The following is a 57,671-nucleotide window of genomic DNA, read 5'->3' as shown; positions in this document are numbered from 1 at the left end:
AATACATAATAGATGGTTATGATGAGATAAAAGATCCCATTGGAATGGTAGGAATTAGACTGGAAGCTGATGTTGATATTGTTATTGGTTCGTCTACAACTATATTAAATGCAGTTAAAAGTGTGAATGGAGCAGGATTAGAAGTACTTGGAATAGTTCCAGAGCCCTTTGCATTATCTGAATCTGTGCTTTCAAAAGATGAAAGAGAATTGGGAGCTCTGGTCATAGATATAGGAGCTGGCACTAGTGATTTTTCACTTTTTAAGAATGGACAATTGATTTATAACAATTTAATTCCTATAGCTGGAAATCATATTACAAACGATATTTCTGTTGGGCTCAGAATTTCTTACAATGAAAGTGAAAATATAAAGAAAAAGTTTGGAATTGCCTATACCCCTTTAGCTAGTGATAAAAATGTATTTGATATAAATCCTATTGGAATTAATGAGAAAGTATGTATTTCTGAATTGAAATTAAGTGAAATTATTGAGGCTAGAGTAGGGGAGGCTTTTGAACTTATAAATACTGAACTCATAAGGCAAGGTGTAAAACAAGAAATATTGACTGGAATAGTATTGACTGGAGGTGGAACAAGTAACTTTCTAGGAATAAAAGAACTAGCAAATGAAATATTTAATTTACCAGTAAGAATTGGTAAACCAAAATATATTGGGGTCAATGATCCTATTTATTCAAGTGGAGTTGGATTAATTAATTATTCATTAAAGAGGAAATTTAATTATTATGTCGAATATAATAATTTAGAAGTCAGGAAAGGGAAAAAAAATAGAAAAAATTCTAGTAGTAGTATATCATCATTTTTCAAGAAAATCTGGGAGGAATATTTTTAGTAAATAAAGAAGGGGGTTTACAAAGTGTTTGACTTTGATGTAGATTTTGAACAATTTGCTCATATTAAAGTTATAGGCGTTGGTGGAGGCGGGAACAATGCTATAAATAGAATGGTTGAAGCAAATGTTAAAGGTGTTGAATTTATTGCGATAAATACTGATAGACAAGCATTGCAAACTTCTAAGGCTGAAACAAAGGTGCAGATAGGAGAAAAGTTGACAAAAGGTTTGGGTGCTGGTGCAAATCCTGAGGTTGGAATGAAGGCGGCAGAAGAAAGCAAAAATGAAATTACAGATGCTATTAAGGGTGCAGACATGATTTTTATTACAGCTGGAATGGGAGGTGGCACCGGTACGGGAGCAGCTCCTATAGTAGCCGAAGTTGCTAAAGAAATGGGGATATTAACTGTAGGCGTAGTAACAAAACCTTTTACCTTTGAAGGAAAGAGAAGAATGGTACATGCCGAAAAGGGTATAGAAGAATTGAAAAATAGAGTTGATACTCTAGTTACTATTCCAAACGATAGACTTTTGCAAGTAGCTGAAAAAAAGACTACAATGGTAGAAGCCTTTATGATGGCAGATGAAGTTTTGAAACAAGGTATTCAAGGCATTTCTGATCTGATAGCAGTACCAGCTCTTATAAATCTTGACTTTGCTGATGTTAAGACAATTATGTATGATCAAGGGATTGCTCATATGGGAATAGGAAAAGCTTCAGGAGACAATAGAGCACAAGATGCAGCAAGACAAGCTATACAAAGTCCTCTTCTTGAAACTTCTATTGAAGGTGCAAAAGCAGTACTTTTAAATATTACTGGGGGAGGAGATTTGGGAATATTTGAAGTAAACGAAGCAGCAGATCTTATAAGACAATCAGTAGATCAAGATGCAAATATTATATTTGGAGCAGGAATAGATGAAACATTAAATGATGAGCTCAAAATAACAGTTATTGCTACAGGATTTGGTGAGAAAAAAGAAAAGAAGATTGATGGTATGATGAAGACCAATGCAGATGATAGATTAAAAGCTAGAGAAGAGGTAGCTAGTAGTCAGTTTGATATGGATGACCTTGATATTCCAACTTTTTTAAGGAGAAGAGAAAAATAAATAATATGTCGTAAAATCGTTTCTCAAATATGGGAAACGATTTTTTTTTCACCCTGGAAATGACATTATTTTCAAGACAAACATTATATAATAGACATATATTCAATAAATTATGAATAAGAGTAAAATATAAAGAAATTTTAAGGGGGCTTTCGAAGTGGACATATATGTAGAATATTTACTCCTAGAAAATGTAATCATTAACTATATTATACTATATGTCGTTAAAGCAGTAAGTAGAACGGATTCAAAAAAAATCAGATTATTTATTGCTGCATGCGTGGGTTCTCTTTATACTCTAGTTATTTTCTTTCCGTCCCTTCATTTTATGACTAAATTTAGTGTTAAATTTTCTATATCTATATTAATAATAATTTTAGCTTTTAATCCTGAAAAATTTTCTTCATTTATGAGATTGTTGGCAGTTTTTTATACTACATCATTTGTATTTGCAGGAGCTATATTGGGATTGTTTTATATCTTTAATTCTAATTTATATCTTAAAAATGGAGCCTTTTATATTCAAAACTTTTCTGCTGAATTTTTGATATTGGGTATTTCCCTATCTTTTATTTTAGTAAAATATATTTTTGAATTTTTACAAATTCGATTAAACAAGAAAAATATTTTGACTAATGTAATTATCAATTTGAATGAAAAAAATGCAGAAATAGTAGCACTTGTTGATACAGGAAATTCGCTCAAAGAGCCCATAAGCCAAAATCCAGTTATTATAGTGGAATTTTATGCTATTAAGGAATTGCTTCCTGAAAAAGTTCAAGATGTATTTATAGATAACAAAGAACTAAGCTTAGATTTAGATACTATTTCTAATATCATGGTGGAAGTAAATGATGAGATTAAATTAAGAGTTATTCCTTTTAAATCTATAGGAAAAGAATATGGGATTTTGCTGGGTTTTAAACCTGATAAAATAATTATTGGTAATGATGGATGCGAAAAAAAGATTAAAGAAAATGTATTGATTGGCATATATAACAATAAATTGTCTAGAGATGACAATTATATGGCATTGTTAAATCCAGAAATTTTATACTGATTGGAAGGTGATACTATGAAGAGGTTCAATAAGCTTAGATTAAAGTTAAGTATGATATTATTTAAAATTGGCTCTAAATTTAAAATTTTAAAAGAAGTTTTTTATATTGGAAGTGGGGAAGTATTGCCTCCACCTTTAAAGCCAGAGGAAGAAGTGAATTTAGTTGCGCAAATGAAAGACGATGAAAATATAAAGAGTATTTTGATAGAAAGAAATTTAAGATTAGTTGTATATATTGCAAGAAAATTTGAAAATACTGGTGTATGTGTAGAAGACTTGATTTCTATTGGCACTATTGGGCTTATAAAGGCTGTAAATACTTTTAATCCTGATAAGAATATAAAGTTGGCTACCTATGCTTCTAAATGCATAGAAAATGAAATTCTCATGTATTTGAGGAGAAATAACAAATCAAAAGGAGAAATATCTTTTGATGAGCCCTTAAATGTAGACTGGGATGGGAATGAGTTGTTGTTGTCAGATATATTGGGTACTGATGGAGATACAATATTCAAATATTTGGAAGAAGAAATAGACAAGGAACTATTAAATCAAGCTATAGATAAATTGTCAGGTAGAGAGAAAAAAATAGTTGAGCTTAGATTTGGTTTAAAAAATGGTCAGGAAAAGACTCAAAAAGAAGTGGCTGATATGCTTGGAATATCTCAGTCATATATTTCGAGACTTGAAAAGAGAATTATAAAACGTCTTAAAAAAGAAATGAGTAGAATGATATAGTTAATCTATTTACATTAATAATTGAATAAAAAAACATCTATAGGTAATAATTTTATTTTAAAAGGGGCAATAAATCACGAAAGGAATGAAGACCCTATGCGAAACAATAAAGTAGAAATTTGTGGAGTCAATACATCAAAATTACCTGTTTTAACTAATGAAGAAATGCAAGAATTGTTTGTAAAAATTAAAGCGGGAGATATGGAAGCCAGAGAAAAATTTATAAATGGCAATTTAAGACTTGTATTAAGTATCATACAAAGATTTAACAAAAGGGGAGAGTATGTAGACGATTTGTTTCAAGTGGGTTGTATTGGCTTAATAAAAGCTATAGACAATTTTGATTTGAGTCAAAATGTTAAATTTTCTACTTATGCAGTACCCATGATTATAGGAGAAATAAGGAGGTATTTAAGAGATAACAATTCTATAAGGGTCAGTAGATCATTAAGAGATATTGCATATAAAGCACTACAAGCCAGAGATCAGTTGATTTATAAAAATTCAAAAGAGCCAACTATTACTGAAATTGCAGAAGAACTAAATTTGCCTAAGGAAGAAGTAGTTTTTGCTCTAGATTCAATTCAAGAACCAATATCATTATTTGAACCTATTTATCATGACAGTGGGGATGCAATATATGTAATGGATCAAGTAAAAGATGATAAAAGTGAGGATGAGGTTTGGCTTCAAGAGATAGCTCTTAGGGAAGCATTGGATAGATTAAACGAAAGAGAAAAACTTATATTAAACTTGAGGTTTTATGAGGGCAAAACTCAGATGGAGGTGGCGGAGGAAATTGGCATATCTCAGGCCCAAGTTTCAAGGCTTGAAAAAAATGCATTAAAGCACATGAGAAAGCTTATATAAATTCTACCATTACCTCACAAATATTTAGTAATATTTTATGATGGTTAAAGTGTATATATAAATAAGAAATAAAAAAAGGTGGTGTGAGGTAATGGTTAAAATCTCTGATATGAGAGAAAAAGAAGTTATAAATATAAGAGATGGCTCAAGAATAGGTGTTATTGACGATGTAGAGGTTGATTTGGGAAAGGGTATAGTTACTGCAATAATTATTCCAGCTCCAGGGAAGGTATTTAGTTTTTTCGGTAAAAACCAAGATTTAGTTATACACTGGAAAGATATATTGAAGATTGGAATAGATATTATTTTAGTGGATTTAAAAGAAGTGGAATAATACATGTTAGACAAACTAAAAGCTATATATTATAATCAAATTAAATAGATTTTTATAAGAGGTGAGTGTATGAAATGCCCTTTTTGTGATTATTATGAGACTAAGGTGATTGATTCGAGACCTACTGATGAAGGACAAGCTATTAGAAGACGAAGAGAATGTATTAAATGTGGTAAAAGATTTACTACCTATGAAAAAGTAGAAGAGATTCCTTTAATTGTAGTGAAAAAAGATGGAAATAGGCAAACTTATGATAGAAATAAAATACTTACGGGTATCATAAAGGCATGTGAAAAACGTCCAGTATCTATGCAAACCATAGAAGATATAGTAGATAATATAGAAAAGACATTGTACAATTCAATGGAAAAAGAAGTAACTAGCCAACATATTGGTGAAATGGTAATGAATCATCTCAAAAATATAGATGAAGTATCTTATGTGAGATTTGCATCTGTATATAGACAATTTAAAGATATAAATACTTTTATGGATGAACTAAAAAAGCTATTAGATGAGGAAAATTAGTATGAGGACTTTATATTTTAGAGTCCTATTTCTATAAAAGAGGTGAAATGATGGGTTTTGATATTACATCTAAAGAAGGAATTTCCTATTATACAATAAAATCTTTTGATAATGTGGAGGATGTAGCTCATCTCTTTTCTACTAGGATGGGATGGAACAAGAAAAACACATTAGAAAATATATCTAAAGTATTTGATGTTAAACTAGAGAATATTGTAGTTTCAAATCAAGTACATGGTACAAATATTGCTGTTGTAGAAGACATAAATTTTTATAAAGAAAAGGTTTATCCTAATGGAGTGGATGGCCTAATGACGGATAAGACCGATATTGTATTGGTTACTTATTATGCAGACTGTGTTCCGTTGTTTTTTTTAGATCCTAATAAAAAGGTTATTGGCTTGGCTCATGGTGGTTGGAGGGGTACTGTACAAAATATAGGTGGGAAAATGATAAATACTATGAAAGAGAAATACAATTCAAGTATTGATGATATCTTAGTAGCTATTGGACCTTCGATTGGTCCTTGTTGTTATGAGGTTGGAATAGATGTATATGATGAATTTAAAAAAAGATTTAAATTTTACAATGAAATATTTAAATTTACAAGTAAAAATAAGTGGCATTTAAATTTGTGGGACGCAAATAAGAAAATTCTTATGGAATCAGGAGTTCATGAAGAAAACATTTCTATAAGCAATTTGTGTACTAGTTGCAATAACGATATATTTTATTCCTATAGAAAGGAAATGGGAATTAAAGAGAGAATGGTAGCAGCTATTGAAATGAAATAATTGTTTTAAAAAAACATATTTCAAGAGGTTGATAATATGACGAAAAAGGAATTTAATGATATAGTACTGCAAAATGTTTTGCATCATGCTGATGTGGGAATTCATGCAATAGATAAAAATAGAAAAACTATAATATATAATGAAGCTATGGCTAAATTGGAAGGCCTTGATAGCAAAGCTGTATTAAACAAAGATATACTTGAGATCTTTCCTAGTTTGGATGAGGAAAGCAGTACTTTAATCAATGTTTTGAATACAGGAGATGCTATTTTAAATAGAACTCAAACTTATTTAAATTATAAAGGCCAAAAAATAACATCTTTAAATTCTACTATACCCTTATATTATAAAGAAGAAATAGTTGGAGCATTAGAAATTTCTCAAAATGTTACATATATAAAAAAATTATCTGATCAATTGATTGATTTGCAAAACGAGCTAAGTACTGGAAAACAGGAAAACAAGAAAATAGGTATAAAAAAGTATGTTTTTAAAGATATTATAGGAAACAACAAGGAACTTAAGAAGTCAATATATATTGGCAGAAGAGCAAGTGAATCTCCTTCAAGTGTACTTATATATGGTGAAACGGGTTCTGGGAAAGAGCTATTTGCTCAAAGTATTCACTATGAAGGTAGTAGAAAGAACAAACCTTTTATAGCACAAAATTGTGCTGCCATACCCGAATCTCTTCTTGAAGGTATATTGTTTGGGACGGAAAAAGGTGGATTTACAGGAGCTGTTGATAGACCTGGCATATTTGAAGAGGCCAATGGAGGTACCCTTATGCTTGATGAGATAAATTCTATGGCCTTATCACTTCAGTCAAAACTTCTAAGAGTATTGCAAGAGGGATATATAAGAAGAGTTGGAGGAACAAAGGATATTCCAGTGGATGTAAAGATAATTGCCACAACTAATGAAGAACCAATAGAAAGTGTGAAAAAAGGAACTCTACGCAAAGACCTCTATTACAGGCTCAATGTTATGTATATAAAAATTCCTCCATTAAGAGAAAGATTAGATGATATACCAATTCTATGTGAATATTTCATTAAAAAATACAATAAAATATTAAATAAAGATGTTTGGATGCTATCTGAAGAAGTATTGTCTTGTTTTAAAAATTATCATTGGCCAGGAAATGTAAGAGAATTAGAAAATGCTATAGAATCAGCAATGAATTACATTTCTGAAGATGAGCATGTTTTAAAAAAGGAATATTTTATTTCTTGTGATCATATATTTAGTTCTGGTAATAGTTCCAAAAGTGTTTTGATGGATGAAATAAATGAGGATAAGCCTTTGCCCAAAATATTAGAATCAATAGAACGAGCTCTTATTGAAAAAACATTGGCTCAAAATAAATACAATATTTCTAGAACTGCAAATGAATTAGGAATAAAAAGGCAAACCCTACAACATAAAATGAAAAAGTATGAGATTTAGTGCAAAAAATATTGCATAAAAGTGCAATATTTTTTGCACTTTTTTATTAATTTTAATAAATAAAAATATAAAGCAAAAAAGAAGCATAGTATTTATCGCAATTTTCTTAAAAATTTGAAACCTTATAAGTTGGCAACAATATTGCATATATATAGATAAAAGGTAAAATATTCAGGAGGTGTTTTTGATGGAGAGAGAAAATGTGAAGGTTATGTTGTGGGGATTTGGCGCTATGGGCAGTGGAATGGCTAATATGCTACTTAAGAAAAAAGGAGTAGAGATTGTTGGAGTATGTGATATGCATCCGGAAAAAGTAAATAAAAGCATGTATGAAGTTCTAGGAATTGAAAGAGGAAATAGAAAAGATGTCATAATTGGGGATAGACCTGAAGAAATTATAAAAGAAGGAGCAACAAATATTGTGCTTCTTGCTACAGATTCATTTGTAAAAGGAGCATTTGAAAAAATAAAATTTTGCCTTGAAAGAAAAATAAATGTTATAACTACTGCTGAGCAAATGGCATATCCAAAAGCACAAGAAAAAGAATTGGCTTGTGAATTAGATAGAATTGCTAGGGAGAATGGTGTTACAGTTTTAGGTACTGGAATAAACCCGGGTCTTATAATGGATTTACTTGTAGTATGCTTAACTGGAGCTTGTGAAAATGTGGAAGAAATTGAAGCAGAGAGAGTAAATAGTTTGTCCCCATTTGGCCCTGCAGTCATGGAAGAACAAGGTGTTGGGCTTACAGTTGAAGAGTTTGAGAAAGGTACAAAAGATGGTACCATTGCAGGACATGTAGGATTTCATGAATCAATCGGGATGATAACTGATGCTATAGGCTGGAAATTAGATGAACAAATAACTCAAAGTCAGGAACCAATAGTGTCAACTGTATACAGAAAAGCACCTTTTGCTGAAGTTGAAGCAGGAAATATTGCTGGAGTGAATATGTTAGGGCTTGGAAAGGTTGATGGAAAAGTAAAAGTAAAAATGATACATCCTCAACAAGTAGAGCCAGAACTTGAAGGTGTTGATACCGGTGATTATATAAGGATAAAGGGTACACCAAATATCAGTATGGCCATAAATCCTGAAATTCCTGGTGGAATAGGAACTATTGCTATGTGTGTAAATATGATTCCTCATGTAATAAATGCACGTCCAGGACTCAGGACAATGATAGATTTACCTGTACCTAGGGCTATAATGGGCGATATGAGAGATTTAATCCAAAAATAATTGATGAAAAGAGGAGATTTTGATGGACGCCAAAAAAGGTGATTGGGTAAGAATTCATAAGATAGTATTGAAACCAGAAGAGAGGTCACCTCATTTGCCAGAAGATACACAAAAAGTACCTTTAGAAATGTGGGACAAAGGATTTCTTTTAAATGATGTGGCTAATATAGGTGATGAAGTAGAAATTGAAACTTATATTGGAAGAAAGACCAGCGGAACTTTGATAGAGATAAATCCTTATTATACTCATGATTTTGGCAAATGTGTTCCAGAACTTTTATATATAGGAAGACAAGTCAGAAGTCTCATTGAAGAGGTAGGTGAAAGAGATGACTAAAGATAGGAGCTTTGAAGGATTGATGGCTAGAAAAGGGGAGATAATGAAAAAAGCTGTAGGAATAGATTATGACACGTTTGAATCCGGAAGTATAGCCTTTGATTATGAAAGAATGATGAGAGAGACTGGTTATAGTTTACAAGAGATTGAAAGTATCCAAAGAGAAACTGGTGTTGGAAATACACCCATATTGGAACTTAAAAACTTGACTAAGTTGTCAAGAAGATTTGCACCTAGTGGAAAGGGAGCAAGAATTTTTGTAAAAGATGAAGCAGCTAATCCATCTGGCAGTTTTAAAGCAAGGAGAGCAGCTACAGCTTGTTATCATGCTCAAAGATTAGGATACACGGGTGTTATTGCTGCTACAAGTGGAAACTATGGGGCTGCTGTTGCTAGCCAAGCTGCTATGAGAGGACTCAAGTGCATAATAGTTCAAGAGTGCTATGATTCAAGAGGAATTGGTCAACCTGAAATTGTTGAAAAGGCAAGAAAGTGTGAAGCTTTTGGAGCTGAAGTTTTGCAACTTACTGTTGGACCAGAATTGTTTTCCACTTTTTTGATGTTGCTAGAAGAGACAGGATTTTTCAATGCTTCTCTATATACTCCATTTGGCATTGCAGGAGTAGAGACATTGGGATATGAATTGTCAATGCAATTTAGGGAAAGGAAAGGAAGAGATCCAGATGTAGTAGTTGTGACAAATGCTGGAGGAGGTAATTTGACTGGTACTGCAAGAGGGCTTTTAAAGGCTGGAGCTCAAAGTCAGGTAGTAGGTGCCAGTGTGAATTTAAAAGGTCTTCATATGGCAAGTGATACTCAATTCAACAAAAAATCCTTTACTACAGGTCATACGGGTTTTGGCATTCCATTTTCTACTTGGCCAGATAGATCAGATGTGCCAAGATCAGCTGCAAGACCATTGAGATACATGGATAGATATGTAACTGTAAATCAAGGTTCTGTATTCTACATGACTGAAACTTTGGCTCAATTGGAAGGAATAGAGAGAGGACCAGCTGGGAATATAGCACTTACTGCGGCTTTTAAAATAGCTCAAGAATTAGATGAAGACAAAATGATAGTTGTACAGGAAACTGAATATACTGGAGCAGGAAAACATATACAACCTCAACTTACTTTTGCCAAGGAAAATGGAATTGAAATAAAGATAGGGGATCCAAGAGAAGAAGTGCCTGGAGAAAATATAGTATTACCTAAAGATCCAAGTTATATAAAAATTGAAGAAGTTGATTTAGAAAAGCTCAAAAAATCTTATATAAGAAATTGTATTGAAAATGCTAAATCGGGAAAAGTGACAAGAGAAGATTTAGAATTTTTAGCAGAGGATAGTAAATCAAATATAGAATTTGTCAAAAATGTATTAGATGAACTTGGTGTTAAATATTAAGGGGGTGCTTTAATTGAAAAGGGAAGATGATTTTCAAGATAGAAGGAAACATCTAGAAAGTTTAAGTGAAGAAGAACTTGAACAAAGATTTTGGGAATTGGCAGAACAGATTGTAGATCCATTGGTGGATTTAGCATATAAAAATACATCTCCTTCAATAGAAAGATCTGTACTCTTGAGGATGGGTTTTTCTAGTTTGGAGGCTACTAGTATAGTTAATGGAGCAGTAGAAAGGGGCTTATTAGGCAAGGGAGCGGGAAATTTTGTATATAGATTGGCAAAAGAAAAAGACATGTCTATAAGAGATGCAGGACTTGCACTTTCAGAAGATAAAATGTGGGAAGATGTGGTAGTTATGTTTAAGGGAGGTGAAAATTAATGGAGCTTAAACCAAATGAAAAATTAGATATTGAATATATATTGAAAGATTTAGATAAATATAGGCCTAGAAGAAGAGGTTGGACTTGGAGAAGGGGTTCAGATGAACCTATCAAAATAGGGAAATTTGAATATTATGAAACTTCAGAGCTATTAAAACAAAGTCAACCATTGCCAGCTAGCAAATCTTTTGATTTTATAGATCCTCAACCAGACAATGTCATAACTACAGAAATTGCATCTGGAAGGTTTGAAGACGATATAAGACGTATGAGAATGGCTGCATGGCATGGAGCAGATCATATAATGGTCATAAGAACTGCAGGGCAGAGTCATTTTGATGGGCTAATAGAGGGAACACCACAGGGAATTGGTGGAATACCTGTGACTAGAAAACAGGTACGTGCACAGAGAAAAGCATTAGATATGATTGAAGATGAAGTTGGTCGTCCAATCAACTATCACTCTTATGTGAGTGGTGTTGCTGGACCTGAAATAGCAGTTATGTTTGCAGAAGAAGGAGTCAATGGAGCTCATCAAGATCCTCAATACAATGTTTTATATAGAAATATAAATATGGTCAGATCTTTTGTAGATGCTGCATGTGCAAAAAAAATTATGTCTTGGGCAGATATGGCTCAAATTGATGGTGCACACAATGCAAATGCTACTGCTAGAGAAGCTTGGAAAGTCATGCCGGAACTTATGGTGCAGCATGCACTGAACTCAATGTTTTCAGTTAAGATTGGAATGAAGAAAGAAAATATTTGCCTTTCAACTGTACCGCCAACAGCTCCTCCAGCACCTTGTATGAGGCTTGATTTACCTTATGCAGTAGCTTTAAGGGAGTTGTTTAGCGAATACAAAATGCGTGCTCAAATGAATACAAAATATATGGAATCGTCTACAAGAGAAGCTACTGTGACTCATGTTTTAAATTTACTTATTTCAAAATTGACAAGAGCAGAAATTCAATCAACTATTACACCTGATGAGGGTAGAAATGTCCCATGGCATATATACAATATGGAAGCTGTAGATACAGCTAAACAAGCACTTATAGGTATGGATGGACTTACAGAAATGGTAGAAATAAAGAGAGATGAAGGAGAACTTGCAGAAAAAGTAAGAGAGCTAAAGGAAAGAGCAGTATTGTTTATGGAAGAAATCATAGAAGTGGGTGGATATTTTAAAGCTGTTGAAGAAGGCTTCTTTGTGGATTCAGGATATTATCCAGAAAGAAATGGGGATGGAATATTTAGAAAGATTGATGGCGGAGTAGGTGTGGGTACAGTATATGAAAGAGAAGAAGATTATATGGCACCAGTTACAGCACATTTTGGCTACAACAATGTTGCTCAATATGATGAAAATGCTGTATATAATCCTTCAATATTGATTGATGGTTGTACTTTCGAAAAACCAGAAAAAATCGTATATATTGATGAATTAGATGAAAATGACAATGTGAATGTGCGATTGGAAGAAAATAGAGAGTTAAGAGAGACTACAAAAATGAAACCAGAAATGGAATGGATGGGTGATGGAATCATTCAAATCACATTATTTTTACCTGCTGAGGAAAGAGTTGCTGAGTTTGCAGCAATTGAAATAGGTAAAAAATTAGGTCTTGAGGATGTAGAGGTAATTCACAAGGAAATAATGCAAGAAGCAGAAGGAACGAGAATTGAGTTAAAAGGCAGAGTTCCATTCACCATAGATACAAATGATTTAGTTATACCTCCAAAACCAGAAATAATGTCCGATGATGAGATTAGAAAAGAAATAGATGTCCATCCTATGAAGATAGTAGCTGCAACAGTAGGAGAAGATGAACATTCTGTTGGATTAAGAGAAATAATAGATATTAAACATGGGGGAATTGAAAGATTTGGAATAGAATGTCATTATCTTGGGACATCAGTGCCTGTTGAAAAGTTAGTAGATGCTGCAATAGAACTTAATGCCGATGCTATACTGGCTTCTACGATTATTAGTCACGATGACATTCATTATAAAAATATGAAGAGATTAAATGAATATTGTATTGAAAAAGGTGTAAGGGATAAGATAATTCTTGCTGCAGGTGGAACTCAAGTTTCAAATGAAATTGCAGTTAAAAGTGGAGTAGATGCAGGATTTGGAAGAGGAACAAATGGAGCTCATGTAGCAACATTTTTAGTTAAAAAGAGAAGAGAGATGAAAAATGAAGATTGATATTTTAGTTGCAGAAATAGGTAGTACTACTACTGTCATAAATGCATTTGATGGTATTCATGGTCCTTGTCCTATGTTTATAGGACAAGGGCAGGCTCCAACTTCTGTATTAGAAGGAGATGTGAATATTGGGCTAAAAGATGCAATTGAAGATTTGAAAAACAATTTAAAGATTGATAGTATTGATTATGATGAGCTTATAGCTACTAGTAGTGCAGCAGGAGGGCTTAGAATGACTGTTCATGGTCTAGTATATGATATGACAGTTAGAGCAGCTAAAGAGGCAGCATTAGGGGCAGGAGCCAATATAAAGTATATTACTTCAGGTAAGCTTAGAAAAACTGATATAAAGAAGATTGTTGAAATAAATCCCAATATTATTCTTATTGCAGGTGGGGTGGATTATGGAGAAAGGGATACGGCAATTTACAATTCTCAAATAATAGCTGAACTAAATTTAAATGTGCCAGTGATTTATGCTGGAAATATTGAAAATCAGGAAGAAATAAAAGAAATCTTTGCAGATTCAAAATCAGAACTATATATGGTAGAAAATGTTTATCCTAAAATTGATGAATTAAATATTGAATCTACTAGAAAAGTAATTCAAGATGTCTTTGAAAGTCATATAATTAATGCTCCAGGAATGGAAAAAATAAGGGATATGGTCACGGGTCCAATATTGCCTACTCCTGGTGCAGTGATGCTTTCTTCTCAACTACTATATGAGGAACTTGGAGATTTGCTTACATTAGATGTTGGAGGGGCAACAACGGATGTACACTCAGTGACAGAGGGAAGTGAAGAGGTATCTAGAATTTTGATAAATCCTGAGCCTAAGGCTAAAAGAACAGTAGAAGGGGATTTGGGTGTATATGTAAATATGCATAATATCGTAGATATAGTAGGAAAAGATAAATTAAAGGAAAACTTAAGCGTAAGTTTAGAAGAATTGGAAGAAATTATAGCCAATCACAAACCTATACCTGTAACTAAAAAAGAGAAAAAATTTGTTGAAGAATTAACTTATCATGCAGTAGTAGTAGCTTTAAAAAGACATTCAGGTTCGTATAGGCATCTTTATGGTCCTAATGGGAAAAGAACCGTTGCAGAGGGAAAAGATTTGACTCAAGTCAAATACATTGTTGGAACAGGAGGAGCATTGACTCGTCTTTCTAGGAGAATGGATATAATGAGAAAAATTCCTAAAAACAACAATGGAATGGAACTGTTGCCAAATGAAGATGTGATTATGCTTATAGATAATGATTATATAATGGCTTCACTAGGTGTACTTTCTATAAAGTATCCTGAAGCTTCGCTTAAACTTCTAAAGAATAGTCTAGAAATTGATTAAACAAGTCCAACAATATTGTTGGACTTGTTTAAAATATAGTATAAAAATGGGGGATAAAAATGGAATATCCTAGAATTAAAATTAATTTAGAGAAAGTTAGAAAAAACACAGAAACAATAGTTAATAGATGTGATAACTTAGGTATAAGTGTAGCAGGAGTGACAAAAGTTTTTTGTGCGGACTTAAAAATAGTAAAAGCCTATATGGATGGTGGAGTTAGCTATTTAGCGGATTCCAGAATTCAGAATTTAATGAATTTAGAGGATATAGATATATCTAAAATATTGTTGCGATTGCCTATGATTAGTGAGGCTGAAGAAGTAGTCCAATATGCAGATATATCTTTGAATTCTGAAATAGAGACTATAAAAGCTCTTTCTAAAATTGCCATAGAAAAGAATACAGTTCATAAAATTATTTTGATGATTGATTTAGGAGATTTAAGAGAAGGACTTTTTAAAGATGAAGACATATATACTACTGTAGAAGAAGTACTAAAGCTTGAAGGCATTGAATTGATGGGTATAGGTACAAATTTAACTTGCTATGGAGGTATAATTCCAAGACAAGAAAATTTAAGTAGATTGGTTGAATTGAAAAAGTGTATAGCTAGGAGATATGGTATTGAATTAGAAATTATATCTGGAGGAAATTCTAGTAGTTTACATCTTGTGTTTGAAAACAAAATACCAGAAGGCATAAATCAACTTAGATTGGGAGAATCCTTGGTGCTTGGAAGAGAAACTGCCTTTGGGAATAGAATAGATGGAACTTTTGATGATGCTTTTATATTGGAAGTAGAAGCTATAGAGCTTAAAGACAAACCTTCAGTGCCTATTGGAGAGATTGGAATAGATGCCTTTGGAAATAAACCTGAATTTATTGATAGAGGAATTAGAAAGAGAATGATATGTGCTATTGGAAAGCAAGATATAGATTTAGGCGATATAGCACCTTTAGATGAGGATATAATAATTTTAGGAGGTAGTAGCGACCACTTGATATTAGATGTAACTGATAGTAAAATAGAATATAAAGTTGGAGATAAAATAAAGTTTAAATTGAAATATGGAGGAATACTTAAAGCTATGACCTCTATATATGTAAAGAAAATATATGTTTAAAACGAATTAGGTGATTAAATGGATTTATTTAGCTACAGTATGGAAAGACAATTGAAAAGGGAAGCACCTCTTGCTGAAAGAATGAGGCCTACAATATTAGAAGAATTTGTTGGTCAAAAGCATGTGCTAGGAGATGGAAAGTTTTTGAGAAGGTCAATTAGTGCTGATAGACTTCCGTCTATGATATTATATGGCCCTCCTGGGACTGGCAAAACTACATTAGCTATGATTGTTGCCAATACTACAAATATGAAATTTGAGAAACTAAGTGCTGTTACATCTGGAGTGAAAGATATTAGACTTGTTACGGAAAAAGCAGAAGAAGAATTGAAGATGTATGGCAATAGGACTATATTGTTCATTGATGAAATTCATAGATTTAATAAATCTCAACAAGATGCACTACTACCTTTTGTTGAAAAGGGTATAATAATACTTATAGGTGCAACTACAGAAAATCCTTATTTTGAAGTGAATAAAGCACTTCTTTCTAGAACTGTGATCATAAAGATGGAACCTTTAAAAAGGAATGATTTAAAGGAACTTATTTTAAGGGCTTTAAATGACGGCGAAAAAGGTCTTGGAAAATTTAATGTAAGTATAGATGAAGAAGCAATAGAATGTCTTGTAGATATAGCAAATGGAGATGCTAGAGTAGCACTGAATTCTTTAGAACTTGCAGTTTTGACAACTGAAAAAGATGTAAATAATACAATTCATATAGACAAAGAGATTATAATCAATTCAATTCAAACAAAGAAAATTAAATATGACAAAAGCGGAGATGAACACTATGATACAATTTCTGCTTTCATAAAAAGCATGAGGGGTTCAGATCCAGATGCAGCACTGTATTGGCTGGCAAAGATGATAGAAGGTGGCGAAGACCCCAAATTTATAGCAAGGCGCATCATTATATGTGCTTCTGAAGATGTTGGAAATGCTGATCCTCAAGCACTTTCCATAGCTGTATCTGCTTTTCGTGCAGTTGAAATAGTTGGAATGCCAGAGGGAAGAATCCCTTTAGCTCAAGCAGCAGTGTATATAGCTTGTGCACCTAAGAGCAATGCATCTTATCTTGGAATAAATAATGCTTTGTTAGATGTTAGAAACAATGAGATAGGAGAAGTGCCTAAACACTTGAAAGATGCTAGTTATAATGGAGCTAAAAATTTTGGATATGGGATTCAGTATAAATATCCCCATGATTATCCCAATTCTTTTGTTGAGCAACAGTATTTGCCTGATGAATATAAAGATAAGATTTATTATAATCCTACTAAAAATGGCTATGAAAAAATGATTAGTGAAAGATTACATGAACTATTTGACAAAAATGAATAATAAAACTATAATAATAATAATAGTTTAAAAACAGTGAAGGGAAGAGTAGGTATAGTTGAAGTTATAGCGATTCGGTGATGGTGGAAGGCCGATACCTAAACCATATTGAAGAACATCCTGGAGTTTCTAACCGAAATTTTTAAAGTAGGCTTAGACGGATTCACACCGTTATATGTGATAGGTATATAGAAAAGTACCAAAATGAAGTGGCTATTTACATAGCAATTAGGGTGGCACCGCGAACCTTTCGTCCCTTTAGAAGGATGAAAGGTTTTTTTATATATATTTTTAAGAGAGGAGAGGAAAAATGGAAAAGCTTACTGTAAAAGAAATTTATAGAGAAACGGAAAAGTATCTAAATAAAGATGTAAAAATTGAAGGATGGGTGAGAACTCTAAGGAGTTCTAAAGCATTTGGTTTTATTGAAGTAAATGATGGGACTTTTTTCAAAAATATTCAAATTGTATTCGATGAGAATATGGAAAATTTTAAAGATATTTGTAAACTTCCCATTAGTTCATCTATAGTAGTTGAAGGAAAATTGGATTCAACTCCTGAAGCTAAACAGCCTTTTGAAATTAAAGCGACTAATATTTCAGTAGAAGGTTATTCTAACAATGATTATCCATTGCAAAAGAAAAGACATTCTTTTGAATATTTGAGAACAATAGCTCATTTAAGGCCTAGAAGCAATACTTTCTCTGCAGTATTTAGAGTGAGAAGTTTAGCTGCATATGCAATACACAAATTTTTCCAAGAAAGAGGATTTGTCTATGTTCATACTCCTATAATTACAGCAAGTGATGCTGAAGGAGCAGGAGAAATGTTTAGAACAACTATTTTGGATTTGGAAAATCTGCCATTAGATGAAAACAAAAAAGTTGATTTTAAAGAAGATTTCTTTGGGAAAGAGACAAATCTAACAGTTAGTGGTCAGTTGGAAGCAGAAGCTTATGCACTAGCTTTTAGAAATGTATATACCTTTGGGCCAACTTTTAGGGCGGAAAATTCCAATACTGCAAGACATGCGGCAGAATTTTGGATGATAGAACCTGAAATTGCTTTTGCTGATCTTAAAGATGACATGAATTTGGCAGAAGACATGATGAAATATGTTATAAGCTATTGTTTGGAAAACGCAAGGGAAGAAATGGAGTTTTTTAATTCTTTTGTAGATAAAGGACTTTTTGCAAGATTAGAAAATGTAGTAAATTCTGATTTTGGATGTATAACATACACAGAAGCAGTTGATATTTTAAAGAAATCAGGGGAGTCTTTTGATTATCCTGTAGAATGGGGAATGGATTTACAAACAGAACATGAAAGATATATAACTGAGAAAGTATTTAAGAAACCAGTATTTGTCATAGATTATCCAAAGGATATAAAGGCTTTTTATATGAGATTAAATGATGATGAAAAAACTGTTGCAGCTATGGATTTACTTGTACCTGGAATAGGGGAGATAATTGGAGGAAGTCAAAGAGAAGAAAGACTAGATGTATTGGAAAGAAGAATGGATGAGATGGGACTAGATAAGGAAGCATATTGGTGGTATTTAGAATTGAGAAAATATGGTGGAACTAAACATGCAGGTTATGGACTTGGATTTGAAAGAGCTATAATGTATATAACTGGTATGACCAATATTAGAGATGTGTTACCTTTCCCAAGGACAGTTAATTCAGCAGAATTTTAAAATATTGTTGATTTTATATTTTGAATTTGGTATAATACAGGAAAATCATATATAGACATTGAAGAAAAGTAGTAGGTTTAGAGCTATTTAAAGAGAACTGTTGGGTGGTGAAAAACAGTATTAGCTAAAACTGAACTCGTTTCTGAGTTGTCAAAGTGAAAATAGTAGCTTTGACCGGTTGCAAGCCGTTATATTTTAAAGTGGGAAGATGAAATCTTCCAATTAGTGTGGTACCGCGGAGTAAACCTTTCGTCTCTAATATAGGCGAAAGGTTTTTTTATCTTTAAAAATATGAGGAGGTTTGAAAAATGACTGAGTACAATCCGAATGTTATTGAAAAGAAATGGCAAGATATTTGGGAAGAAAAAGAAGTTTTTAAGACTAGTACAGATAAGTCTAAACCTAAGTTTTATGCGTTGATAGAATTTCCTTATCCTTCTGGGAAAGGACTACATGTAGGTCATCCAAGACCTTATACTGCTTTAGACATAGTTGCAAGGAAAAGAAGATTTGAAGGATACAATGTTCTATATCCAATGGGCTGGGATGCTTTTGGACTTCCTACAGAAAACTTTGCAATTAAAAATAAAATTCACCCAAAGGTTGTTACAGAAAAAAATGTAGAGATGTTTAAAAATCAACTTAAGTCCATAGGATTTTCTTTTGATTGGTCAAGAGAAATAAATACTACAGATCCAATGTATTATAAATGGACTCAATGGATATTTTTGAAGATGTTTGAAAAAGGTCTTGCTTATAAGCAAGAAATGCCTATAAACTGGTGTACTTCTTGTAAAGTAGGTTTGGCAAATGAAGAAGTTGTAAATGGTACTTGTGAGAGATGTGGTGGAGAAGTTGTAAGGAAGGTTAAGAACCAATGGATGCTTAAGATCACTGAATATGCAGATAGACTTATAAATGATTTGGATACAGTAGACTATATTGAAAGAGTAAAAACTCAACAAATAAACTGGATAGGTAAATCTGAAGGAATGGAAGTAGATTTTCAAATCAGTGGAACAGATGACAAATTGAGAGTTTTTACAACTAGACCAGATACATTGTATGGTTCTACCTATATGGTTATAGCACCTGAACATCCATTAATAGAAAAATATAAAAATGAAATTAAAAACTTAGATGAGTTAAAAACTTATCAGGAGATGAGTAGCAAAAAATCTGACTTTGAAAGAACTGAATTAGTTAAAGAAAAAACTGGTGTCGAAATAAAAGGATTAAAAGCCATAAACCCAGCTAACGGAAAAGAAATTCCTATTTGGATTTCTGATTATGTACTTATAAGTTATGGTACGGGAGCTATTATGGCGGTACCTAGCCATGACAGCAGAGATTGGGAATTTGCGAAAAAATTTGGTCTTCCAATAGTAGAAGTTGTAGCTGGTGGAAATGTAGAAGAAAACGCATATACAGATACTGAATCAGGAATATTGATAAATTCAGGTTTCTTAAATGGTTTAGAAGTTAAAGAAGCTAAAAAGAAGATGAGCGATTGGCTTGAAGAAAAAGGTCTTGGAGAGAGAAAAATAAATTATAAATTGAGAGACTGGGTATTTTCTCGTCAAAGATACTGGGGAGAACCTATACCACTAGTTTATTGTGAAAAATGTGGATGGGTGCCTGTTCCAGAAGAAGAATTGCCTGTTTTGTTGCCTGAAGTTGAAAGCTACGAACCTACAGACAATGGAGAATCACCTCTTGCCAAGATGAAAGATTGGGTAGAAACAACTTGTCCTAAATGCGGCGGGAAGGCTACAAGAGAAACAGATACTATGCCTCAATGGGCTGGTTCATCTTGGTATTTTTTAAGATATATAGATCCACACAATGAAAACGAGTTGGCAAGTAAAGAAGAATTAGATTATTGGCTACCAGTAGATTGGTACAATGGTGGAATGGAACATACTACATTACATTTACTTTATTCAAGATTTTGGCATAAGTTCTTATATGATTTAGGAGTAGTTCCTTGTCCAGAACCTTATAAAAAGAGAACTTCTCATGGTATGATACTTGGAGAAAATAATGAAAAAATGTCAAAATCCAGAGGAAATGTAATTAATCCAGATGAAATAGTCAATGAATATGGCGCAGATACATTGAGAACCTATGAAATGTTTATTGGGGACTTTGAAAAAAGTGTTCCTTGGTCAGAAAACGGAGTTAAAGGATGTAGAAGATTTTTAGAAAGAGTATGGAGATTACAAGATATTGTTGTAGAAGGTGACGACTGTTCTAAAGAGCTAGAAACCAGTATCCACAAAACTATCAAGAAGGTAACAGAGGATTATGAAAATCTTAAGTTCAATACTGCTATAGCAGCTCTTATGTCACTATTAAATGAATTCAATAGTATAGGCAAGATGACCCATGAAGATATGAGAACCTATCTTATTTTGTTAAATCCTGTAGCACCACATATTACTGAAGAAATGTGGGATAGATTAAATTTAGGAGGTATGTTACACAAGGCTACATGGCCAAAATGGGATAAGGATAAAATTGTAGATGAGATAATTGAAATTGCTATACAAATAAATGGTAAAGTCAGAGGGAAAGAGACTATATCTATAGACGAGACAAAAGAGTCTATAAGAGAAAAAGTTTTGAAAAACGAAGGTACGAGAAAATATGTTGAGGGGAAAAATATAGTTAAAGAAATATATGTGCCAGGAAAAATATATAATATTGTAGTTAAATAGGCAGGGGATAAATTCCCTTGTCTCAAACTATTGTATATATATTTGATTGTTAAATTAAATTAAGTTTTTGAATTTGTGAAAATATGTTATAATTGAATTGCTAATTAAAAAAGTATACCTATTATTTGGAGGTGCGATGTAATGAGAAAAATTTTAGTTACGGGTGCTTTAGGTCAAATTGGTTCAGAACTAACTATGGAATTAAGAAAAATATACGGAAATGACAATGTTGTAGCTAGTAGTAGAAGAATGAAGGAAGGTCAAGAAAAAGTAATTGAGTCAGGTCCTTTCGAAATTGTAGAAGTGACAAATGCTGAACAAATTGCAGATGTTGTGAAAAAACATGAAGTAAATACAATTGTTCATTTGGCAGCTTTACTTTCAGCAGTTGGAGAACAAAAACCAAATCAAGCATGGGATATAAACATGAATGGGCTATACAATGTATTGGAAGTGGCAAGAGAAAAAAATTGTGCTGTATTTACTCCAAGTTCTATTGCTGCATTTGGACCATCTACTCCAAAGGATAAAACACCACAAGATACTATACAAAGACCAGGAACTATGTATGGTGTGACAAAAGTAGCAGGAGAATTGCTATGTGACTATTACTATAAAAAGTTTGGTGTAGATACAAGAGGAGTACGTTTTCCAGGACTTATTTCTTATGAGACATTGCCAGGTGGTGGAACTACAGATTATGCTGTACATATCTACTATGAAGCATTGAAACAAAAGAAGTACACAAGCTTTATCCAAGAAGGTACTCTTATGGACATGATGTATATGCCAGATGCTCTTAATGCAATTATAAGTTTGATGGAAGCAAATCCAGATAAACTTATTCATAGAAATGCTTTCAATATAACTGCTATGAGTTTTGCACCAGAAGATATTGCAGCTGAAATCAAGAAACATATACCAGAGTTCGAAATGGATTATGATGTAGACCCAGTTAGACAAGCCATTGCAGATTCTTGGCCAGATTCTTTAGATGATAGTGCAGCAAGAAAGGAATGGGGTTGGGATCCGAAATATGATTTGTCAAGTATGACTATTGATATGTTAGAAAAATTAAAAGAAAAACTAAATAAATAGATATTTTATAAAAAGTCTTAGTTGAAATACTAAGACTTTTTATTTTACCTGATTGCCAATGTCAAAATCATTCATATTAAATACTATAGTATTAGAAAACAAATAGGATGGTGGTTGAAATTGAAAAAAATATTAGTGACAGGTGGAGCTGGTTTCATTGGGAGCAATTTTTCAAGATATTTTTTAAACAAATATAGAGATTTTAAAGTTATAAATCTAGATAAATTAACTTATGCAGGCAATATAGATAATATAAGAGATTCGCTAGATGATAAAAGATATAGTTTTGTAAAGGGTTCTATAAATGATCAAAAGCTACTACAACAATTATTTGATGATAAAATTGACTATGTAGTTAATTTTGCAGCTGAATCCCATGTTGATAGAAGTATAGAAGATTCACTTATATTTACTAAAACAAATACTTTAGGAACTCATGCTTTATTAGAATTTGCAAAAAAGTATGGAGTAAAGAAATTTGTTCAAGTGTCTACTGATGAAGTCTATGGAACATTGGGTAGAGATGGAGTTTTCACAGAAACATCTCAAATAAATCCTTCCAATCCTTATTCTGCAAGTAAAGCTAGTGCTGACTTGCTTTGCCTTTCTTATTACAAGACATACAAATTTCCCGTAGTTATCACAAGATGTTGTAACAATTATGGTCCATATCAGTTTCCAGAAAAGCTCATCCCTCTGATGACTATTAAGGGAATAAAGGGGGAGAAATTACCTATTTATGGAGATGGGCAAAATATAAGGGAATGGATTCATGTAGTGGATCATTGTAGGGCAATAGATATGGTTATTGATAGGGGAAAGACAGGTGAGATATATAATATTAGCACAAGGGAAGAAGGAAGCAATATAAATATAGTGAAAGAGATATTGAAATTGTTAAATAAATCAGAAGAGCAGATTGAGTTTGTAAGTGATAGGCGAGGTCATGATTTTAGATATGCATTAGATAATACTAATATAGGATGGAAACCTGTTTATAATTTAAAAGATGGCTTAAATGAGACTATAAAATGGTATGTGGAAAATGAAGAATGGTGGAACAAACTTATTCATTAAAGAGGTGATTATATTATGAAAACTCTCATATTGTGTGGTGGAACGGGTAGCAGACTTTGGCCTGTGACTCTTTCTGTTCAAAAACAGCTCATTCCTATAGCAAATAAACCAATACTATTTTATATAATTGATTCCTTAGTTGAAGTAGGAATAGTGGATATAGGAATTTTGTCAAATCAAAAAGAAGATACTTTTAATGAAGCATTAAGATTCTACGAAAAAAGAGAAAAAATAAAATATACTTATATAGATCAAGATAAACCAATTGGACTTGCTAATGCTGTTGTTTCGGCAAAGGAATTTATTGATAATGAAAAATTCATCATGATTTTAGGAGATAATATGTATAAGTTTAGTTTAAAAAAGTTTCTAGATAAATTTAATTCCGAAAATGTAAACTGTAGTATATTATTGAAAGAAGTTGAAAATCCATCTCAATTTGGGGTAGCTGATGTTTTAAATGGGAAAATAGTAGATTTAGTTGAAAAGCCTAAAAATCCTCCTTCAAATTTAGCTATTACTGGTATATATGCTTTCGATTCTAGTATATTTAAAGCTTGTGAAAATATAAAATCTTCTTGGAGAGGTGAATATGAGATAACTGATGCTATAAAGTGGCTACTAGATAATAGTTATAATGTAACTTATGATATATTAGAAGGTGATTGGAAGGACTTAGGGACACCTGAGGATATACTAAAAGAAAATATGAATAGGCTTATTGGTATCAAAGAGAATGTAGTGGGAGAGATTATATCTTCTGATATTTCTGGTAAAATTATTCTTGAGGAAAATTCAAAAATAATAAATAGTATCATTAGGGGACCAGTGAGTATAGGAGATGGTGTTATGATAGAGAATTCTTATATAGGTCCCTATACATCACTAGGGAACAATGTCTCTATCTCTAATTGTCAAATTGAAAATAGTATTATACTAGATGAATCCAATATTTCAGATATTGATTCTATAATTGATTCGAGTATCGTAGAAAAGGGATCTGTTATTAAAAAAAGTACCCAATTAAGAAAAGTTAGTTCATTTTTATTAGCTAAAAATAGCTTAGTCATATTAGAGTAGATTTAAAGAATATATTAGTAGCGAGAAGATTAAAAAACTTTCTTCTTGCTACTTAATTTTGTAGGTTAATAATGTAAATTTATAAATAGAATAAAAGGGGATGGGATAAATGATACCATTTAATAAACCTTATATGACCAAAAAAGAAATATTATATATAGAAGATGCTATTTTCAGAGGTAAACTATCTGGTGATGGATATTATTCTAAAAAATGTAGTACGTTTATAGAAGAAATTTTTAATACTAAAAAGGCATTGCTTACTACATCTTGTAGTTCTGCGTTAGATATGGCTGCTATTCTTTTGGATTTAAAAGAAGGAGATGAAGTGATCATGCCATCTTATACCTTTGTTTCAACTGCCAATGCAGTAGTTTTAAGAGGTGCAGTGCCAGTTTTTGCAGAAATAGAGGAAGATACATTAAATATTGATCCAGAAGATATAAAACGAAAAATAACAAATAAAACAAAGGCAATTTTTCCTGTTCATTATGCAGGTGTATCTTGTGATATGGATAGAATAATGAATATTGCTAGGAAAAACGATCTAAAGGTTGTAGAAGATGCGGCACAAGGAGTAAATTCAAAATACAAACAAAAATATCTTGGGACTATCGGGGATATAGGTTGTTATAGTTTTCATGAAACTAAAAATTATGTATGTGGAGAAGGTGGAGCAATACTTATAAATAATGATGAAGAATTGGTGAGAAGAGCAGAAATAATAAGGGAAAAAGGAACGGATAGAGCTAAATTTTTTAGAGGAGAAGTGGATAAATACACTTGGGTAGATGTGGGCTCAAGCTATATTATTTCTGATATCAATGCAGCTATGTTGTGGGCACAATTTGAAAGAATTGAAGAAATAAATGAAAAGAGGAAGAAAATTTATAAAATGTACTACAAAGGGTTAAAAAAATTGGAAGTTGTAGGGAAAATCAAACTTCCCACAATTCCTGATTGTTGTAAAAGCAACTATCATATATTTTATATGTTGCTTAATAATGAATTTGAAAGAAATCATTTAATGAATGAAATGAAAATTCATGGAGTGGAAACTATATTTCACTATATACCTCTTCATATATCACCAATGGGAGAAAGATTAGGGTATAAGAAGGGGCAATTAAAAGTGACAGAGGATTTAAGTGGCAGATTGTTGAGACTCCCTATGTATCCAGGCTTAACAGATGCGGAAATCAATTATATTATAGAAATGATTTATAAATATATTTAAAGACCTCAGTTGAGGTCTTTATCTATTCCATAAAGTCTTTTAATATTTCATTTATCATTTTTTCATTTTTAATAATGTCTTTATCTTTTATATTGTATCTCTCGAAGCAAGTCACATCATTGTGGGTATGGGCATGACGAATATAGTTGCGTTTTGGTATTATTTCATGTGGCAGATTAATCACATAGTTATGTCCTCCTGGAAGCTCGTATCTTTCACCACCTAGATATTTATCTACATCATAGATGAGGGTATAATAATTTGGCGATGTATAGAAAAATTTTGCTATTCTATTTTGTACAGAATCATATATATATCCATTTTGATTTATGATGACTTTTGTTTGTTTTGAAGGATTTATATCGTAGAGTTGTTGTATAAATGTTTTGTGATACATATCATCACAATCTAATCTTATCATATATAGCAAATCATAATTTTTTATTTTTTCTGCAACTATTTTTTTAAATTCTTCTGGTGTTACAAATTTCACATTAGCAGGAAGTTTTTCATATTTTTTGATTTCAGTTTCTATTATGTCCTTGCTTTTAGGATCATATTGTATAAAAGCTAAGAAGTTTTTATTTGTTTGAGCTTTAAGGCTTTTTAAGGTATAATTCATAAAGATTTTCATTCTATTTTCAATCCAATCAATAGTCAGCCTTTCTTTTCTTATAGCCAATACATTGAAGCAGCTTTCTATTATCATGATTTTTGTCTGATTATCTTTCATTTAATATTTCCCTCCAATATTTGATATATTATATACCTAAAGTTTATGAATACTAGTTTATTTTGTTATTTTTTATAAATTTGGCTCAAAGGGCGAAACTATTTTTCTATAATCATTTGTATATTCTATTATAGGAAATGCTTTTAAGAGTTCGCTATCTTCTATTTTCCATGTATGCTCTCTTGAATTTGCATGTCTATGGACAACAAAATTATATTTAGAAGTTGAATAAATTTTAAATCCATTTTTTAGGGCTCGCTTTCTAAAATCTGTATCAACTCCAGCTTTCAATGATGTATTAAATTTTATCTTTTTAAATACACTTTCTTTAAATGCCAATGTGGCACCTGCTATATTGGTGACAAAGGAATTTTCTTGACTTCTTTTTCTAAGGGCTAGTGCATTATTATTTTCAAAATATATAAAGAAAGTATATTTTCCAACTATATCAGCGTTTGTAGAATTGAAAGCTTCCATACACTCATCTAAATATTTTTCTCCGTAATAGTCATCATCATCAAATTTGGCTATTACATTTTTTTTAGCTTTTTTTATGCCAAAGTTCAGACAAAATCCTAAATTATATGCTTGATTTATCTGATAAACTCTAATATCTTTGTGGTTTTTACATTTCTCATCATATAGAGACTTATCTATATTGTTGTCATTTATTATTATGATGAGTTCTTTGAACTTGTAGTTTTGTCTATTAAAATTTTCAAAAACATTGTCAATGAAATTTTCTCTATTGGTACATGTAATTACTGAAACACCTTTAAAGTTCATGCTTTTACCTCCTAATAGAGTTCCTAATTTAATGTATTTTTTATTTTATATTCTGTTACAACATTTAACTTATTAACTATCTTATACATATTATATTTATGAAAAGAGACATTTTAGGAGGAGATAAGATGAATTTATATGAAGAAATAAAAAATAAGAAAGCTAAGATAGTAGTTGTTGGACTAGGATATGTTGGATTGCCGTTATCCATAGCTTTTGCTAAAAGAGCATCAGTTATTGGATTTGATATAAATAAAAATAAAATAGAAAATTTGCAAAAAGGAATTGATATTACAAAAGAAATAAGTAGAGAAGAAATAGAAAGTGCTGGAGTGATATTTACTGATGAAGAGAAACTCCTTAGAGAAGGAAAGTTTTTTATTATTGCAGTTCCAACACCGGTAGTAAATGGTGAACCAGATTTAAAATTTGTAATAAATGCTACTGAAATGTTGGCTAGAAACCTTACAAAAGGTTCCATAGTAGTATATGAATCTACAGTTTATCCAGGAATTACAGAAGAAATATGTATACCATTACTTGAAATTGAGTCAAGATTAAAGGCGGGCACAGATTTTAAAGTAGCCTATTCTCCAGAGAGAATCAATCCAGGGGATACCATAAATAGACTTGAGAATATAAAAAAAATAGTAGCTGGTATAGATGAGGAAACTGTTGAAATAGTTTCAAAAGTATATGAAATGATAATAAAAGCTGGAGTATATAGGGTAGAGAATATAAAAGTAGCAGAAGCATCAAAATTAGTAGAAAATGTACAAAGAGATGTAAATATAGCACTTATGAATGAAATATCTATTATACTAAATAAAGCTCAAATAGATACAAATAAAGTATTGGAAAGTGCCAGGACGAAGTGGAATTTTTTAAATTTTACTCCAGGACTAGTAGGAGGCCATTGTATAGGAGTGGATTCCTATTATTTAATGTTCAAAGCTAGGGAGTTAGGATATGACCCTAAAATTATTGATGAAGCAAGAAATATAAATGAATATATGGAGGAATATATTGCTAATAATGTTTTAGATATATTGTCTTCTAAAAACAAAAAAATAAATGAAGTTAAAATAGTTATGTTTGGTATTACATTTAAAGAAGACTGTTCAGATATAAGAAATACTCAAGTAGCTAAAATAGTTAAAAGGCTGGAAGAGAGGGGAGCTATTGTAGAGGTAGTTGATCAAGTTGCTAATAGTGAAGAGGTTTTGAGAGATTTCAATATAAAATTACATTCTGTAGAATCTATAAAAGATGCAGATGTACTCATATTTTCAGTACCTCATAAGGAATTTTTAAAACTTAATTTAGAAGATTTAGGTAAAATGTATAAAAAGGATGAAGAAAAGATACTAATTGATATAAAAGGAATGTTTAATAAAAAAGAAGTATTAGAAAATGGGTATATCTATTGGAGACTCTAGTTTTCCTATCACTTTGCATTGCTTTATCAATTCATCATCATCAATATTCCAGGTGTGATTGTTGTGTCTTATATAGATATAATAATATTTGCTGGTAGAAAAAATCCTATAACCTTTTTTTATACAACTTTTACAAAATTCCAGATCTTCACCAATGTTTTTATTTGGAAATTTTACATTTTTAAATACATCTTTATCTATCAACATAGTAGCTCCTTCTACTCTATAAGTATATCTATTTTCTCTTTTGGGATTCTTTATTGCTAGGATACTATTTTTTTGAAAATAAATATATGTAGTAGATTTACCTATTATGCTTGCCTCAGTATAGAGAAAAGGCTTTATTGATTCCTTAATATATTCATGGGCATAAAAATCATCATCATCAAATTTAGCTATTATTTGATAATTTGCTTTTTCTACGGCATAATTTAAGCATTCTCCCAAAGACTTTTTTTCATCTAATTGATAAACTCTTATGTCTTTGTATTTATTTGCTTTTTTTTCCCATTCTTTCAGGTTTAATAAATTATTGTTTAATATTATTATTAGTTCTTTTTTTAAAAAAGATTGATTCAAATAATTATTAAATATATTGTCCATACAGTTTAATCTATTAGTTGAAGTAATCACAGATACTCCTTTATTGGAAAGCTCATTTAAATCATAGGGCTTAATTTTAATGAATTTGGTCGAGGGAAATAAAACATTCATATTCATGTTTATACTCCTTATTTCATTTATATACCTATAAATTATATGTAACCAATGTGTGTCTTTAAAGTATTTATAATATAAAGAGGTGAAAAAAATGAAAGATGAAAAATATTATGTAGCTATATTTGAATCTAAAAATTATGCTATACAAATTCAATATATATTAGAAAATCTAGGATATAGCTGTTTTCAGCTTATTTCAACACCATGTGGATTAAAAGCTGGATGTAGCTATTCTATCAAATTTAAAGATATAAATTATCTAGAAATTCTAAAAAATGAGACCAGTAGATTGAATACTAATATAGAAAGTCTCCATTGTATTGAAAGAAAAAATGGGAAAAAGACAATTAAAAAATTGAATTATCTTATTTAAAAAAAGCAAGTAATTTTTCTAAAAAATTCACATCATCTTTTTTTTTAATTGTCTTTTTTAATGTAAGTATATCATCTTCCATATTATCTATAGATATTTGAATTTCTTTGATTGTATTGCTCATTTCTGTCATACTTTCTTTTAATTTAGTTAAATCATCTGTTTCTTTTGTTTCTGGAAACTTTTCTATTCCTTCATTGTTTTTATTTTCTATATTTTCATGAAGGGATTCTGAAGTTTCCATTTCTATTTTTAGATTATCATCATGATTATCTTTAAAATAAAATAGTATTTCATTGTTTATTTTGCAATAGAAGTTGTTTGATTTTCCCAGGAAATAATCTTTTCCAAAATTAGATATGTAATTCGAGAAATGGAAATTTTCTGAATGTAGATTAATTTTATCATTTATGTTCCAAGATTCACCATTATCTAGCGAATATAATGAATTTATAGTTTTATTTTTTAAATATACAATTTTTAAAGTATCTTTTGATTCAAACATAATGGGAGTAAATGTACAGTTTTTTATAGAAGGTAAATTAATACTTCTCCATTTATATTTGTCTTTGCCGTTTGGAGAGAGTTTTTTATATTGAAGTTCATAATCTTTATTTTTTAGTGTATACCATAATATGTGTATATTGTCTTTTGAATCCACAAATAAATATGGAAATAGATTACTTGTATTTGAATCAGAAATTTGGAATGGTATTTGATTCCAATTTCTCATATAAGTATTATAAAAAGTATAATATACTTGATTTATTTCTCCTTCTCTAGATGTATATACAAAATGAATATTTCCTATTTTGTCATAATCAACACGAAATGAGTTAAACGAATTTTCAGACAATATGGTTGTAATTCTTTTTTTAGTCCAATTAGTCTTGTTGCCAATGATTACTTCCATGGTCCAAATTTTTTTGTTAATTAAATTTGCATAGGCATAAAAGATGTATATTACATTTTCTATTATGTATATAGAAAGATTATTATAAATATTAGATTTTAAATTAAATTTTCCAACTAAGCTTTCTGACCATTTATCATTAAAGTATATAGAATAAATTAAATTTCCATCTTTCAACAAATAAATCAAATGAACTTTATCTTTTTCATCTATAAAAGCAGAAAAATCTAATATATATTCATTGGCTACTAAAGAAGTACTCATAAGACTATTTAAAGAGTTAAATTTGTCCATCATAAGTTTATTGTTTTGATTTAGATAAAAATTGTAGTATTCGCCATTTAAGGTTCTTAAAATTGAGCTTTTCATTATTTTTACATTCATATTTTTCACCCCTTAAAAAAATATCACAAAACTTTTCTTATTTCATAATATGTAAGAAGAAGTTATTTTATTAAAAGAAAGGAGTGAAAATCATGAATGAATTTAAAAAAGTCATTAATGGAATTGATACAAATGAAATGGAGTATGAATTTGATTGTATAATAGCTGATAAAGTATATGATAGCTGTCAGCAAAGGCATTGTTTTCCCAAAATTGAAGCGGATTTAGGTGGAAAAACATTTCAAGCTATTCGGTTTAAACCGGGATTTATAGTGCCAAATACATTAATTGTAACAGATATAGAAAATCAACCTAATTTTAAAAGAGTGAGATTTACATTGCGAATACCATATGAAATTATTTTTACTGATGGAACTAGTGTAGAAAAGTTTTTACCTGATATACTAAAAGATACAAAATTGTTTATACCAGATGCCAGAGACGAATTTACTTTTGATATAGTGGTTGAAACTAGTTCGAAAGTTTTGGGTACACCTATAGTAGCTAGTGGAAAAGTTTCTTTTGCTGTAGGAGTATTTATTATAACTAAAGTCGTTGGAAAGGTTCAGCTATTGATACCTGTTATTGATTTTTGCCCAGAACCACGAGAGTGTGAAGAATTTGGTGATATTTGTGAAGATTTTGAATATGAGCCATTCCCAGATTTTTTCCCTCCACAACTTGAGGAATAACAAAAAAAGAAGAGCAATTGCTCTTCTTTTTTTGTTTAAATGAATGTTGACAAAATTACTAGGGTATAATATACTTATAGAAGAAAACCAAGTAATTCAGTTGGGATTAAAAGAGGTGAAAAAATGAAATTATCTACAAAAGGAAGATATGGGCTTAAAGCGATGTTTCAACTTGCACTTCACTATGGGGAAGGTCCAATTCCTTTGAAAAATGTGGCTGATGAACAAGATATATCTGAAAATTATCTAGAACAATTGGTTGCCACATTGAAAAAAAATGAGCTTCTTGAAAGCGTTCGTGGAGCTCAAGGCGGTTATTTATTAGCTAAGTCTCCAGATCAAATTACTGTAGGAAATATTTTGAGGGCTTTAGAAGGAGATATGGCACCAGCAGATTGTGTGCTTGATAGCGATATGTTTAAATGTGAAAAAGCAGAGTATTGTGTGACAAAACTTGTGTGGACAAGAATTAGGGATAGTATAGATGATGTGGTTGATTCTATTACTTTGCAGGATATGGTTGATGAACATAATACTATGATGGCAAATAAGAAATTAGAAGTTTAGGGGGAATTGTCATGAGAAACTATATTTATATGGATAATGCAGCTACAACTCCTACAAAAAAAGAAGTATTAGCTGAAATGTTACCTTATTTTAGTGAAAAGTATGGAAACCCATCTAGCATATATTCTCTAGGTGGTCAATCTAAAAACGCTGTTGAAAAAGCTAGAGAACAAGTAGCTATAGCTTTAGGTGCAAAGGCAAAAGAAATTTATTTTACTAGTGGCGGTTCTGAGGCAGATAACTGGGCAATAAAGGGAATTGCGTTTGCTAATAGACACAAAGGAAATCATATAATTACATCAAAAATTGAACATCATGCAGTTCTTCATACATGTGAATTTTTAGAAAGACAAGGGTTTAAAATTACCTATTTGGATGTTGATGAGTATGGTGTAGTTGATATTGAACAATTAAAAAATTCAATTACTGATGAAACCATACTCATTTCAATAATGTTTGCTAACAATGAAATTGGAACTATACAGCCTATCAAGGAAATTGGTGAAATAGCGGAAGAAAAAGGTATATATTTCCATACTGACGCAGTTCAAGCTATAGGAAATATAAAAATAGATGTAAATGAATTAAATATAGATTTACTTTCATTGTCAGCTCATAAATTTCATGGACCAAAAGGTGTAGGTGCCCTATATATTAGACAAGGAGTTAAACTTGATAATTTGATAGAGGGTGGAGCTCAAGAAAAAAATAGAAGAGCAGGGACTGAAAATGTTCCAGGAATTGTAGGGTTAGGTAAAGCTATAGAACTTGCATATGAAAACTTAGATGAACACAATGAAAAACTCATCAATTTAAGGGAAAGGCTTATAAAGGGCATATTTGACAATATTGATGATGTAAGATTAAATGGGCATCCAACCAATAGATTACCTGGAAACACAAACTTTTGTTTTAAGTATATTGAAGGTGAATCTTTGTTACTTAGCTTAGATATTGAAGGTGTGGCAGGTTCCAGTGGTTCTGCTTGTACATCGGGTTCATTGGATCCATCTCATGTATTGCTAGCTATAGGATTGCCACATGAGATAGCTCATGGTTCATTGAGACTTACATTGGGTGATTTTAATACAGAGGAAGAAGTTGATTATGTAGTTGAAAAACTTATACCAATAGTTCAAAGACTTAGAGACATGTCACCATTATACGAAAAAATAAAGGGGGAGAAATAATGTATTCAGAAAAAGTAATGGATCATTTTAGAAATCCAAGAAATGTTGGAGAAATTCCAGATGCGGATGGAGTAGGCGAAGTTGGAAATCCAAAATGTGGAGATATCATGAAAATGTATTTAAAAATAGAAGACGATATTATTGTTGATGTTAAATTTAAAACTTTTGGATGTGGTTCAGCTATTGCATCATCAAGTATGGCAACTGAAATGATTAAAGGCAAGTCTATAAATGATGCAATGAAAATTTCAAATAAAGCTGTTGCTGAGGCTCTTGATGGATTGCCACCAGTTAAGATGCATTGTTCAGTACTTGCAGAACAAGCTATAAAATCAGCTTTATTAGATTATTCAAAAAAGAACAATGTTCATATAGATGGACTTGAAGATTTTGATCCAGATGAAGATCCTCATGGTGAAGAAATATAAGAATAGAAATATTAAAGGCTGCTTAAAATTTTAAGCAGCCTTTAATATTTGTTTTATTATGTGAAATAATAATATTAAATTATATTTTGAAAAGAGGAAATAAAATTGATTAAATACAAAAAATTAATAGGTATGAAAGTATTAGATGATGGAAATAAAGAAACGATTGGGGAAGTATACGATGCAATATTGTCAAAAAGATTAGACAGTTTAACAAGTATAGCAATTAAAAATGGGAAATTAATAAAAGAAAAAAATATTTTGCCATTAAATAAAATAATTTCATTTAAAAAAGATATTATTATGGCAAACTCAAATAGTATCATAAAATTTGAGGACTTAGAAGATGAGGAATATATTTTGGCTGAAAAGATAAAATTTATAGATAAAGTAGTTTATACAGAGAATGGAGAATGTTTAGGAATGGTAAAAGATTTGCTGTTTGATTTTAATGATGGCAAGTTAATTGGATATATCATTACAGAAGGGTTGCTGGAAGACATATCTAGAGGAAGGAGTTTCATACCCAATATAGGGAATATAAAGATAAATGATGATAGTTTAATATTTGGAGAAAATATAAAAGACATTATTAGCAAAAACAAAGATTATTACAAAAAACTACTAGAATTAGTACAGTGAAAATTAGGAACAATAAACATAGAATTAAAAAAAGGAGAGGATAAAAATGAAGAATGGTTTCGGTAGAGGAGCCATGATGGGAACAATATTAGGTGTTTCAACAGGAATATATGCAGCTTCAAGAATGGACTCTAAACAAAGAAGAAAAATGAAAAGAAATACCAAGAGGACTATGTCAAATATTAAAAATGGAATAAGTTCAATTTGGGGTTAGGCAGCTTTAGCTGCCTAACTTATATCAAAGGATATAGATGATGTTTTGGGAAAATATAAAACAAAATATTTTAATTCTCATTGGCATACTCATTCTTGTCATTATATATTATATAATAAATATAGGAAATAGATATGTAGATGAAGAAAAGAAAATTAAAATAAATAATAAGAAATTAGTCACTATATTTATATGTATACTTATATTATATATTTTATATATGTTGATAAAAAAGTATCCATTTTTATCAGAAATAATAAATATAACAATTTTATCTTTAATTTTTGCCTACTTGTTTAATCCTATAGTTGAATTCATTGAAGAAAAAGGAATATCCAGGTTATGGAGTGTGATTATAGTTTATATTTTCATTATAGCTATATTAGCTATTATTTTCTTTACATTCTTACCTAAAATAATAAGAGAATTTAAAAATTTAGGAAATGTTTTGCCAATTTATTTAGAAAAGGTAGATAATTTTTTATACAATATAAATAATAGTAGTTTTTTAAAATCAGACAATTTACCTCCTCAGCTAGATGGAATAAAAGACGTGTTTAAAGAAAATTTAGAAAGCATTGAAAGTTTTGTTGTAAAATGGTTTTCTAATTTTGCAGATAAAACTATAAACATGTTTTCTAAAATATTTATCATTGCCATTATACCCATCATTTCGTTTTATTTTTTAAAAGACAAAGAGTTTTTTAAGAAAAAAATTTATTTGACAATTCCAAAATCCCATAGAAATGAAATGATAAATTTATTTAAAGAAATAGATACTATGTTGGGTCAGTTTATAAGGGGAAGAGTCATAGTTGGTATATTTGTGGGTGTGAGTACAACTATTGCTTTAGCTCTACTAAAGATTAATTTTGCATTCATCATAGGTATGCTTGCAGGACTTGCGGATATAATACCTTATTTTGGTCCAGTCATAGGAATAATTCCAGCAGTCTTTTTTGCTATTTTGGAAAGCCCTATTAAAGCTTTGTGGGTAATAATTATATTTACTATTATACAACAAGTAGAAAATGATATAATAACTCCTAAAGTGGTTGGAGAAAGTGTTGGAATTCATCCTGTAACTGTTATGTTATCTTTAATAATTGGAGGAAGATTTTTTGGCATATTGGGAATGGTTCTTGCTATACCTGTGGTTGCAATACTAAAAATTATATATTCACATTTTGTAGAAAGTCGCAGTAAAACTTAGATTGTTGACAATTGAAAATTTTTTAATTATAATCCTAGGTATAGAGCAGAAATTGGTACTCGTCCTTTTTTGTTTTAGGACGGGTTTTTTGTAATAATAAATTTTTCAAGGATATAAGCGAGGTGTATATGGCATGAAAAAATTTGGATTACATGAAGTGAGAAAAGAATTTTTAGATTTTTTTGAGGAAAAAAATCATTTAGTACTAGATAGTTTTTCGTTAGTTCCCAAAAATGACAAGAGCTTACTTTTAATAAATGCAGGTATGGCACCTTTAAAACCGTATTTTACTGGGGAAAATGTTCCACCTAGAAAAAGAGTTGCAACTTGTCAAAAATGTGTTAGAACTGGAGATATTGAAAATGTAGGTAAAACAGATAGACATGCTACTTTTTTTGAAATGCTCGGAAATTTTTCTTTTGGGGATTATTTTAAAGAAGAGGCTGTAGAATGGGCTTGGGAATTTATAACTGAAAGATTAGAGATACCTAAAGACAAAATTTGGGTGACTATATATACTGATGATGATGAGGCTTTTAAAATATGGAATGAGAAAATAGGTATCGAAGCTGAAAAAATAGTTAGGCTCGGGAAAGAAGACAATTTTTGGGAGCTTGAGGTTGGCCCTTGTGGACCGTGTTCAGAAATCTATGTAGATAGAGGACAAGAATATGGATGTGGAGAACCTACATGTAAACCCGGTTGTGATTGTGATAGATATGTAGAAGTTTGGAATTTAGTGTTTTCCCAATATGATAAAGATGAGTTTGGCAATTACAATCCTCTTCCAAATCCAAATATAGACACAGGAATGGGTCTTGAGAGAATAACAGCTGTGCTTGAAGGAGCTAGAAATATATTTGAAGTTGGAGTTGTAAATAGTTTATTAAAAGAAGTAGAAAAGGTTTGCGGAAAGAAATACGGAGAAGACCCAAAGGTAGATGAATCTATAAGAGTTATAACTGATCACATAAGGGCTATGACTTTCATGGTTTCTGATGGTATACTTCCAAGTAATGAAGGTAGAGGATATGTGCTTAGAAGACTTATAAGAAGAGCTGCAAGGCATGGAAAGTTACTTGGAATTGAAGATATATTCTTATATAATCTTTCATCTAAAGTAATTGATATTTGGAAAGATCAATATAATGAAATTGAAAAAAATGAAGAACAGATAAAGAAAGTTATTAAATCAGAGGAAGAAAAGTTTAGAGAAACTATAGACCAAGGTATTCATATACTTGAAGAATATGTAGAAGAAATGAAGGCAAATAATAAAACTGTATTAGATGGAGATAAGGCATTTAAACTTTATGATACTTATGGTTTTCCACTGGATTTGACTAGAGAAATTTTAGAAGAAATAGGATTTAAAGTTGATGAAGCAGAGTTTAATATGGAAATGGAAGCTCAAAGACAAAGGGCTAGAAAAGCGAGAGAAGATGTTGGTGCAGGAGCTTGGGGGAAAGATGAAATTTCTGAAAGATTTAAAGGATACGATACTGTATTTAAAGGCTATGAACATACTAGATTAAATTCTAATATTATTGAATTATTTAAAGATAATAATAAAGTTTCTTCCCTAAATGAAGGTGAAGAGGGGATGGTTCTTCTCCGTGAAACTCCTTTTTATGGAGAAAGTGGAGGCCAAGTAGGAGACACAGGAACAATTGAGAATGACAATTTTAAAGCGTATGTTTTAGATACAAAGAAAACTAAAGAAGATGTGATATTTCATTTAGTAAAAGTAGAAAGTGGAGAAATAAGAGAAGGAGAAGAAATTTTTGCGGCAGTTGATGAAAAAAGAAGAAAAGATATTGCAAGAAATCACTCTGCTACTCATTTACTTCATAGAGCTTTAAAAGACGTTTTGGGAGAACATGTAAATCAGGCAGGGTCACTAGTATTGCCTGATAGGTTGAGATTTGATTTTACGCATTTTGAAGCTATTAGAAATGAAGATTTAAATAGAATAGAAAAAATAGTTAACGAAAAAATACTGGAAGAATTAGAAGTAAATGTAGTTGAAACAAGTTTGAAAGAAGCACAAGAATTTGGAGCAATGGCACTATTTGATGAAAAATACAAAGATATAGTCAGAATGGTTAAAATGGATGACTACAGCAAAGAACTATGTGGAGGAACTCATGTAACTAATACTTGTAGTATAGGATTATTTAAAATTGTGAGTGAATCCGGTATAGCATCAGGAGTTAGAAGAATAGAGGCTGTGACTGGAAGAGGAGCTTATGAATATTTAATGGAATTAGAAGAAAATACATCTTCAATTTTATCCATACTTAAAACAAGCAAAAAAGATATAAAAGAAAAGGTAAGAAAATTAACAGAAGAACTAAAGGAAAAAGAAAAGGAAATTGAATCTCTAAAATCCAAAATGGCTTCTTCGGTAGCGGAAGATGTTGTAAAACAAAAGCATATGGTAGAAGATATAAATGTTGTCACTTATAGAGCAGAGGGCATGGACATGAATAGCCTTAGAAATTTAGGTGATGAGGTTAAAAGTCATTTAAATTCTGGAGTTGTTGTATTGTCTTCAGTTATAGATGACAAAATATCTTTTGTAGCTATGGTTACAAAAGATTTAGTTGATAGGGGACTTCATGCAGGAAATATCATAAGGGAAGTCGCTAAAACTACTGGCGGCGGCGGTGGTGGTCGCCCAGATATGGCACAAGCTGGTGGGAAGGATTCAAATAAGATAGATGAAGCTTTAAAGTTGGTAGACAGTCTTATAAAAGGACAATTAAAAAAATAATAAATTAAAATAAATATTAGCCATTTATTTGGCTAATATTTATTTTAAAAGGGTGTATATAATGAACAGTTTATGGTATATATATATAAGGGGGTGTTTTTATGAACAACAACTTTAATGAAACTATGAAATTTGAACCACCAAAAGAAAATGTAAATGAGGCTAGAGATATAATTTTAACTGTATATGAAGCCCTAGAAGAAAAAGGGTACAATCCTATCAATCAAATGATTGGATATATATTATCTGGAGATCCAACATATATAACTAGCTATAACAATGCCAGGAGTTTAATAAGAAAGCTTGAGAGAGATGAATTAATTGAAGAATTGTTAAAATACTATTTAAAAAATGAGAAGAATGAAAAGTAGGAGAGGTTCAATTGCATAAGTCAAAATATATAATTTGGTTTTTTATATTAATGATTGTTTTTTCTATTTTTACAAATGAATATAGTTTTGCTGAAGAGAATAAAGATAGTAAAAAAACTGTATATATAGTTGTTATGAATAAATATACACTAGAAGATATTGATAATATGCCCAAGCTTAAAAAAATTATTGATGAAGGTTCTATTGGACTTATGAATACTAAAGGATTATATGGATATAAAGGACCAGAAAGTTTTCTTACTATAAATTCTTCAAAAAAAGCTTACACTACCGACGAAGGGGCCAAAGTCTACAATTTAAATGAGAACAATGTAGAAGTCTATGAGAGAAGGATAGCTCCTATAGAAGGAAGTTATGAAGTAGGGAATACAAATTTAAATAAAATAATAGAATCCAATAAGGAAAACACCTATGTACCATATATAGGTGCTTTAGGAGATAGTTTACATGAGGATAAACTTAAAACCGCTATATTTGGAAATGCAGATACCATTGACAAAGTATATAGGCCAAGTAGTCTAATACCTATGGATTCAAGGGGATTGATTGACTTTGGAAATGTAGACAGTGTTCTGATTGCAGATAGTGAAGCACCTTATGGTTTTAGGACTGATTATGACAAATTGATTGAAGAGATAGGCAAAGTAAAAGATGAATCATCTCTTATAGTCATAGAAACTGGAGATTTAGATAGACTTAGCTTTTATAGTAGTGAATTAACAGATGAAATGTTTGAAAAGCATAGAACAGAAATACTTTATAGGATAGATGTATTTTTAGAAAACCTTATAGAGGGGATCGATAAAGATAATTCACTTCTTATCATATTAAGTCCTAATAGTGGAGAAGAAAGAATACAAAATTCAAAAATTTCACCTGCAATTATATGGGGAAACAATATACCTAAGGGGATACTTACTTCATCGACTACCAAAAGAGATGGTGTTATAACAAATATAGATATAGCTCCTACAATTGCAAATTTTCTAAATGCTTCTAGGGAAAAAATGTCAGGCAATACAGTTGATTACAAGCAAAATACTAAAAATCTTGAATTTATTTTAAATAGTAGTAAAAGAATAGATATCGTTTCAAGAAGCAGATTTTATCTGTTAAGTATATATAGTACAATATCTATAATTGGTATATTATTTGCTACAATAGTACTAGTTTTAAAGATTAAAATAAAGAACAATTTGTATAAAACATTAAAACTTTTTTTAATTACAATAGGGATTATGCCGGTAGGATTTTTGTTGGTTTCTTTTGGGAAATGGGATACTTATATCCAATTTATATTGACTCTTTTATTGATGATGGTTTCCCTTATATTTATTGCATGTAAGTTGAAGGGAAACAATAAAGCAATTTTAATTTCTGGACTTATTTATGTAATCATTATTGTGGATATGTTTAGCGGAAGCAATCTAGCTAGATATTCTGTGCTGGGTCACGACCCGACCATTGGGGCTAGATATTTTGGGTTGGGGAACGAGCTGGTTGGAGTATTTTTAGGTGCCACGACAGTTTTTTTAAGTATGATTTTGAATAAAGGTGGAAATAAGTTTATATCATATATTTTATTGCTTTTATCTGCCATTATAGTAGGGCATCCCAAACTTGGCGCTAATGTAGGGGGAACTATTTCAATAGTTTTTGCACTACTATATTTTATAATGGAAAGCTTAGATAGGGAAATGAGTTTGAAAAAAATATTGAGTATGGGCATTTTAACTATTTTATTTGTTATGGCCATGGCTTTTATAGATATTAAATTTAATCCTAATCCTACACATTTAGGCAAAACTATTATGATGATGAATAGTGATGGAAATAGCATTGCCAACAATATTGCATTGAGGAAAATAATTATGAATATAAAATTAGTTGGTTCTTCTATTTGGACAAAGTCGCTATATGTAAATATTTTTTGTCAAGTGTTGATAACTACAGTACTCGGAGATAAAATAAGGGATATTTTCAATAAAAACAAATATCTTTTTATAGGTTTCACAAGTGGCATAGTAGGAAGTATAGTAGGATTTTTAGTTAATGATTCTGGTATAATCTTAGCTGCATTAGCAATGAATTTAATAATGATTTTCTTTATATATACGATGATGGAATATTTGGTAAATGAATAGAATTTATTTAAATGGAGAATGATTATGGAGAGAATATTAGGGCTAGATGTTGGAGATAAGACTATAGGAGTTGCAGTGAGTGATCCCTTAGGTTTGATTGCTCAAGGCGTAACTACAATTAGAAGAACTAGTATCAAAAATGATATGGAAGAGTTAAAAAATATTGTGAATCAATACAATGTGAGCAAAGTAGTAGTTGGTTTGCCTAAAAATATGAACAATACTATTGGACCTCAAGGTCAAAAAGTTTTAAATTTTGTTGAAAAAATGGAAAAAGTTTTAAATATTGAGATAGTCTTAGAAGATGAGAGATTGACTACTGTGTCTGCTGAGCGTATGTTGATAGATGGAGATGTGCGTAGAGAAAAAAGGAAAAAAGTTATTGATAAAGTAGCTGCTACTTATATATTGCAGACTTTTTTAGATAGAAGATAAGAAGAGGGTGAATACGGTGGATGAAAAAATAGTCCTTATAGATGAGATGGGGAAGGAAAAGGAGTTTGAAATTTCTGCTACTTTTGGATTAGATGATTTTGACTATGCTGTATTGTTTCCTGCTGATGATTTGGAAGGGGAGGCTTTTATTTTGAGGATTGAGCGTGATGCAGATGGTCAAGTGTATCTTATAGGCATAGATGATGAAGAAGAATTAGATGATGTAATACTTGCTTATGAAACTATTGTTAAAGAAAATATGCAATAAAAGTAAACAGAATAGTTGACATTTAATTTATATATATGTATTCTATATATAGAATGATTGAGCAGGTGAAAAGATGGATATCAATGCTGATAGTATAAAAGAGATATTAAAAGAAGCAGGGTATAAACTTACTACGCAGAGAAGGGCTATATTAGATGTTATTATAGACAATAGGGGGAGCCATTTAAGTCCTGAGGAAATATATGATATTGTTAAGGACAAATATCCAGAGATAGGATTGGCAACGGTTTATAGAACATTACAACTTTTTGAACAATTGAACATAGTTTCAAAGATGAATTTTGATGATGGATGCAATAGGTATGAAATAAATACAAATACAACGGATCATCATCATCATCATTTAATATGCTTAGGTTGTGGCAAAGTGTACGAAGTCAAATTAGATTTGCTAGAAAATCTTGAACATGAGATTGAAAGGGAAGGGATGTTTAAAATAGTAGACCACAATGTAAAATTTTTTGGGTATTGTAAAGATTGTCAAAAAAATTGTCAAAAATAAATCCCCTTATGGGGGTTATTTTTTTGTAGCGATCAATAAATTAATATTTAGAATACTAATTATGATATTAATTGGGAAAATTAATGATTAAAGGAGTGATTATAGTTTGGCAAAGAGAAATAACAAATTAAAAATAATACCTCTTGGCGGATTGGGAGAGGTTGGAAAAAACATTACGGTTATAGAATACAATGATGACATTGTTGTGATAGATTGTGGTCTTATTTTTCCTGAAGATGAAATGTTGGGAATAGATATGGTCATACCGGATATAACTTATCTATTGAAAAACAGGGAAAAAGTAAGGGCTATAGTCCTAACTCATGGGCATGAGGATCATATTGGAGCGTTGCCATATGTTCTGAAAAAAATAAATGTCCCTATCTATGGAACTAAATTGACTTTGGGATTGGTGGAAAATAAATTCAAAGAACACAATATAACTAATGCAAAATTAAATATAATAAAACCAAATGACATTATAAATTTGGGATGTTTTAATATTGAATTTATAAAAACTGCACATAGTATACCTGATTCTGTTGCATTGGCAATACACACACCTATTGGCACTGTTGTTCATACTGGGGATTTTAAAATTGATTATACACCTATAAATAACAATATGATTGATTTGCATAAATTTGCTGAAATAGGTAGTAAAGGAGTTCTTGCTCTTTTAGCAGATAGTACAAATGTAGAAAGACCAGGATATACAATGTCAGAAAAAACTGTTGGAGCTACTTTTAATGATATTTTTTTGATGGCAGATCAAAGAATTATAGTTGCAACCTTTGCTTCAAATATTCATAGGATCCAGCAAATTGTAAACTCAGCTGTATTGTTTGGTAGAAAAGTTGTAGTTTCAGGAAGAAGTATGGTGAATGTCATAAACGTAGCATTAGAACTTGGATATTTAAATATACCCGATGGCACATTGATAGATATAAATGATATGAACAATTTCCCCTATAATGAAATAGTTGTCATAACCACTGGTAGCCAAGGTGAACCTATGTCAGCCTTATCAAGAATGGCATATTCTGAACATAGAAAATTGGAATTGGTTCCTGGAGATTTAGTTATAATATCAGCAACTCCTATACCTGGAAATGAGAAAACTGTTTCCAGAGTTATAAATCAATTGATGGAAAAAGGGGCAAATGTAATATATGAGTCTTTGGCTGATGTTCATGTATCAGGCCATGCTTGTCAAGAAGAATTAAAGCTCATTCATACTCTTGTAAATCCTAAATATTTTATACCTGTTCATGGAGAATACAGACATTTAAAGAGGCATGCTCAATTGGCAGAAGAATTGGGAATGGATAAAGAAAACATATTTATAGCTCAAAATGGATCTGTGATAGAATTCACCCCTGATTCTGCTCATTTTGGCCCAAGTGTCACTTCTGGGAACATATTGGTTGATGGATTGGGTATAGGGGATGTTGGAAATATAGTGCTTCGAGATAGAAAGCATCTTTCTGAAGATGGCTTGATTGTAGTTGTGGTGACTATCAGTAAACAAGATGGTACTGTTATAGCAGGACCAGATATTATTTCAAGAGGGTTTGTCTATGTGAGGGAATCTGAAGATCTCATGGAAGAATCTAGAGCCGTGGTGAAAGAAGTATTAGATGAATGTGTGAAAAATCACATAACTGATTGGGCTACATTAAAGTCCAATATAAGGGATGGTCTAAGAGGATTCATATATGAGAAAATAAAGAGAAATCCAATGATACTTCCTATCATCATGGAAGTGTAAAAAATATGTTTAATTGAGAAAGTCGTATAAAAATGCGGCTTTCTCTTTAGTATCTTATTTATTTATAGTATAATAATTAATAACCAAATAGATACTAAACTTTAAAGGAGGAACATTATGGGGGTAAGACTTATTTTATATTTAGCATTACTTATAATTGGAGGCATGATAGGATATAAGGATTTGATAAGTGAAAAATTTAATAGCAAACTTGGAATTATACAAAATATTTGTCTCTTGTTTCTTCTTTTTATCATGGGAATAAGAATAGGATTAGATGATAAAGTGATTTCTTCATTTTTTACTATTGGGGCTAAAGCGTTGTTGTTAGCTGTGTTTTCAATTGTCTTTAGCGTATTTTTTGTAAGATTGGTAAGAAAATTTATAATAGCTGATGAGGAGGAAAAGTCCCATGAGTCTTAAAATTATTTTATCTGTTGGACTAGGAATTGGCATAGGATATTTTTTATTGCCATCTTGGTTTTTTCAATATACAGATATTGTAATAGATATTGGACTATGTTTATTATTGTTTTTTGTTGGAATGGATATTGGAAAGCAAAAAAATGTGTTGTCTAATCTCAAAAAAATGGGATTTAAGATATTGCTAGTTCCATTGATGATCATTGTTGGTAGCATTGTTGGTAGTATAGTAGGAGGTTTTTTCTTAAAGATGCCTCTAAATGAAGCAGGAGCTGTTGGAGCAGGACTGGGATGGTATAGTTTGTCAGCCATGATACTTGCTAGTTATTCAAATGAATTAAGTGCTATAGCTTTTTTAACCAATGTATTTAGAGAAATAATAGCACTTATAATAGTTCCAACAGTTGCAAAGCATATTGGCTTTTTAGAAAGTATTGCTCCTTGTGGAGCAACAGCAATGGATACGTCTCTCCCAATTATATCCAAATCTACAAATTCTCAAACAGCAGTAGTGGCTTTTATTACGGGAGTGATTTTATCTACATTAGTTCCGATATTGGTTCCAATTATGTTAAATATTTAATTAGGAGGAGATAAAATGAATGCTTATGATGAAGCTCATAGATTGGCAAAATCTATAAAGGAATCTGATGAGTACAAGGAATATCTTGAAAAGCAAAAGAAAGCTTTTTTAAACGAAAAAAATAAGGAAATGATTGAAGATTTAAGACAAAGAGCTTTTGAAATTCAGATGGAACAATTGTCAGGAAATGAAGTATCTGAAGAAAAGGTAGAAAAAGTACAGAAATTGCAAGATGTACTTATGCTAAATCCAGATATCAAAGATTATTTTATGGCTGAGATGAGATTTTCTCAATTGATAGCAGATATTTATGATATAATCGAAGAAGCTGTAAATGTAGATATAGAAGAAAAGTAAAGCTTGTGGGGGTTTAAAATGAATACTAAATATTTAACTAAAGCTGGTCTAATTGCAGGCATATATGTTGTATTGGTTGCTATTCAAATTCCCCTTGGACAGTTAGCATTTGGACCTATCCAATTAAGGATAGCTGAAGGCTTGACTTTGTTGCCTCTAGTAGAAAGTGCTGCTGTACCAGGAGTTTTTGTAGGATGCTTTATTTCAAATTTGATATTAGCTTCTGTATCTGGCTTTGGACTTATAGATATTGTTGGTGGTAGTTTAGTGACTCTTTTAGCAGCTTATCTGACAAGCAAAATGCCAAATAAGATTTTTGGAATTTTTCCACCTGTTGTATTAAATGGATTCATAATATCTATATGGGTGTCTTACTTTACCAAGGTGCCTTATTGGTATACTGTACTGGGGATTGCTGGAGGAGAACTGGCTTCAGTGGCCATTTTTGGGAATATCATACTTATGGCATATAACAATATATTTAGACAAAAGAATAAATAATCATTGTTTTTGGGACATAGTTCTTGTAATGAAAAGCTAATGATTGTATAATAAAATAAGTAAAAACTAAAAAAAGGTGGAGATTTTGTGTCAGAAAGTGCAAATAAAAAAAAGGGGAAGAAAAATAAAATAATATTTTTATTCTTACTTTTGTTCATATTTATAGGAATGAGGGTTTATTATAAAAACAGTCTTGAATCAGTTTCATCTGAGAATCCTGTAGATATTGATATAGATATTCCTATGGGGAGCAGTACAGCAAGAATTGCGGGCATATTGAAAAGAGAAGGTCTAATTAAAGATAAAAATGTATTTAGATATGTAGTTAAAAATCTGGGCCTTGATGGGAAATTGAAGGCTGGAGAATATACATTAAACACAGGTATGGATGTAAGTCAAATCATAGAGAATCTTTCTATGGGAGGAGAAAATAAAAATATAGTTAAATTTACCATACCTGAAGGATTTGAGCTTAAGCAAATTGGAAGTAGACTTGCGGAAATGAATTTGGTAGATGAAAAAAAATTTATGGCTTTGACAAAGAATGCTAGAAAATATGGGGACAAGTATCCTTTTCTGAAAGCTGTACCAAAAGAACAAAGTTTAGAGGGCTATTTATTTCCAGCTACTTATACCGTAAAAATAGATTCCACAGAAGAAGAAATAATAGAAAAAATGTTGGATAAATTTGAAGAAGTTTATGAAGATGATATTAAAGACAATTTAACTAATAATGAATTGTCTTTAAACGAGATGGTGACTTTAGCTTCTATAGTTGAAAGAGAGGCCAAAGTTGATGAGGAAAGAGATATTATTTCTGCGGTGTTTTACAATAGAATAAAAAAAGGCATGCTTTTAGAATCCTGTGCTACAGTTCAATATGCATTGGGAGAGAGAAAAGAAAAATTGACTTATAATGATTTAAAAATAAATTCAATTTACAATACTTACACACATAAGGGTTTGCCACCTGGACCTATAGCTTCTCCAGGACTTAAGTCCCTTCAAGCAGCTATGCATCCAGCTGATGTAGATTATTTGTTTTTTGTATCTAATGGAGATGGAACTCATACATTTTCAACGAATTATAAAGATCATATCAATGCTCAAAAGAAAAAATAGTATTTTTGCATTGAATATGGAATAATACGTGGTAGAATTCCACGTATTATTTATGTAACAAATTAAAGGAGAGATTTAGTTGAACAATATAAACGAGGAGTATATTGAAGAATACATAAAGAGTATATTGCCTGACAAACCTGAATTTTTTATGGAATTGGAATGTTATGCCGATAAAAATCATGTTCCCATAATTCATCCTGAAGTGGCACAATTTTTAATATTGCTTTTAAAAATGAAAAAGCCTTTAAATATATTGGAAGTTGGGACTGCTATTGGATATTCGTCATTGATTATGGCTTATGGAACTCAAGGCAAAGCGAATATTACAACCATTGAAAAAAGACAAGATATGATTGATATAGCCATTAAAAACATAAATAATTCATCTTATAGTGACAAAATAGAAATTCTTGAAGGAGAGGCAGAGGAGATACTGCCAAATTTAATTGATAAATATGATTTTATATTTTTAGATGCATCAAAGGGTCATTATTTAGATTTTTTTGAAAATTGTTCTAAACTTTTAAATGATGAAGGATTGATAGTTTCTGACAATGTATTATATAAAGGAATGGTTGCCAGTGATGAATTGGTTGTTAGGAGAAAAAAAACAATAGTTAAGCGAATGCGACAATATTTAAAGCATATTTCTGATTTAGAAGGGTTTATAACAAGCGTTTTGCCTTTGGGAGATGGCGTAGCTATAACTTATAAGGAAGGAGGGATTTAGTTGAAAAAATTAGAATTATTAGCTCCTGCTGGAGATTTAGAAAAATTAAAGATGGCAATTATATATGGAGCAGATGCAGTTTATCTGGGTGGAGAAGAATTTGGATTAAGGAAAGCTTCTAAAAATTTCACTATTGAAGAAATTGGTGAGGGAGTTAATTTTGCTCATGAAAGAGGGAAAAAAGTATATGTGACTTTAAATATAATTCCACACAATGAAGATTTAGTTGGCTTAGATGAGTATGTCCTTGAATTAGAAAAACTTCATATAGATGGAGTGATTGTAGCCGATCCAGGAGTTTTTTCTATAGTCAGAAGAGTTTCTCCAAATATGCCAATACATTTGAGTACTCAAGCCAGTGCCACAAATTATGAAACCGTAAAGTTTTGGTATGATTTAGGAGTTAGAAGAATAGTTGTTGCAAGGGAATTATCTTTAGATGAAATCAAGGAAATTAAAGATAGATTGCCTGAAGATTTAGAAATAGAAGCTTTTGTTCATGGTTCTATGTGTATATCTTATTCAGGTAGATGTTTGCTTAGTAATTATATGGCAGGAAGGGATTCCAACAGAGGAGAATGTGCTCATCCTTGTAGATGGAAGTATACACTCATGGAGGAAAAAAGGCCAGGTGAATATTATCCAATATATGAAAACGAGAAAGGAACTTTTATATTTAATTCAAAAGATTTATGCATGATAGACCATATTCCCGAATTAGTAGAAGCAGGCATTTCTAGTTTTAAAATTGAAGGAAGAGTTAAAAGTCAATATTATGTAGCTACTGTAGTTAGATCCTATAGAATGGCTATAGATGAGTATTTTAGATTAGGGAATGAATATAAATATAAAGAAAAGTGGCTAGATGAAATTCAAAAAGCTAGTTATAGAGATTTCACTACAGGATTTTATTTTAACAAACCTACTGGTGAAGACCAAGTGTATACCAGCAGCTCTTACATTAGAGAATATGATTTTGTGGGACTTGTATTGGATTATGATGAAGAAACTAAAATAGCTACTATAGAGCAGAGAAATAGAATGTTCTTAGGTGATGAAATAGAAATTTTTGGACCCAATAAGGATTTTTTCACACAAAAGATAGAAAATATGTGGGATGAAGAAGGAAATAGCATAGATGTGGCTCCCCATCCACAGCAGATTGTAAAGATGAAGATGGATAGACCAGTTCAAGAATGGGATATCATAAGAATACCAAGAAGGGATTGATATAGTTGAAAAAACCTATAATTATAGGAATTACTGGAGGGACAGGCTCTGGAAAGAGTACTGTTTCAAAAGAAATCTATAAATCCATTGAAGATAAGAATGTGGTAATCATTGAGCAAGATTCTTATTACAAAGATCAAAGCCATTTAACTTTTGATGAGAGAAAAAAGACAAATTATGATCATCCATTTGCTTTTGACAATGACTTGCTTATAGAGCATTTGAATATGCTCATGGAAGGAAAAGCTATAGAAAAACCTATTTATGATTTTGAAATACATAATAGAAAAAAAGAGACTGTGACTGTATGTCCTAAAGATATTATTATTTTAGAAGGAATACTAATATTGTACGATGAAAGAATTAGAAATTTATTGGACATAAAAATATTTGTAGATACAGATTCAGATGTAAGAGTTATAAGGCGTATCACTAGGGATTTACAAGAAAGAGGACGAAATTTAAATTCGGTTATTGATCAGTACATGAGTACAGTGAGACCCGCACATATGCAATTTATAGAGCCAACTAAGAAATATGCAGATATTATAATTCCGGAAGGAGGATATAACAAAGTAGCTATAGATATAATGGTTACGAAAATAAAATCTATAATAAATGAATAAAACTATAATACCTCTATTATAAATTGGAAATACTATCTATACCAATATAATGGAGGTTTTTTTATGAGGAGTCAGAGAAATGATCCAATTAAAAATAAAATATTGAGATTGGCAATGTTGTCATTTTTTATATTTGTAATCTTGACATTTAGGCTGTTGTGGATTCAAACTGCAAAATCTAATGAATATAGGTTAGCAGCTATAAGACAAAGAGCAAAGGAAGTGAAAGTATATCCTTCTAGAGGAATTATATATGATAGAAATTTTATTCCTTTGACTAACAGAAATAGAGTTTCAACCATGTTTGTTATAAAAGATCAAGTTATAGATAATGAAGAAAGCATGGAATTCATAATGAAATATACATATGCAGATAAAAAAAGCATTACTGACAATAATTCTTGGAAGATTTTAGAATTTCCACTTAAAAGACCCTTGAGCAATAAAAATTTACCTAAAGGAATTTTTGTTGCTGAAAAGACTTTAAGATATAGTGAAATGAATATATTATCCCATGTCATAGGTTATATAAAGCGAAGTGACAATAGCGGAGAAAGTGGTATTGAAAAAGTATTTGACGATGTACTTAAAAACAATGAGGTTGGCTCTATATATTTTGAAGTAGATAATAAGAAAAAAAGAGTCATACCTGGTGGTGGATTTGTAGTAGTAGAAAACGAAGAATTGAGAAAACCTAATAGCGTTCAATTAACTACTGATTATCATATACAAAAAATAGTAGAAGAAGCTATGGATGAGAAAAATATCAATGGGGCTATTGTAGTAGCTGAAGTAGATACTGGAGATATAGTGGCAATTGCAAGTAGACCTAATTTTGATCAAGATGATGTAGATGCCTATTTAAAAAAAGATAATATGGAATTTTATAATAAAGCTATTCAAGTTTCTTATCCTCCTGGGTCATTGTTTAAGATTGTGGTACTCCTCGCTGCTCTGGAGGAAGATCCCAACATAGTAAATGAATATTTTTATTGCAATGGCTTTGAGAAATTAAATGATTTAATTATAAAATGTAACAAAGAGGATGGACATGGCTACATTTCGGCAGAAGATGCTTTTGCTAAATCTTGTAATTCAACATTTATTCAAATGGGCAAGAGAGTGGGGAGTAAGAAAATAATTGATATGGCTAAAAAGATGGGCTATGGTAAAAAACTAAACATAGGGCTCCTTGAAGAAGTCGAAGGAAATTTGCCAGAAGGAAAAGAACTCATTGGTCCATCTGTGGGAAATATATCTATTGGACAGGGAAAAATTGAAGTTACGCCTCTTCAAGTGACAAATATGATGATGATACTTGCAAATAATGGAATTGAAAAAGACCTGTCAATAGTTAAGGGAATAGTCACTGAAGATGGATATATGGTGAAAGAATTTAAGAAAAATGAAGAAAAAAGAATCATATCTGAAGAAAATAGTGAAATAGTAAATAAATTTATGGCAGAAGTAGTGCTGAAGGGAACGGCTAAAAAACTAGATTTAGAAGATATAGGAGGTGCTTGTGGCAAAACTGGTTCAGCTCAAGCTATCTTAAATGGGCAAAATACAATTCATGGTTGGTTTTCTGGATATTATCCAAGAGAAAATCCTAAATATGTAATTACAGTTTTTGTGGAAGAAGGATTTTCTGGGTCTAAATCAGCTGTTCCTATATTTGGAAAGATTGCAAGGGAAATATGGATAAAAAATAGATAGGACTGGCACTTCTATTGGGCTATCTTCATATAATTTAGTAAGGGAAATATGGAGGTGCCTTTTCATGAGCATGACTTTTTGGTTTTTTTTGGGGGGGTTATTGAACCCTTTTTTAATCTTTTCAGGATATATTTCCAGTACAAATTCTTTTCCAAATCCATTGACCAAGGAAGAAGAAGAACATTATTTAGATTTATATGAGCAAGGAGATGAGGAAGCAAGAAATATTTTAATAGAGAGAAATTTAAGACTTGTAGCTCATATCGTAAAGAAGTATACAAATACTGGAAAGGATTTAGATGATCTCATATCTATTGGAACCATTGGACTCGCTAAGGTATCATAAACACAACAATAAAATAAGATGTAACCATTCACTTTATTCAGTGAGTAGTAGTATCTATTATTTGAAGGACAAGCATATAAAAAATGTTTGTCTTTTTTTATAAAAATAGCTCAGGATAAAATATTAAGGGAGGAGAATTAGTATGAAAAATAAAGTAACTGCAATTGTAAACCAAAAAGGTGGAATTGGCAAAACTACAACAGCATTAAACTTAGGATATGCTTTGTCAGAAGAAGGCAAGAAGGTGTTACTTATAGACTTTGATCCACAGGCAAGCTTAACAGCTAGTGTAGGTATAAATGCAGATAATAAAACTAATATATACACGTTAATGGCTAATTCAATAGAAGAAAAAGAAACGGGAGAGAACTATATTGTTAATATTAAAAACAACCTAGATATAATTCCATCTACTTTAGATTTAGCAGGAATAGAAATGACATTAGTAAATGTAATGAGCAGAGAAACAATACTAAAATCTATAATAGATGAAATAAAAAAAGATTATGATTATGTATTAATAGATTGTTCACCATCTTTAGGTACTCTTACAATAAATGCTTTAGCAGCATGTGATAGTGTAATCATTCCAGTAACCCCTGAGTACCTTTCAGCTAAAGGATTAGGATTATTAGTGAAGAATATAAATCTAATAAAGAAAAGAATAAATCCTAACATAGTAATAGATGGAATTCTAATTACAATGTTAAATAAAAGAACTAATCTATCAAAAGAAATGGTTAAGGCGATAAATGAGAGTACCAGATATATTAAAAATCAATATGATCTAGATATTAAAGTATTTGAAAATAAGATACCTATATCAGTTAAAGCTGGTGAAGCAATGTTATATAAACAATCAGTTATTCAGTATGATCCTAAAAATCAAGTAGCAGGAGCGTATAAGGAGTTTGCCAGAGAGTGGGTGATATAATATGACAAAAAAACCTAGTGTAGTTAACTTAAATGATTTATTTGGGATCGAGGAAAATCTAAAAACAGATGATGTTGATAATAAAGGCATAACACAATTAAAAATTATTGATTTAATGCCTTTTAAAAATCATCCCTTTAAACTTTATGAGGGTAATAGACTAGATGATATGGTTGAAAGTATAAAAGAACATGGGATAATAATACCGCTAATAGTTAGACCATTAAAAGATGGAAAATATGAAATACTTTCAGGTCATAATAGAGCAAATGCTGGAAGGATAGCAGGGCTAGAAAAAGTACCAGTAGTCATAAAAGAGGATCTAACTGATGAAGAAGCAATGTTAATAGTAACAGAAACTAATTTAATTCAGAGGTCATTTTGGGAATTAAGCCATTCAGAGAAAGCAAGAATATTAACAGAAAGACATAATGCAATGAAGGAACAGGATAAAAGAGCTGATTTGGAGAAAGGATTTTCTGAAGAAAAACAAAGAAAAATAGATTTAATAAATGAAATTGAAATGATGTCAAACATTGATGGTTATGAGGAAAACTCCAATTCAGGCACAATGTGCCCACAAGGTGAAACTAGGGATAAAATTGCAGGGGCTTATGATTTATCTCCAAGAAATGTATCTAATTATTTAAGAATTGACATGTTAATAGATGAATTAAAAATAAGACTAGATAATAATGAAATACCTTTTAGAGCAGGTGTAGCTTTATCTTTCCTAAAAGAAGAAGAACAAAAGCAAGTAGAACAAATACTAAAAGAAGGTTACAAGATGGACTTAAAGAAAGCAGATACCTTAAAAACCTTCTCCAAGGGTAGAAACTTTGCTTATGAAAAAGCTTATGAGGTATTGTCAGGGAAATATTTTGATAAACCAAAGAAAGCTAAAAGCATTAAATTTACAAACAAGTTTAAAAAAAGTATAAATAAATATTTCAAAGAAAGCCAAAACCAAAGTGAAATAGAAGAAACCATAGAAAAAGCTCTTGAAATGTACTTTTCACAATATAGGGGATTAAATGATAAAATTAATCAAGAAGAAATAGAAATATAATTATATCAATTTTAATGATATAATATATATACTTAAGTATCATAAGAAAATGAGGTGATACAATGTTTGAAAAAATTGATGAATTACTTAAAAAGCTTAATGAATATCGACCTCTTACAGAGGGAGAAATAAAACGACTTAGGGATGAGTTTTTAGTAGATTTTACTTATAACTCAAATGCAATAGAAGGCAATACTCTTACATTGCAAGAAACAGCACTTGTTTTACAGGAAGGAATTACTATAGATAAAAAACCATTGAAAGAACATTTAGAAGTAATAGGTCATAAAGAAGCATTTTTTTATATAGAAGAATTAGTAAAAGAAAAAGTACTTTTATCAGAAAATGTTATAAAAGACATTCATAGTATAGTTCTAATGGATAGACCTCAAGATAGAGGAAGATATAGACGTATACCAGTTACTATTTTAGGAACAGTACATGAACCTCCACAACCTTACTTAGTTCCAGTATTAATGGAACAATTAATTAATGAGTACAATGAGGAAATGAAAGGAAAACATATTATAGAAAGAATAGCGTTATTGCATTTGAAGTTTGAATCAATACATCCTTTTATAGATGGGAATGGTAGAACAGGAAGGCTTATTCTAAATTTTGAACTCATGAAAGAAGGATATCCACCTATTAATATTAAATTCAAAGATAGAAGAAGATACTATGATTGTTTTAAAGACTATCATTTAAATAATGGGGATTCTTATATGTTAACTGAAATGATTAAAGAATATGTACAAGAAGAATTAGAAAGATATATTTCTATTTTAAGGATAGCAGACAATTATGAAAATAAAAAATTAGATCAAGATAATGAAAATGAATTAGAACGGTGATCTTGTCAAAATAATATAATTTAATAATCAATGTTTATAATTTTAAAAAGCAATGCCAAATAAATGTTTGTTTTATTTGACATTGCTTTTATTTAACAACACACCCCAATAGAGTAGGTAAATAAATATATTTGCCTGCTCTATTTTTATTTTGGGAATGTAACTGTAACTAGGGAATATACTTTAGTTAAAGTTATATATCCTTTATTTCAAAATATGAAAGGAGATAATTTATCATGTCTATAAAATTAATAGATGAAAATACTAATAGAACTTTAATCAATATTTTTAAAAAGCTTGAAAACATAGATTTTGAAATTAGTAATTTAAATACTGAAATATACAAGCATGTTTCTTTATTTGAAGATCCAGAGGATTCAAAAGAGCCAATAGTAAAAGATTCTTTAAAAAAGAAAGAGATATATATTAAAGAATATAACTCTTTAATATATGAAGCTAAAAATTTAGTAAATACTGAACCTAAAGTTATTTCTTTAAAATGTGACTATTTTATTAATAATTTTTCTAACACTCAAGATAGCCTAGATTATATAAATGGAAAGTTAAAGGATGAAACAATTTTAGACGGAACAAAAGAACTATTTACATCATTAGCTTATAATTGTACTGTTGAAAGCTATTCACCATTCAACGTTCATTATGTTGCATACAAAATTCCCGAAATATTTGGGCAAGAAGTTACTGTAAACTATGATCAAGTTTTAGATTTAGAAGAATCAATAGATTATAAAGAAGTTTCAAATGAATTAGCTAAAAAAATCATAGAAACTGGAGAAGCACTAGGAAAGTTTTATACATTTGAAAAGGGAATATATGTTGGAATAGATAATTCAGCTGGACATGTGTGGGTAGAAGATTTTAAAACAGAAGAAGAATGCTTAAGCTGGTTACATGATGACCAAGAATTAGAAGATGAAAATGAATTGGAAATTTAAAAATAATAGGAGGTTGAAATATGGTATACACAAAATGCCGTTTTACAGAAGAGCAAATAGAAAAAGCAAATAATACAAATATTATGGATTATGTTATAAATCAAGGATTAGATTTTAAAAAAGTAGGTATGAATTCATACCATATTAAAGGTTATGGCGGTTTATATGTAAATCCAAGCGAAAATAAATGGAATTGCTTTTCACAAGGCAAAGGTGGAGGACCTATTCAATTTATAATGTTCATGGAAGATAAAACTTGGGTAGAAGCAGTTAAACAGTTGCTAGACATATCTCCAGAAAGTGTTCATAAGTCAATTTTTAAAGATAATCAGATGGAAGAAGATAAAGGAAAATTTATTCTACCTCAAAAGAATGACACATATAAGCACATATTTGCATATTTAATTCAAACAAGGAAAATAGATAAGGATATAGTATATGAATTGATTAAAGAAAAGAAGCTATATGAGGACAAAAATAGAAATTGTGTTTTTGTAGGATATGACAATGAAGGGAATCCTAAATATGCAAATAAACGCAGTACGAATACATCCATAGCTTACAAAGGAGAGGTTTTAAATTCTAACAAAGCCTTTCCTTTTTTATTTGGCAAAGGAGACAATGAGGTATTTGTATTTGAAAGTCCAATAGATGCAATGAGTCATGCAACAATATATAAAAAGAAAGGGATAGATTGGCATAAACAATATAGGTTATCTTTGGGAGGACTATCAGAAAAAGGATTAGACAATTTTTTAAAGCAAAACAATGATGTAAATAGTATTGTACTTTGTCTGGATAATGATGAAGCAGGTTGCAATGCAAAAGAAAAATTTCTAAATAAATATAAAGGAAAATATAATGTTGGAGTTTATAAAATTGTAAATAAAGATATTAATCAAGAGTTAAAGTCTATGCTAGATAACATTTCATATTCTGAATCAATAGAAGATGGCTTGGAAGAAGAGTTAGAAATATAAAGGGAGGAAAATTGATGGATTATAATACTAATGAACACAAGGAATTAACATGTTTATTAATTAAGCTCATAGAACCAGATGATAATTTGAAGGAAGATATAGAAAGAAGAATAGAAGAAATAGGGATTGAAGCTTTTTTAAATAGCAATGATTTTGACCATTTTCCAAAGACTGTGAAAGATAAAATATATGCCTTAAAAAATATAGTTGAATATATTTCAAAAAGTGGTGCTGCATTATGGCTAAAATAATAGATTATAAAGAGGATTTTCTAAAAGAGTTAGGATTGATAACAGGAATAGATGAATCCAAAATTAAAGAATATGCAAAATATAATAACCCTTTAAATATATTAGAGAGACCTATGGTCATAGAACTTAATGAAGAACAATTAGAAAAAGTAATAGCCTTAAACAAGTTTGTAGGCAACTACAATCTTGTTAAGAAGTTTGGAGTTGATGAAGCCATTTCTATAACAAGTTCAACAACAGCGGGAGAATATTTCATTAACCTTCTAGGAAGTAAAAAAGACAAAGAGGTTTTTATGGCAACTTTTTTAGATGTAAAAAATCAAATTAT

The 57,671-nt window shown here is 30.7% G+C and carries 60 protein-coding genes and 2 other annotated features (2 of these 62 running past the window's edge); of the genes, 56 read left to right on the top strand and 4 right to left on the bottom strand.

Features of this window, described 5'->3' with window-relative positions; translation table 11 throughout:
- From ftsA to rffA, 23 genes are all read left to right on the top strand, one after another.
- A protein-coding gene (gene ftsA / locus BUA21_RS03150) for a cell division protein FtsA (RefSeq protein ID WP_072743218.1) crosses the window boundary here: on the top strand, positions 1-854 show its 3' portion. It extends 391 nt beyond the left edge of the window; the window shows 854 of its 1,245 coding nt (coding positions 392-1,245); its start codon lies beyond the left edge, outside the window; its stop codon occupies positions 852-854.
- Between the two features lie 24 nt (positions 855-878).
- Positions 879-1,967: a cell division protein FtsZ gene (gene ftsZ, locus BUA21_RS03145; RefSeq protein WP_072743217.1), complete on the top strand. Its 1,089-nt coding sequence runs from the start codon at positions 879-881 to the stop codon at positions 1,965-1,967.
- Between the two features lie 157 nt (positions 1,968-2,124).
- Positions 2,125-3,027, top strand: coding sequence for a sigma-E processing peptidase SpoIIGA (spoIIGA, locus tag BUA21_RS03140; protein WP_072743216.1), 903 nt, complete (start codon positions 2,125-2,127; stop codon positions 3,025-3,027).
- Between the two features lie 15 nt (positions 3,028-3,042).
- Positions 3,043-3,765 carry an RNA polymerase sporulation sigma factor SigE gene (sigE, locus tag BUA21_RS03135; RefSeq protein ID WP_072743215.1) on the top strand — a complete coding sequence of 241 codons (723 nt, stop codon included), beginning with the start codon at positions 3,043-3,045 and terminating at the stop codon, positions 3,763-3,765.
- A 21-nt stretch (positions 3,766-3,786) separates the two neighbouring features.
- Entirely contained in the window at positions 3,787-4,635 is an 849-nt protein-coding gene (gene sigG / locus BUA21_RS03130) for an RNA polymerase sporulation sigma factor SigG (protein WP_327198029.1), read from the top strand.
- Between the two features lie 91 nt (positions 4,636-4,726).
- Complete coding sequence (locus BUA21_RS03125) at positions 4,727-4,969, top strand: YlmC/YmxH family sporulation protein (protein ID WP_072743214.1); 243 nt, start codon at positions 4,727-4,729, stop codon at positions 4,967-4,969.
- 69 nt (positions 4,970-5,038) lie between these two features.
- A complete protein-coding gene (gene nrdR / locus BUA21_RS03120) occupies positions 5,039-5,497 on the top strand; it encodes a transcriptional regulator NrdR (RefSeq protein WP_072743213.1) in 459 nt (152 codons plus the stop codon).
- A gap of 50 nt (positions 5,498-5,547) precedes the next feature.
- On the top strand, positions 5,548-6,291 hold the full coding sequence (gene pgeF / locus BUA21_RS03115) for a peptidoglycan editing factor PgeF (RefSeq protein WP_233242578.1): 744 nt from the start codon (positions 5,548-5,550) through the stop codon (positions 6,289-6,291).
- A 36-nt stretch (positions 6,292-6,327) separates the two neighbouring features.
- Positions 6,328-7,740: a sigma-54 interaction domain-containing protein gene (locus tag BUA21_RS03110; protein ID WP_072743211.1), complete on the top strand. Its 1,413-nt coding sequence runs from the start codon at positions 6,328-6,330 to the stop codon at positions 7,738-7,740.
- A 187-nt stretch (positions 7,741-7,927) separates the two neighbouring features.
- Complete coding sequence (ord, locus tag BUA21_RS03105) at positions 7,928-8,983, top strand: 2,4-diaminopentanoate dehydrogenase (RefSeq protein ID WP_072743210.1); 1,056 nt, start codon at positions 7,928-7,930, stop codon at positions 8,981-8,983.
- 22 nt (positions 8,984-9,005) lie between these two features.
- Complete coding sequence (ortA, locus tag BUA21_RS03100) at positions 9,006-9,320, top strand: 2-amino-4-oxopentanoate thiolase subunit OrtA (protein WP_072743209.1); 315 nt, start codon at positions 9,006-9,008, stop codon at positions 9,318-9,320.
- The gene (gene ortB / locus BUA21_RS03095) at positions 9,313-10,728 is read left to right on the top strand and encodes a 2-amino-4-oxopentanoate thiolase subunit OrtB (protein ID WP_072743208.1); all 1,416 of its coding nucleotides are present in this window, start codon (positions 9,313-9,315) and stop codon (positions 10,726-10,728) included. Before ortA ends, ortB begins: the two co-directional genes overlap by 8 nt.
- Positions 10,729-10,741: 13 nt before the next feature.
- Positions 10,742-11,107, top strand: coding sequence for an ornithine aminomutase subunit alpha (locus BUA21_RS03090; RefSeq protein ID WP_072743207.1), 366 nt, complete (start codon positions 10,742-10,744; stop codon positions 11,105-11,107).
- Positions 11,107-13,323 carry a D-ornithine 4,5-aminomutase subunit OraE gene (gene oraE, locus BUA21_RS03085; RefSeq protein ID WP_072743206.1) on the top strand — a complete coding sequence of 739 codons (2,217 nt, stop codon included), beginning with the start codon at positions 11,107-11,109 and terminating at the stop codon, positions 13,321-13,323. The genes BUA21_RS03090 and oraE overlap by 1 nt, the downstream gene beginning before the upstream one ends.
- Complete coding sequence (locus tag BUA21_RS03080; RefSeq protein ID WP_072743205.1) at positions 13,313-14,680, top strand: GlmL-related ornithine degradation protein; 1,368 nt, start codon at positions 13,313-13,315, stop codon at positions 14,678-14,680. Before oraE ends, BUA21_RS03080 begins: the two co-directional genes overlap by 11 nt.
- Positions 14,681-14,739: 59 nt before the next feature.
- On the top strand, positions 14,740-15,804 hold the full coding sequence (gene orr, locus BUA21_RS03075) for an ornithine racemase Orr (RefSeq protein WP_072743204.1): 1,065 nt from the start codon (positions 14,740-14,742) through the stop codon (positions 15,802-15,804).
- Positions 15,805-15,822: 18 nt separating this feature from the next.
- Positions 15,823-17,148, top strand: a complete 1,326-nt coding sequence (locus BUA21_RS03070; RefSeq protein WP_072743203.1) for a replication-associated recombination protein A — start codon at positions 15,823-15,825, stop codon at positions 17,146-17,148.
- Between the two features lie 24 nt (positions 17,149-17,172).
- Positions 17,173-17,406, top strand: a binding site (T-box leader).
- Positions 17,407-17,455: 49 nt separating this feature from the next.
- Positions 17,456-18,847, top strand: a complete 1,392-nt coding sequence (gene asnS, locus BUA21_RS03065) for an asparagine--tRNA ligase (protein ID WP_072743202.1) — start codon at positions 17,456-17,458, stop codon at positions 18,845-18,847.
- Positions 18,848-18,896: 49 nt separating this feature from the next.
- Positions 18,897-19,107: a binding site (T-box leader), on the top strand.
- A 48-nt stretch (positions 19,108-19,155) separates the two neighbouring features.
- On the top strand, positions 19,156-21,567 hold the full coding sequence (gene leuS, locus BUA21_RS03060) for a leucine--tRNA ligase (RefSeq protein WP_072743201.1): 2,412 nt from the start codon (positions 19,156-19,158) through the stop codon (positions 21,565-21,567).
- 141 nt (positions 21,568-21,708) lie between these two features.
- Positions 21,709-22,665, top strand: coding sequence for an L-threonine 3-dehydrogenase (locus BUA21_RS03055; RefSeq protein ID WP_072743200.1), 957 nt, complete (start codon positions 21,709-21,711; stop codon positions 22,663-22,665).
- A gap of 120 nt (positions 22,666-22,785) precedes the next feature.
- The gene (gene rfbB / locus BUA21_RS03050; RefSeq protein WP_072743199.1) at positions 22,786-23,742 is read left to right on the top strand and encodes a dTDP-glucose 4,6-dehydratase; all 957 of its coding nucleotides are present in this window, start codon (positions 22,786-22,788) and stop codon (positions 23,740-23,742) included.
- A gap of 15 nt (positions 23,743-23,757) precedes the next feature.
- Entirely contained in the window at positions 23,758-24,822 is a 1,065-nt protein-coding gene (locus tag BUA21_RS03045; RefSeq protein ID WP_084604118.1) for a glucose-1-phosphate thymidylyltransferase, read from the top strand.
- Between the two features lie 109 nt (positions 24,823-24,931).
- Positions 24,932-26,059: a dTDP-4-amino-4,6-dideoxygalactose transaminase gene (rffA, locus tag BUA21_RS03040; protein WP_072743197.1), complete on the top strand. Its 1,128-nt coding sequence runs from the start codon at positions 24,932-24,934 to the stop codon at positions 26,057-26,059.
- Between the two features lie 22 nt (positions 26,060-26,081).
- Here rffA and BUA21_RS03035 read toward each other — a convergent pair whose 3' ends face one another.
- Both BUA21_RS03035 and BUA21_RS03030 read right to left on the bottom strand, forming a co-directional pair.
- Positions 26,082-26,792: a glycosyltransferase gene (locus BUA21_RS03035; protein WP_072743196.1), complete on the bottom strand. Its 711-nt coding sequence runs from the start codon at positions 26,790-26,792 to the stop codon at positions 26,082-26,084.
- A gap of 72 nt (positions 26,793-26,864) precedes the next feature.
- Complete coding sequence (locus BUA21_RS03030; RefSeq protein WP_084604117.1) at positions 26,865-27,578, bottom strand: glycosyltransferase; 714 nt, start codon at positions 27,576-27,578, stop codon at positions 26,865-26,867.
- Between the two features lie 128 nt (positions 27,579-27,706).
- Here BUA21_RS03030 and BUA21_RS03025 point away from each other — a divergent pair, with 128 nt between their 5' ends.
- Positions 27,707-29,017 (top strand): nucleotide sugar dehydrogenase, encoded by a 1,311-nt coding sequence (locus BUA21_RS03025; protein ID WP_072743194.1) that lies wholly within the window; start codon positions 27,707-27,709, stop codon positions 29,015-29,017.
- Here BUA21_RS03025 and BUA21_RS03020 read toward each other — a convergent pair.
- Positions 28,985-29,737, bottom strand: coding sequence for a glycosyltransferase family 2 protein (locus BUA21_RS03020; RefSeq protein ID WP_072743193.1), 753 nt, complete (start codon positions 29,735-29,737; stop codon positions 28,985-28,987). The genes BUA21_RS03025 and BUA21_RS03020 overlap by 33 nt on opposite strands.
- Before the next feature lie 91 nt (positions 29,738-29,828).
- Here BUA21_RS03020 and BUA21_RS03015 point away from each other — a divergent pair, with 91 nt between their 5' ends.
- Positions 29,829-30,110, top strand: a complete 282-nt coding sequence (locus tag BUA21_RS03015; RefSeq protein ID WP_072743192.1) for a DUF3343 domain-containing protein — start codon at positions 29,829-29,831, stop codon at positions 30,108-30,110.
- Here BUA21_RS03015 and BUA21_RS03010 read toward each other — a convergent pair.
- Positions 30,103-31,407 (bottom strand): hypothetical protein, encoded by a 1,305-nt coding sequence (locus BUA21_RS03010; protein ID WP_072743191.1) that lies wholly within the window; start codon positions 31,405-31,407, stop codon positions 30,103-30,105. The genes BUA21_RS03015 and BUA21_RS03010 overlap by 8 nt on opposite strands.
- Before the next feature lie 92 nt (positions 31,408-31,499).
- Here BUA21_RS03010 and BUA21_RS03005 point away from each other — a divergent pair, with 92 nt between their 5' ends.
- The 31 genes from BUA21_RS03005 to BUA21_RS02860 all read left to right on the top strand — a co-directional run.
- The gene (locus BUA21_RS03005) at positions 31,500-32,099 is read left to right on the top strand and encodes a hypothetical protein (protein WP_072743190.1); all 600 of its coding nucleotides are present in this window, start codon (positions 31,500-31,502) and stop codon (positions 32,097-32,099) included.
- Positions 32,100-32,222: 123 nt separating this feature from the next.
- Positions 32,223-32,666 (top strand): RrF2 family transcriptional regulator, encoded by a 444-nt coding sequence (locus BUA21_RS03000; protein WP_072743189.1) that lies wholly within the window; start codon positions 32,223-32,225, stop codon positions 32,664-32,666.
- Between the two features lie 11 nt (positions 32,667-32,677).
- A complete protein-coding gene (gene nifS, locus BUA21_RS02995) occupies positions 32,678-33,856 on the top strand; it encodes a cysteine desulfurase NifS (protein WP_072743188.1) in 1,179 nt (392 codons plus the stop codon).
- Entirely contained in the window at positions 33,856-34,284 is a 429-nt protein-coding gene (gene nifU / locus BUA21_RS02990) for a Fe-S cluster assembly scaffold protein NifU (RefSeq protein WP_084604116.1), read from the top strand. The genes nifS and nifU overlap by 1 nt, the downstream gene beginning before the upstream one ends.
- Positions 34,285-34,389: 105 nt before the next feature.
- Positions 34,390-34,926 carry a PRC-barrel domain-containing protein gene (locus tag BUA21_RS02985; protein ID WP_072743186.1) on the top strand — a complete coding sequence of 179 codons (537 nt, stop codon included), beginning with the start codon at positions 34,390-34,392 and terminating at the stop codon, positions 34,924-34,926.
- Positions 34,927-34,972: 46 nt separating this feature from the next.
- The gene (locus tag BUA21_RS14650; protein ID WP_158281635.1) at positions 34,973-35,140 is read left to right on the top strand and encodes a hypothetical protein; all 168 of its coding nucleotides are present in this window, start codon (positions 34,973-34,975) and stop codon (positions 35,138-35,140) included.
- 40 nt (positions 35,141-35,180) lie between these two features.
- Entirely contained in the window at positions 35,181-36,353 is a 1,173-nt protein-coding gene (locus BUA21_RS02980; RefSeq protein ID WP_199228954.1) for an AI-2E family transporter, read from the top strand.
- 133 nt (positions 36,354-36,486) lie between these two features.
- Positions 36,487-39,129, top strand: a complete 2,643-nt coding sequence (alaS, locus tag BUA21_RS02975; RefSeq protein WP_072743184.1) for an alanine--tRNA ligase — start codon at positions 36,487-36,489, stop codon at positions 39,127-39,129.
- Positions 39,130-39,230: 101 nt separating this feature from the next.
- Positions 39,231-39,500 (top strand): IreB family regulatory phosphoprotein, encoded by a 270-nt coding sequence (locus BUA21_RS02970; RefSeq protein WP_072743183.1) that lies wholly within the window; start codon positions 39,231-39,233, stop codon positions 39,498-39,500.
- A gap of 11 nt (positions 39,501-39,511) precedes the next feature.
- Complete coding sequence (locus tag BUA21_RS02965) at positions 39,512-41,665, top strand: alkaline phosphatase family protein (RefSeq protein WP_072743182.1); 2,154 nt, start codon at positions 39,512-39,514, stop codon at positions 41,663-41,665.
- Positions 41,666-41,689: 24 nt separating this feature from the next.
- A complete protein-coding gene (gene ruvX, locus BUA21_RS02960; protein ID WP_072743181.1) occupies positions 41,690-42,100 on the top strand; it encodes a Holliday junction resolvase RuvX in 411 nt (136 codons plus the stop codon).
- A 16-nt stretch (positions 42,101-42,116) separates the two neighbouring features.
- A complete protein-coding gene (locus BUA21_RS02955) occupies positions 42,117-42,368 on the top strand; it encodes a DUF1292 domain-containing protein (RefSeq protein ID WP_084604115.1) in 252 nt (83 codons plus the stop codon).
- Positions 42,369-42,441: 73 nt separating this feature from the next.
- Positions 42,442-42,891 (top strand): Fur family transcriptional regulator, encoded by a 450-nt coding sequence (locus BUA21_RS02950; protein WP_132995765.1) that lies wholly within the window; start codon positions 42,442-42,444, stop codon positions 42,889-42,891.
- Positions 42,892-42,997: 106 nt separating this feature from the next.
- Positions 42,998-44,662 (top strand): ribonuclease J, encoded by a 1,665-nt coding sequence (locus tag BUA21_RS02945; RefSeq protein ID WP_072743180.1) that lies wholly within the window; start codon positions 42,998-43,000, stop codon positions 44,660-44,662.
- Between the two features lie 117 nt (positions 44,663-44,779).
- Positions 44,780-45,085, top strand: a complete 306-nt coding sequence (locus BUA21_RS02940) for a LysO family transporter (RefSeq protein ID WP_072743179.1) — start codon at positions 44,780-44,782, stop codon at positions 45,083-45,085.
- Positions 45,075-45,668 carry a LysO family transporter gene (locus BUA21_RS02935; RefSeq protein ID WP_072743178.1) on the top strand — a complete coding sequence of 198 codons (594 nt, stop codon included), beginning with the start codon at positions 45,075-45,077 and terminating at the stop codon, positions 45,666-45,668. The genes BUA21_RS02940 and BUA21_RS02935 overlap by 11 nt, the downstream gene beginning before the upstream one ends.
- Positions 45,669-45,683: 15 nt before the next feature.
- Positions 45,684-46,025 (top strand): YlbF/YmcA family competence regulator, encoded by a 342-nt coding sequence (locus tag BUA21_RS02930; RefSeq protein WP_072743177.1) that lies wholly within the window; start codon positions 45,684-45,686, stop codon positions 46,023-46,025.
- Between the two features lie 18 nt (positions 46,026-46,043).
- A complete protein-coding gene (locus BUA21_RS02925; protein WP_072743176.1) occupies positions 46,044-46,526 on the top strand; it encodes a QueT transporter family protein in 483 nt (160 codons plus the stop codon).
- A gap of 87 nt (positions 46,527-46,613) precedes the next feature.
- The gene (gene mltG, locus BUA21_RS02920; RefSeq protein ID WP_072743175.1) at positions 46,614-47,648 is read left to right on the top strand and encodes an endolytic transglycosylase MltG; all 1,035 of its coding nucleotides are present in this window, start codon (positions 46,614-46,616) and stop codon (positions 47,646-47,648) included.
- A 79-nt stretch (positions 47,649-47,727) separates the two neighbouring features.
- Positions 47,728-48,381, top strand: a complete 654-nt coding sequence (locus tag BUA21_RS02915; protein ID WP_072743174.1) for an O-methyltransferase — start codon at positions 47,728-47,730, stop codon at positions 48,379-48,381.
- Positions 48,382-49,611, top strand: coding sequence for a peptidase U32 family protein (locus tag BUA21_RS02910; RefSeq protein WP_072743173.1), 1,230 nt, complete (start codon positions 48,382-48,384; stop codon positions 49,609-49,611).
- A gap of 5 nt (positions 49,612-49,616) precedes the next feature.
- A complete protein-coding gene (gene udk / locus BUA21_RS02905) occupies positions 49,617-50,237 on the top strand; it encodes a uridine kinase (protein WP_072743172.1) in 621 nt (206 codons plus the stop codon).
- Between the two features lie 63 nt (positions 50,238-50,300).
- Positions 50,301-51,953, top strand: a complete 1,653-nt coding sequence (locus tag BUA21_RS02900; protein WP_072743171.1) for a peptidoglycan D,D-transpeptidase FtsI family protein — start codon at positions 50,301-50,303, stop codon at positions 51,951-51,953.
- Between the two features lie 100 nt (positions 51,954-52,053).
- Positions 52,054-52,299 carry a sigma factor gene (locus BUA21_RS02895; protein ID WP_234973668.1) on the top strand — a complete coding sequence of 82 codons (246 nt, stop codon included), beginning with the start codon at positions 52,054-52,056 and terminating at the stop codon, positions 52,297-52,299.
- Positions 52,300-52,441: 142 nt separating this feature from the next.
- Positions 52,442-53,233, top strand: a complete 792-nt coding sequence (locus tag BUA21_RS02890; RefSeq protein WP_072743170.1) for a ParA family protein — start codon at positions 52,442-52,444, stop codon at positions 53,231-53,233.
- A gap of 1 nt (position 53,234) precedes the next feature.
- Positions 53,235-54,302 carry a ParB/RepB/Spo0J family partition protein gene (locus BUA21_RS02885; RefSeq protein ID WP_072743169.1) on the top strand — a complete coding sequence of 356 codons (1,068 nt, stop codon included), beginning with the start codon at positions 53,235-53,237 and terminating at the stop codon, positions 54,300-54,302.
- A gap of 62 nt (positions 54,303-54,364) precedes the next feature.
- On the top strand, positions 54,365-55,156 hold the full coding sequence (locus tag BUA21_RS02880; RefSeq protein WP_072743168.1) for a Fic family protein: 792 nt from the start codon (positions 54,365-54,367) through the stop codon (positions 55,154-55,156).
- 236 nt (positions 55,157-55,392) lie between these two features.
- Entirely contained in the window at positions 55,393-56,112 is a 720-nt protein-coding gene (locus tag BUA21_RS02875) for a hypothetical protein (RefSeq protein ID WP_072743167.1), read from the top strand.
- 20 nt (positions 56,113-56,132) lie between these two features.
- Positions 56,133-57,092 carry a DUF3991 domain-containing protein gene (locus tag BUA21_RS02870; RefSeq protein ID WP_072743166.1) on the top strand — a complete coding sequence of 320 codons (960 nt, stop codon included), beginning with the start codon at positions 56,133-56,135 and terminating at the stop codon, positions 57,090-57,092.
- A 14-nt stretch (positions 57,093-57,106) separates the two neighbouring features.
- Entirely contained in the window at positions 57,107-57,343 is a 237-nt protein-coding gene (locus tag BUA21_RS02865) for a hypothetical protein (RefSeq protein ID WP_072743165.1), read from the top strand.
- Positions 57,331-57,671 carry the 5' end (the start) of a JAB domain-containing protein gene (locus tag BUA21_RS02860; protein WP_072743164.1) on the top strand. 358 nt of this gene lie beyond the right edge of the window, so only the first 341 of its 699 coding nucleotides appear in the window; its start codon is at positions 57,331-57,333; the stop codon falls past the right edge of the window. The genes BUA21_RS02865 and BUA21_RS02860 overlap by 13 nt, the downstream gene beginning before the upstream one ends.

This window comes from Sporanaerobacter acetigenes DSM 13106, assembly GCF_900130025.1.
Classification (GTDB): domain Bacteria; phylum Bacillota; class Clostridia; order Tissierellales; family Sporanaerobacteraceae; genus Sporanaerobacter; species Sporanaerobacter acetigenes.
This window is presented reverse-complemented; position numbering and strand designations above follow the sequence as displayed.

Excerpts from the sequence above, each read along its gene's own strand:
- sigE (WP_072743215.1), top strand. The coding sequence starts at position 3,043 with ATGAAGAGGTTCAATAAGCTTAGATTAAAGTTAAGTATGATATTATTT.
- BUA21_RS03125 (WP_072743214.1), top strand. The coding sequence starts at position 4,727 with ATGGTTAAAATCTCTGATATGAGAGAAAAAGAAGTTATAAATATAAGA.
- nrdR (WP_072743213.1), top strand. The coding sequence starts at position 5,039 with ATGAAATGCCCTTTTTGTGATTATTATGAGACTAAGGTGATTGATTCG.
- pgeF (WP_233242578.1), top strand. The coding sequence starts at position 5,548 with ATGGGTTTTGATATTACATCTAAAGAAGGAATTTCCTATTATACAATA.
- BUA21_RS03110 (WP_072743211.1), top strand. The coding sequence starts at position 6,328 with ATGACGAAAAAGGAATTTAATGATATAGTACTGCAAAATGTTTTGCAT.
- ord (WP_072743210.1), top strand. The coding sequence starts at position 7,928 with ATGGAGAGAGAAAATGTGAAGGTTATGTTGTGGGGATTTGGCGCTATG.
- ortA (WP_072743209.1), top strand. The coding sequence starts at position 9,006 with ATGGACGCCAAAAAAGGTGATTGGGTAAGAATTCATAAGATAGTATTG.
- ortB (WP_072743208.1), top strand. The coding sequence starts at position 9,313 with ATGACTAAAGATAGGAGCTTTGAAGGATTGATGGCTAGAAAAGGGGAG.
- oraE (WP_072743206.1), top strand. The coding sequence starts at position 11,107 with ATGGAGCTTAAACCAAATGAAAAATTAGATATTGAATATATATTGAAA.
- BUA21_RS03080 (WP_072743205.1), top strand. The coding sequence starts at position 13,313 with ATGAAGATTGATATTTTAGTTGCAGAAATAGGTAGTACTACTACTGTC.
- orr (WP_072743204.1), top strand. The coding sequence starts at position 14,740 with ATGGAATATCCTAGAATTAAAATTAATTTAGAGAAAGTTAGAAAAAAC.
- BUA21_RS03070 (WP_072743203.1), top strand. The coding sequence starts at position 15,823 with ATGGATTTATTTAGCTACAGTATGGAAAGACAATTGAAAAGGGAAGCA.
- asnS (WP_072743202.1), top strand. The coding sequence starts at position 17,456 with ATGGAAAAGCTTACTGTAAAAGAAATTTATAGAGAAACGGAAAAGTAT.
- leuS (WP_072743201.1), top strand. The coding sequence starts at position 19,156 with ATGACTGAGTACAATCCGAATGTTATTGAAAAGAAATGGCAAGATATT.
- BUA21_RS03055 (WP_072743200.1), top strand. The coding sequence starts at position 21,709 with ATGAGAAAAATTTTAGTTACGGGTGCTTTAGGTCAAATTGGTTCAGAA.
- BUA21_RS03045 (WP_084604118.1), top strand. The coding sequence starts at position 23,758 with ATGAAAACTCTCATATTGTGTGGTGGAACGGGTAGCAGACTTTGGCCT.
- rffA (WP_072743197.1), top strand. The coding sequence starts at position 24,932 with ATGATACCATTTAATAAACCTTATATGACCAAAAAAGAAATATTATAT.
- BUA21_RS03035 (WP_072743196.1), bottom strand. The coding sequence starts at position 26,792 with ATGAAAGATAATCAGACAAAAATCATGATAATAGAAAGCTGCTTCAAT.
- BUA21_RS03030 (WP_084604117.1), bottom strand. The coding sequence starts at position 27,578 with ATGAACTTTAAAGGTGTTTCAGTAATTACATGTACCAATAGAGAAAAT.
- BUA21_RS03025 (WP_072743194.1), top strand. The coding sequence starts at position 27,707 with ATGAATTTATATGAAGAAATAAAAAATAAGAAAGCTAAGATAGTAGTT.
- BUA21_RS03020 (WP_072743193.1), bottom strand. The coding sequence starts at position 29,737 with ATGAATATGAATGTTTTATTTCCCTCGACCAAATTCATTAAAATTAAG.
- BUA21_RS03015 (WP_072743192.1), top strand. The coding sequence starts at position 29,829 with ATGAAAGATGAAAAATATTATGTAGCTATATTTGAATCTAAAAATTAT.
- BUA21_RS03010 (WP_072743191.1), bottom strand. The coding sequence starts at position 31,407 with ATGAATGTAAAAATAATGAAAAGCTCAATTTTAAGAACCTTAAATGGC.
- BUA21_RS03005 (WP_072743190.1), top strand. The coding sequence starts at position 31,500 with ATGAATGAATTTAAAAAAGTCATTAATGGAATTGATACAAATGAAATG.
- BUA21_RS03000 (WP_072743189.1), top strand. The coding sequence starts at position 32,223 with ATGAAATTATCTACAAAAGGAAGATATGGGCTTAAAGCGATGTTTCAA.
- nifS (WP_072743188.1), top strand. The coding sequence starts at position 32,678 with ATGAGAAACTATATTTATATGGATAATGCAGCTACAACTCCTACAAAA.
- nifU (WP_084604116.1), top strand. The coding sequence starts at position 33,856 with ATGTATTCAGAAAAAGTAATGGATCATTTTAGAAATCCAAGAAATGTT.
- BUA21_RS14650 (WP_158281635.1), top strand. The coding sequence starts at position 34,973 with ATGAAGAATGGTTTCGGTAGAGGAGCCATGATGGGAACAATATTAGGT.
- BUA21_RS02980 (WP_199228954.1), top strand. The coding sequence starts at position 35,181 with ATGTTTTGGGAAAATATAAAACAAAATATTTTAATTCTCATTGGCATA.
- alaS (WP_072743184.1), top strand. The coding sequence starts at position 36,487 with ATGAAAAAATTTGGATTACATGAAGTGAGAAAAGAATTTTTAGATTTT.
- BUA21_RS02970 (WP_072743183.1), top strand. The coding sequence starts at position 39,231 with ATGAACAACAACTTTAATGAAACTATGAAATTTGAACCACCAAAAGAA.
- ruvX (WP_072743181.1), top strand. The coding sequence starts at position 41,690 with ATGGAGAGAATATTAGGGCTAGATGTTGGAGATAAGACTATAGGAGTT.
- BUA21_RS02950 (WP_132995765.1), top strand. The coding sequence starts at position 42,442 with ATGGATATCAATGCTGATAGTATAAAAGAGATATTAAAAGAAGCAGGG.
- BUA21_RS02940 (WP_072743179.1), top strand. The coding sequence starts at position 44,780 with ATGGGGGTAAGACTTATTTTATATTTAGCATTACTTATAATTGGAGGC.
- BUA21_RS02935 (WP_072743178.1), top strand. The coding sequence starts at position 45,075 with ATGAGTCTTAAAATTATTTTATCTGTTGGACTAGGAATTGGCATAGGA.
- BUA21_RS02930 (WP_072743177.1), top strand. The coding sequence starts at position 45,684 with ATGAATGCTTATGATGAAGCTCATAGATTGGCAAAATCTATAAAGGAA.
- BUA21_RS02925 (WP_072743176.1), top strand. The coding sequence starts at position 46,044 with ATGAATACTAAATATTTAACTAAAGCTGGTCTAATTGCAGGCATATAT.
- BUA21_RS02900 (WP_072743171.1), top strand. The coding sequence starts at position 50,301 with ATGAGGAGTCAGAGAAATGATCCAATTAAAAATAAAATATTGAGATTG.
- BUA21_RS02890 (WP_072743170.1), top strand. The coding sequence starts at position 52,442 with ATGAAAAATAAAGTAACTGCAATTGTAAACCAAAAAGGTGGAATTGGC.
- BUA21_RS02885 (WP_072743169.1), top strand. The coding sequence starts at position 53,235 with ATGACAAAAAAACCTAGTGTAGTTAACTTAAATGATTTATTTGGGATC.
- BUA21_RS02880 (WP_072743168.1), top strand. The coding sequence starts at position 54,365 with ATGTTTGAAAAAATTGATGAATTACTTAAAAAGCTTAATGAATATCGA.
- BUA21_RS02875 (WP_072743167.1), top strand. The coding sequence starts at position 55,393 with ATGTCTATAAAATTAATAGATGAAAATACTAATAGAACTTTAATCAAT.
- BUA21_RS02870 (WP_072743166.1), top strand. The coding sequence starts at position 56,133 with ATGGTATACACAAAATGCCGTTTTACAGAAGAGCAAATAGAAAAAGCA.
- BUA21_RS02865 (WP_072743165.1), top strand. The coding sequence starts at position 57,107 with ATGGATTATAATACTAATGAACACAAGGAATTAACATGTTTATTAATT.